The 57,671-nt window shown below is 62.7% G+C and carries 49 protein-coding genes and 3 tRNA genes (1 of these 52 only partly in view); 36 read left to right on the top strand and 16 right to left on the bottom strand.

The window, feature by feature from the left end; all coding sequences use genetic code 11:
* The 3 genes from BSY16_RS07860 to secD form a co-directional block, all read left to right on the top strand.
* Positions 1-827: the end of an ATP-binding protein gene (locus BSY16_RS07860; protein ID WP_069059139.1), read on the top strand. Its footprint begins 2,644 nt before the window's first position; only the last 827 of its 3,471 coding nucleotides appear in the window; its start codon lies off the left edge, out of view; it ends in the stop codon at positions 825-827.
* Between the two features lie 140 nt (positions 828-967).
* The gene (locus BSY16_RS07855; protein ID WP_150129899.1) at positions 968-1,387 is read left to right on the top strand and encodes a hypothetical protein; all 420 of its coding nucleotides are present in this window, start codon (positions 968-970) and stop codon (positions 1,385-1,387) included.
* Between the two features lie 104 nt (positions 1,388-1,491).
* Complete coding sequence (secD, locus tag BSY16_RS07850) at positions 1,492-4,017, top strand: protein translocase subunit SecD (protein WP_069059137.1); 2,526 nt, start codon at positions 1,492-1,494, stop codon at positions 4,015-4,017.
* A 36-nt stretch (positions 4,018-4,053) separates the two neighbouring features.
* Here the strand turns inward: secD and BSY16_RS07845 are convergent, their stop codons facing one another.
* The 9 genes from BSY16_RS07845 to hutI form a co-directional block, all read right to left on the bottom strand.
* The gene (locus BSY16_RS07845) at positions 4,054-5,178 is read right to left on the bottom strand and encodes an NAD(P)/FAD-dependent oxidoreductase (RefSeq protein ID WP_069059136.1); all 1,125 of its coding nucleotides are present in this window, start codon (positions 5,176-5,178) and stop codon (positions 4,054-4,056) included.
* Between the two features lie 75 nt (positions 5,179-5,253).
* The gene (locus BSY16_RS07840; RefSeq protein WP_069061437.1) at positions 5,254-6,210 is read right to left on the bottom strand and encodes a LysR family transcriptional regulator; all 957 of its coding nucleotides are present in this window, start codon (positions 6,208-6,210) and stop codon (positions 5,254-5,256) included.
* Between the two features lie 393 nt (positions 6,211-6,603).
* A complete protein-coding gene (locus BSY16_RS07830) occupies positions 6,604-7,380 on the bottom strand; it encodes an ABC transporter substrate-binding protein (RefSeq protein WP_069059134.1) in 777 nt (258 codons plus the stop codon).
* 122 nt (positions 7,381-7,502) lie between these two features.
* Entirely contained in the window at positions 7,503-8,489 is a 987-nt protein-coding gene (locus tag BSY16_RS07825; RefSeq protein ID WP_069059133.1) for an aldo/keto reductase, read from the bottom strand.
* Between the two features lie 82 nt (positions 8,490-8,571).
* Positions 8,572-9,150: a HutD/Ves family protein gene (locus BSY16_RS07820; protein ID WP_069059132.1), complete on the bottom strand. Its 579-nt coding sequence runs from the start codon at positions 9,148-9,150 to the stop codon at positions 8,572-8,574.
* Positions 9,150-10,826 carry a urocanate hydratase gene (gene hutU / locus BSY16_RS07815; protein WP_069059131.1) on the bottom strand — a complete coding sequence of 559 codons (1,677 nt, stop codon included), beginning with the start codon at positions 10,824-10,826 and terminating at the stop codon, positions 9,150-9,152. The genes BSY16_RS07820 and hutU overlap by 1 nt, the downstream gene beginning before the upstream one ends.
* A 17-nt stretch (positions 10,827-10,843) precedes the next feature.
* Positions 10,844-11,644: an N-formylglutamate deformylase gene (gene hutG / locus BSY16_RS07810; RefSeq protein WP_069059130.1), complete on the bottom strand. Its 801-nt coding sequence runs from the start codon at positions 11,642-11,644 to the stop codon at positions 10,844-10,846.
* Between the two features lies 1 nt (position 11,645).
* Positions 11,646-13,181 (bottom strand): histidine ammonia-lyase, encoded by a 1,536-nt coding sequence (gene hutH / locus BSY16_RS07805; protein ID WP_069059129.1) that lies wholly within the window; start codon positions 13,179-13,181, stop codon positions 11,646-11,648.
* 89 nt (positions 13,182-13,270) lie between these two features.
* On the bottom strand, positions 13,271-14,494 hold the full coding sequence (hutI, locus tag BSY16_RS07800) for an imidazolonepropionase (protein WP_069059128.1): 1,224 nt from the start codon (positions 14,492-14,494) through the stop codon (positions 13,271-13,273).
* A gap of 112 nt (positions 14,495-14,606) precedes the next feature.
* Here hutI and BSY16_RS07795 point away from each other — a divergent pair, with 112 nt between their 5' ends.
* Positions 14,607-15,950, top strand: a complete 1,344-nt coding sequence (locus BSY16_RS07795; protein ID WP_069059127.1) for a formimidoylglutamate deiminase — start codon at positions 14,607-14,609, stop codon at positions 15,948-15,950.
* A 155-nt stretch (positions 15,951-16,105) separates the two neighbouring features.
* Positions 16,106-16,783 carry a histidine utilization transcriptional repressor HutC gene (hutC, locus tag BSY16_RS07790; RefSeq protein WP_502696002.1) on the top strand — a complete coding sequence of 226 codons (678 nt, stop codon included), beginning with the start codon at positions 16,106-16,108 and terminating at the stop codon, positions 16,781-16,783.
* A gap of 3 nt (positions 16,784-16,786) precedes the next feature.
* Here the strand turns inward: hutC and BSY16_RS07785 are convergent, their stop codons facing one another.
* Together BSY16_RS07785 and BSY16_RS07780 are read right to left on the bottom strand one after the other, a co-directional pair.
* Entirely contained in the window at positions 16,787-18,745 is a 1,959-nt protein-coding gene (locus BSY16_RS07785) for a CHASE2 domain-containing protein (protein WP_069059125.1), read from the bottom strand.
* Positions 18,746-18,930: 185 nt separating this feature from the next.
* Positions 18,931-19,006 (bottom strand) — tRNA-Val (locus BSY16_RS07780).
* Positions 19,007-19,249: 243 nt separating this feature from the next.
* Here BSY16_RS07780 and BSY16_RS07775 point away from each other — a divergent pair.
* From BSY16_RS07775 to BSY16_RS07645, 27 genes are all read left to right on the top strand, one after another.
* Positions 19,250-19,326, top strand: a tRNA-Asp gene (locus BSY16_RS07775).
* Positions 19,327-19,373: 47 nt separating this feature from the next.
* Positions 19,374-19,450: transfer RNA gene (locus BSY16_RS07770), tRNA-Asp, on the top strand.
* A 158-nt stretch (positions 19,451-19,608) separates the two neighbouring features.
* A complete protein-coding gene (locus tag BSY16_RS07765; protein ID WP_069059124.1) occupies positions 19,609-20,496 on the top strand; it encodes a prohibitin family protein in 888 nt (295 codons plus the stop codon).
* Between the two features lie 266 nt (positions 20,497-20,762).
* On the top strand, positions 20,763-21,128 hold the full coding sequence (locus BSY16_RS07760) for an NADH-quinone oxidoreductase subunit A (protein WP_069059123.1): 366 nt from the start codon (positions 20,763-20,765) through the stop codon (positions 21,126-21,128).
* Positions 21,119-21,700 (top strand): NuoB/complex I 20 kDa subunit family protein, encoded by a 582-nt coding sequence (locus BSY16_RS07755; protein WP_069059122.1) that lies wholly within the window; start codon positions 21,119-21,121, stop codon positions 21,698-21,700. Before BSY16_RS07760 ends, BSY16_RS07755 begins: the two co-directional genes overlap by 10 nt.
* 18 nt (positions 21,701-21,718) lie before the next feature.
* Positions 21,719-22,324 (top strand): NADH-quinone oxidoreductase subunit C, encoded by a 606-nt coding sequence (locus tag BSY16_RS07750; RefSeq protein ID WP_069059121.1) that lies wholly within the window; start codon positions 21,719-21,721, stop codon positions 22,322-22,324.
* A 48-nt stretch (positions 22,325-22,372) separates the two neighbouring features.
* Positions 22,373-23,563 (top strand): NADH-quinone oxidoreductase subunit D, encoded by a 1,191-nt coding sequence (locus BSY16_RS07745; protein ID WP_069059120.1) that lies wholly within the window; start codon positions 22,373-22,375, stop codon positions 23,561-23,563.
* Positions 23,563-23,805, top strand: coding sequence for a hypothetical protein (locus tag BSY16_RS07740; RefSeq protein ID WP_502696001.1), 243 nt, complete (start codon positions 23,563-23,565; stop codon positions 23,803-23,805). Before BSY16_RS07745 ends, BSY16_RS07740 begins: the two co-directional genes overlap by 1 nt.
* A gap of 16 nt (positions 23,806-23,821) precedes the next feature.
* Positions 23,822-24,958, top strand: a complete 1,137-nt coding sequence (locus BSY16_RS07735) for an NADH-quinone oxidoreductase subunit E (RefSeq protein WP_069059119.1) — start codon at positions 23,822-23,824, stop codon at positions 24,956-24,958.
* Positions 24,959-24,970: 12 nt separating this feature from the next.
* Positions 24,971-25,597, top strand: coding sequence for a hypothetical protein (locus tag BSY16_RS07730; RefSeq protein WP_069059118.1), 627 nt, complete (start codon positions 24,971-24,973; stop codon positions 25,595-25,597).
* A gap of 5 nt (positions 25,598-25,602) precedes the next feature.
* Positions 25,603-26,907, top strand: a complete 1,305-nt coding sequence (gene nuoF / locus BSY16_RS07725; RefSeq protein ID WP_069059117.1) for an NADH-quinone oxidoreductase subunit NuoF — start codon at positions 25,603-25,605, stop codon at positions 26,905-26,907.
* A gap of 4 nt (positions 26,908-26,911) precedes the next feature.
* On the top strand, positions 26,912-27,559 hold the full coding sequence (locus tag BSY16_RS07720; protein ID WP_210187405.1) for a helix-hairpin-helix domain-containing protein: 648 nt from the start codon (positions 26,912-26,914) through the stop codon (positions 27,557-27,559).
* Between the two features lie 123 nt (positions 27,560-27,682).
* On the top strand, positions 27,683-29,761 hold the full coding sequence (gene nuoG, locus BSY16_RS07715; protein ID WP_069059115.1) for an NADH-quinone oxidoreductase subunit NuoG: 2,079 nt from the start codon (positions 27,683-27,685) through the stop codon (positions 29,759-29,761).
* 20 nt (positions 29,762-29,781) lie between these two features.
* A complete protein-coding gene (nuoH, locus tag BSY16_RS07710) occupies positions 29,782-30,828 on the top strand; it encodes an NADH-quinone oxidoreductase subunit NuoH (RefSeq protein WP_069059114.1) in 1,047 nt (348 codons plus the stop codon).
* 36 nt (positions 30,829-30,864) lie between these two features.
* Positions 30,865-31,356, top strand: coding sequence for an NADH-quinone oxidoreductase subunit NuoI (gene nuoI, locus BSY16_RS07705; protein WP_069059113.1), 492 nt, complete (start codon positions 30,865-30,867; stop codon positions 31,354-31,356).
* Positions 31,357-31,457: 101 nt separating this feature from the next.
* Positions 31,458-32,072: an NADH-quinone oxidoreductase subunit J gene (locus BSY16_RS07700; RefSeq protein WP_069059112.1), complete on the top strand. Its 615-nt coding sequence runs from the start codon at positions 31,458-31,460 to the stop codon at positions 32,070-32,072.
* Between the two features lie 27 nt (positions 32,073-32,099).
* Positions 32,100-32,408, top strand: coding sequence for an NADH-quinone oxidoreductase subunit NuoK (gene nuoK / locus BSY16_RS07695; protein ID WP_069059111.1), 309 nt, complete (start codon positions 32,100-32,102; stop codon positions 32,406-32,408).
* Between the two features lie 7 nt (positions 32,409-32,415).
* Positions 32,416-34,413 carry an NADH-quinone oxidoreductase subunit L gene (gene nuoL, locus BSY16_RS07690; protein WP_069059110.1) on the top strand — a complete coding sequence of 666 codons (1,998 nt, stop codon included), beginning with the start codon at positions 32,416-32,418 and terminating at the stop codon, positions 34,411-34,413.
* Positions 34,413-35,924, top strand: a complete 1,512-nt coding sequence (locus tag BSY16_RS07685) for an NADH-quinone oxidoreductase subunit M (RefSeq protein ID WP_069059109.1) — start codon at positions 34,413-34,415, stop codon at positions 35,922-35,924. The genes nuoL and BSY16_RS07685 overlap by 1 nt, the downstream gene beginning before the upstream one ends.
* A gap of 16 nt (positions 35,925-35,940) precedes the next feature.
* On the top strand, positions 35,941-37,383 hold the full coding sequence (nuoN, locus tag BSY16_RS07680; RefSeq protein ID WP_069059108.1) for an NADH-quinone oxidoreductase subunit NuoN: 1,443 nt from the start codon (positions 35,941-35,943) through the stop codon (positions 37,381-37,383).
* A gap of 23 nt (positions 37,384-37,406) precedes the next feature.
* Positions 37,407-38,147 (top strand): biotin--[acetyl-CoA-carboxylase] ligase, encoded by a 741-nt coding sequence (locus BSY16_RS07675; RefSeq protein WP_069059107.1) that lies wholly within the window; start codon positions 37,407-37,409, stop codon positions 38,145-38,147.
* A 15-nt stretch (positions 38,148-38,162) separates the two neighbouring features.
* On the top strand, positions 38,163-39,830 hold the full coding sequence (locus BSY16_RS07670; protein WP_069059106.1) for a ribonuclease J: 1,668 nt from the start codon (positions 38,163-38,165) through the stop codon (positions 39,828-39,830).
* A 192-nt stretch (positions 39,831-40,022) separates the two neighbouring features.
* Complete coding sequence (mce, locus tag BSY16_RS07665) at positions 40,023-40,427, top strand: methylmalonyl-CoA epimerase (RefSeq protein WP_069059105.1); 405 nt, start codon at positions 40,023-40,025, stop codon at positions 40,425-40,427.
* Positions 40,428-40,504: 77 nt separating this feature from the next.
* Positions 40,505-40,774 (top strand): DUF1467 family protein, encoded by a 270-nt coding sequence (locus BSY16_RS07660; RefSeq protein ID WP_069059104.1) that lies wholly within the window; start codon positions 40,505-40,507, stop codon positions 40,772-40,774.
* A gap of 715 nt (positions 40,775-41,489) precedes the next feature.
* On the top strand, positions 41,490-42,818 hold the full coding sequence (gene proS, locus BSY16_RS07655; protein ID WP_069059103.1) for a proline--tRNA ligase: 1,329 nt from the start codon (positions 41,490-41,492) through the stop codon (positions 42,816-42,818).
* Positions 42,819-42,848: 30 nt separating this feature from the next.
* Positions 42,849-44,150: a lipoprotein-releasing ABC transporter permease subunit gene (locus BSY16_RS07650; RefSeq protein ID WP_069059102.1), complete on the top strand. Its 1,302-nt coding sequence runs from the start codon at positions 42,849-42,851 to the stop codon at positions 44,148-44,150.
* Positions 44,151-44,163: 13 nt separating this feature from the next.
* Positions 44,164-44,850: an ABC transporter ATP-binding protein gene (locus BSY16_RS07645; RefSeq protein WP_069059101.1), complete on the top strand. Its 687-nt coding sequence runs from the start codon at positions 44,164-44,166 to the stop codon at positions 44,848-44,850.
* Between the two features lie 49 nt (positions 44,851-44,899).
* On the opposite strand, the gene BSY16_RS07640 is transcribed toward BSY16_RS07645, so the two are convergent.
* Entirely contained in the window at positions 44,900-45,490 is a 591-nt protein-coding gene (locus BSY16_RS07640) for a hypothetical protein (protein WP_069059100.1), read from the bottom strand.
* Between the two features lie 345 nt (positions 45,491-45,835).
* On the opposite strand from BSY16_RS07640, the gene dnaE reads away from it, so the two are divergent.
* Positions 45,836-49,333: a DNA polymerase III subunit alpha gene (dnaE, locus tag BSY16_RS07635; protein ID WP_069059099.1), complete on the top strand. Its 3,498-nt coding sequence runs from the start codon at positions 45,836-45,838 to the stop codon at positions 49,331-49,333.
* Between the two features lie 96 nt (positions 49,334-49,429).
* On the opposite strand, the gene BSY16_RS07630 is transcribed toward dnaE, so the two are convergent.
* Together BSY16_RS07630 and BSY16_RS07620 are read right to left on the bottom strand one after the other, a co-directional pair.
* Positions 49,430-50,581, bottom strand: coding sequence for a DMP19 family protein (locus BSY16_RS07630; RefSeq protein ID WP_083242854.1), 1,152 nt, complete (start codon positions 50,579-50,581; stop codon positions 49,430-49,432).
* Positions 50,582-50,656: 75 nt separating this feature from the next.
* Positions 50,657-51,970 carry a L,D-transpeptidase family protein gene (locus BSY16_RS07620; RefSeq protein ID WP_069059096.1) on the bottom strand — a complete coding sequence of 438 codons (1,314 nt, stop codon included), beginning with the start codon at positions 51,968-51,970 and terminating at the stop codon, positions 50,657-50,659.
* Positions 51,971-52,487: 517 nt separating this feature from the next.
* Here BSY16_RS07620 and BSY16_RS07615 point away from each other — a divergent pair.
* A complete protein-coding gene (locus BSY16_RS07615) occupies positions 52,488-53,714 on the top strand; it encodes a calcium-binding protein (RefSeq protein WP_069059095.1) in 1,227 nt (408 codons plus the stop codon).
* A gap of 9 nt (positions 53,715-53,723) precedes the next feature.
* On the opposite strand, the gene BSY16_RS07610 is transcribed toward BSY16_RS07615, so the two are convergent.
* On the bottom strand, positions 53,724-55,010 hold the full coding sequence (locus tag BSY16_RS07610; RefSeq protein ID WP_069061435.1) for a DNA polymerase IV: 1,287 nt from the start codon (positions 55,008-55,010) through the stop codon (positions 53,724-53,726).
* A 123-nt stretch (positions 55,011-55,133) separates the two neighbouring features.
* Positions 55,134-55,433 carry a DUF3572 domain-containing protein gene (locus tag BSY16_RS07605; RefSeq protein ID WP_069059094.1) on the bottom strand — a complete coding sequence of 100 codons (300 nt, stop codon included), beginning with the start codon at positions 55,431-55,433 and terminating at the stop codon, positions 55,134-55,136.
* A 141-nt stretch (positions 55,434-55,574) separates the two neighbouring features.
* Here BSY16_RS07605 and BSY16_RS07600 point away from each other — a divergent pair, with 141 nt between their 5' ends.
* Entirely contained in the window at positions 55,575-55,946 is a 372-nt protein-coding gene (locus BSY16_RS07600; RefSeq protein WP_010065708.1) for a response regulator, read from the top strand.
* A 9-nt stretch (positions 55,947-55,955) separates the two neighbouring features.
* The gene (locus tag BSY16_RS07595) at positions 55,956-57,323 is read left to right on the top strand and encodes a PleD family two-component system response regulator (RefSeq protein WP_069059093.1); all 1,368 of its coding nucleotides are present in this window, start codon (positions 55,956-55,958) and stop codon (positions 57,321-57,323) included.
* The last annotated feature ends 348 nt before the right edge of the window (positions 57,324-57,671 follow it).

Below are 57,671 nucleotides of genomic sequence, written 5' to 3'. Positions count from 1 at the left end.
CCTTCCTCGGTTGCGACAGCCTCGCGGACGCCGATCTCCTGCTTGAAGCCTATCGCAAGCGCGATGATGTTCGCGGGCGCATCGAGGATGCGGCGCGCGATCTGGTGCAGCAGATGCGCACCGAAACGGTCGAGGAGGCCGAGGCGCTGCTTTCGGCGGTTGACGACGACCAGCTGGCGGCGGAGAGGGCGGATCTTTCGACGCAGCTCGAAGGCCTCGACCGCGCGGTCGAGGAGCAGCATCTGGCGCGGGCGCGGGCACAGGAGGCCCTGTCGCGGGTCGCCGGCAGCGATGAGGCGGCGGTGCTGGAGGAGCGGCGGCGCACGGCGCTGATCGAGCTTGCGGAAAAGTCGCGACGGTATCTGGCGACGCGCGCCGGCATCCTGGCCGCGGAGCAGGCGTTGCGGCTCTACCGCGAGCGCCACCGCAGCGCCATGATGGAGCGGGCCTCAAAAACGTTCCGCGATATTACCGGTGGCGAATATGCCGGGCTTTCGACGATGCTGGAAAAGGACGGCGAGTATCTCGTCGTCAATGCCGCCTCCGGTGGCTCGAAGCTCGCCAAGGACCTTTCCAAGGGCACGCGCTTCCAGCTCTATCTGGCGCTGCGCGTCGCCGGCTATCATGAGATTGCCGCGAGCCGCGAGATCGCGCCCTTCATTGCCGACGACATCATGGAGACTTTCGACGATCGCCGCGCGCTGAATGCGCTGCGCGTGATGGGCGAGATGGCGAAGGGCGGGCAGGTGATCTACCTGACGCACCACCAGCACCTGCGCGATCTGGCGCTGGAAGCTTGCCCGGACGTCACGCTGCATGAATTGTGAGGGCTGAAACGTTTGGCTCCCTAGGCGGGCATTGCCGCCCGGAACTTGACTCGCCGGGCGGTAAGTGGTTCTTGGCGCACCATCTGCACCGCCGCGAAGACTGCTTCGCGTGGCGCTCCGCCTTCGCAAAACGGACAGGCATGACGATGAGGACCGGGAAAGAGGCGAGCATGTGGGAGCGGGGTTTTGCACCCGTCGGCTTCCTTGTGCTGCTCGTTACCCTGTTCCTTTCGCAATTCTCCCTGCCGGACACGACGCGCCCGGCCGGCCACCCGGACCGTGCGGCCGCCGAAGGCGGCGTTGCGCCGTCACCGCTGTCTACAGCCGACGATCTATGGTTCCCGGCAAGCGGCCATGCCGAGCGGCGAACCGCCAAGGCGAAGGCCGGCCTGCCGGAAGGTGATTCCGGCGGCAAGGCGCTTGTTGCAGGCGCCGGCGCGCTGCTTTACCCCTTTGAAACCGCCTTGGCCGAGGCTTTTTCTGCTGCCGATGATGTGGCGCCGGTGCTGTCCGGCCCGGCATCCTTCCGCAGCCGCGCGCCTCCGGCTCTTGTTGCCTGAGGCCTTGTGGCGCTTCGGCGCCGCGCCATCGAACAGAAATTCCGATCCCACGGACGGCGCTGGCAAACCTGTCGCGCCTTTCCGGCAGTTAAGTGGAACATCCCATGAAAACCTCCAAATGGGCATTGTTTGTCTCCGCCATCATCATCCTTTTCGGGATGTTTGCGGCGGTGCCCAACGTGCTTACGCCTGAGCAGCAGGCGAAATACGGGCGCTACCTGCCCGCCAACCCGGTCACCCTCGGTCTCGACCTGAAGGGTGGTTCGCACCTCGTGCTCGAGGTAGATTCCGCAGCACTGCGCAAGGCGCGCATGGATTCGCTGCTCAACGACACGCGCGCCATCCTGCGCACGGCCGGCCAACGCGCCTCGGCGGCGCGCCTTGCCGGTACGACGCTGACGGTCACGCTCCCCGACCAGGCCGCACTCGACAAGGTTCTGCCGGAGGTGCGCAAGCTCGCGACACCGACCACCACGCTCGGCTTCAGCGGCGGCTCCTCGGATATCGACGTCGCCACCAGCGGTCTCGTGATCAACGTCACGCTGACGGAAGCCGGCGTCAACGAACGCATGTCGGCTGCCGTCGAGCAGAGCCTTGAAATCATCCGCCGCCGCGTCGACCAGGTCGGCGTGGCCGAACCGCTTATCCAGCGCGTCGGCGGCGATCGCATCCTCGTGCAGCTGCCGGGTCTTCAGGATCCGACGCGCCTGCGCCAGCTGCTCGGTTCGACCGCGCAGATGAGCTTCCACATGGTCGACCAGACGGTGGACCCGAACAGCGTCGCCCCGCGCGGCGTGATGATCCTGCCCGGCGCCAACGACCCCGGCAAATACGCCGTCGAAGAGCGCGTCGCGATCTCCGGCGACCGTTTGGCCGATGCCAAGGCCGGCTTCGATCAGCGCACGAACGAGGCGATCGTTTCGTTCAGCTTCGATTCCACCGGCGCACGGCAGTTCGCTGAAATCACCCAGGCCAATGTCGGCAAGCCCTTCGCCATCGTTCTCGACGGCAAAGTGCTGACGGCACCGGTCATCCGCGAGCCGATCATCGGCGGCCAGGGCCAGATTTCCGGCAACTTCAACCCGCAGGAAGCGACCGTTCTTTCGGCGCTGCTGCGCTCCGGTGCGCTGCCGGCACCGCTTACCATCATCGAAGAACGCACCGTCGGCCCGAACCTCGGTTCGGACTCGATCCGCATGGGCCTCTATACCGGTCTCGCCGGCCTCGCCGCCGTCGTGGTGCTGATGCAGGTGCTGTACGGCTCCTGGGGTCTCATCGCCAATCTCGGCCTCGTGCTGCACACGATCCTGACGATCGGCCTGCTCGGCATCCTGGGCTCCACGCTTACCCTTCCCGGTATCGCCGGTATCATTCTCGGCATCGGCATGGCGGTCGACGCCAACATCCTCATCAACGCGCGTATCCGTGAAGAGACGGCGGCGGGGGCGGGGGCCATCAAGGCGCTCGATGTCGGCTTCAACAAGGCCTATGCGACGATCGTCGACGGCAACATGACGACCATGGTCGGCATGATCCTGCTCTTCATGTTCGGCTCGGGCCCGGTTCGCGGCTTCGCCATCACCATGATCATCGGTCTGGCGATCTCGATGTTCACCTCGATCACCTTCGTGCGCTTCCTGATGCGCGAGGTGGTGCTCCGCCGCAAGATGAAGAAGATCGACATCCATTCGATGTTCGGCCAGGTCTGGAGCATCCCGACCTTCTCCTTCATGCGCGGTCGCTATATCGCAATCGCCATGTCGGCCTTCATTTCGATAAGCTCGATCATCCTGTTCTTCACGCCGGGCCTCAACTACGGCATCGACTTCGTCGGCGGCATCCAGGTCGAGGCGACGTCCAAGACGCCGATCAACCTCGCACCGCTGCGCGAAAAGATGGAAGGACTGAACCTCGGCGAAGTGGCGCTGCAGGAATTCGGCCAGGGCACGTCCGTGCTCGTGCGCGTCCAGCGCCAGCCGGGCGGTGAAGAGGTGCAGACCGCGGCCCTCCAGAAGATCCGCGACGGCGTTGCCGAAGTGATCCCGGATGCGAGCTTCGAGCGCACGGAAGTTGTCGGCCCGACGGTCAGCACGGAGCTTGCCCGCTCCGGCTTCCTGGCCGTCGGCCTTGGCATGCTGGCGATCCTGATCTACATCTGGTGGCGCTTCGAATGGCACTTCGCCGTGGGCGCCATTGCGACGCTGATCCTGGACATCACCAAGATGATCGGCTTCTTCTCGTTGATGCAGATCGACTTCAACCTGACGGCCATCGCCGCCGTGCTGACGCTGATCGGCTATTCGGTCAACGACAAGGTGGTGGTGTACGACCGCATGCGCGAGAACATGCGCAAGTACAAGTCGATGCCGTTCTCCGATCTCATCGACCTGTCGATCAACCAGGTGGTCATGCGATGCATCTTCACCTCGGTCGCCGTGGCGGTCTCGCTGCTGCCGATGGCGATCTGGGGCGGCGATACGGTCAAGCCGTTCGCCTGGCCGATGCTGTTCGGCGTCATCGTCGCGACGACCTCGTCGATCTATATCGGCGGCCCGATCCTGCTCTTCCTGAACCGTTACTGGAAGGACCGCGCCGTCGCCACGCCGGGCGCGCCGGCAACGGAAGCGTGAAAACAGAACGGGCGCCCCTGAGGCGCCCGTTTCGTTTCAGGAGAAGCGTGCGGGGCTGAAGGTTGCAGCCCCGATGCCCTCGCGAGCGAGTGGCTCCGGCACGGGACTGCCGGCGAGGAGGGCAGCGGCAAGGCTGCCAAGTGCTGGCGACGTGAGAATGCCGTAGCCGCCCTGGCCGGCGAGCCAGAAGAAACTCGGCTGGTCCTGCGCGGGGCCGATGACCGGCAGGCGATCGGCGGAAAAGCTGCGCATGCCGGCCCAGCTCTTGAAGACGCGGCGCACGTTGAGCGTCGTTGCCTCTTCGACGTAATGGGCGGCATAGGCGATATCGAGTTCTTCCGGCTGCACGTCCGCCGGCTCGCACGGCGTCGCATCGGCTGGCGAGGCGAGCAGGCGGCCGCCTTCCGGCTTGAAATAGAAGATTTCCTCGATCTCGTTGATTTCCGGCAGGCGGCCGGCTTCGACACCCTCCGGCAGGTCGACAGTGATCGCGGTGCGACGGTGCGGGACGATTCCCACGGGGGCGACGCCGGCAAGGGTTGCGACCGTGTCCGCCCAGCCGCCCGCCGCATTGACCAGAACGCCGGCGGCGATCGTCTCCTCGTTCGTCTCGATCAGCCATTTCTCGCCGACGCGCCGGGCGCCGGCAAGCTGGCGGCTTTCCAGAATGTGTGCGCCGTGACGTCGCGCATGGCGGGCATAGGCCTGCAGCAGGGCGTCGACCTCGATGTCCCAATAGTCGGGATCGAAATAGGCCGCGGCAGTGTAGGCGGGGCTCAAAATGGGCGCGCGGGCCAGCAATGCGGCCTCGTCGAGCCATTCCACGGCAACGCCGAGCGCCTTGGCCTGTTCGAAGCGCTCGTGCACCAGCGTCTCCTTGCCATGGGTGCCGAAGAGGATACTGCCGCGAGGGATAAGAAGAGGTACGCTGGCAAAGCCCTCCGGCGGCGTGGCCAGGAAGGCATGGCTGGCGCGGGCAAGCGCATTCACCAGAGGCGCGTTGTCACGCAGCGTGAATTCCGCGGCAGAGCGGCCGGTGCTGTGATAGCCGAGTGCCGGTTCCTGCTCCAGCACGACGACGGAACGGTGTGGGCTGAGGAAGTATGCGAGCGAAATCCCTGCAATGCCGCCGCCGATGATTGCGATGTCGAACGTCTGCATGGCCGCCTCCCTATGATGGTAAAGCCGTACGAAAGCTTTCAGCATTCTTCAAATTTATAGGGATGAAGGCCGATATCAGCCGGATTGATGTGGCTCGCCCCAGCGCCATGCCGGCACGTCGGCCATGTGTGCGAGGAAAGCGCGTTCTGCCGGATTGAGCGCCGAGCCGGGATTGGTGATGCGGAAGGTTTCGGCGATGGGCAGGTCCTCATAGGGCGGCAACTGCCAGAGTTCGCCGGCCGCCAAGGCCGCGCCTGTGAGATGTATCGGCAGCATGCCGATGCCTGCATTGGCCACGACCAGCCGCAGCACCTCCTCCACATTGAAGGCCAGCGCCCGCACCTGCTGGCCGAAGGAGCCGACGGCGCGCACGGCCGTCACGGGCCCCATATGTGGCCCACCGAGAACATCGGCGAGGAAGCTCACATAGGGCTCCCCACGCAGGTCCTGCGGCCGGGCATCCAGCACGCCGAACAGCCGGTGCCCGCGGCCGCAATAGAGCGCGTAGCGTTCGTAGCAGAAAGGCACCCTGTCCAGCCCCTCCGGAATGATGCCGTCCGAAAGGCCGAGCGTCGCGACACCCCGCTCCACCGAGCGGATGACGTCCGTCGTCGTCTCGACGGTGACGCCCACGGTGACGCGCGGATGCAGCCGGAAGAAATCCGCGATCGCCCGGTCCCAGGCGGGGTTGAGGGCATGGCTGACAGAATGGAGCGTGATGTGCCCGGCAATATCCCCGCCGGAGGGCTCCATTGCCTCTGGGAGACGCACGATCGCCGAGAAAATATCATGGCAGAGGGCGTGCAGCCGCTCACCGGCCTCCGTCAGTTCGAAGCGGCCGGGGCTGCGATCGATCAGCCGATGGTCGACCGACTGCTCCAGCCGCTTCAGCGCCATGCTGACAGCTGGCTGTTGTAGCAGCAGCCGGTTCGCCGCCCGCGTGATCGAGCCTTCTTCCACCACGACCACGAAGGTGCGCAGGAGGTTCCAGTCGAGATTGTGGGCGAAGCGTTCCAGGCGGTTGATCGGCATGCGTGTAGCTAGGACGGCGGCGCGGTGAAAGGCAAGAGGCGCCGGAAAAGAGCGCGTCATTAATGTGATCCGCGGGTCGCATTTTTCCAGGAACCAAACTTGCAGCCCATGCATTGGGCTCCCCGAACGAAGGGGAAATACGTTATGTGGGAACGGTTTAGCACCAGCGGGCTCGCGGGGGCATATGTCGATGAGCTGTTGGCAGCCGGCGTGGAAGCGCGCATGGAATTTCGGCCGAGACGCGCGTTCGACCCGTATCCGTTTCTCGTCTGCCCGGGTGACGCAGACATGGCTTTCCGGTGGCCCGATCGCCTGCCGAAAGGTGGGGACGATACGCAGCCCGAGCCGTGAGACCAGGAGAAGCGGAGGCGGCCAGAGCCGCCTCCCGAGACCTTACTTCATCGTGTAGATGTCGATGGAGAAGTACTTGTCGTTGATCTTCTTGTAGGTGCCGTCTTCGCGAATGGCCTTCAGCGCGGCGTTCAGCTTTTCGCGCAGGTCGTTGTCTTCCTGGCGCACGGCGATGCCGACGCCTTCGCCGACGAATTTCGTGTCTGTGATGGGCTCGCCGATCAGTTCGCAGCACGTTTTGCCGTCATCGTTCTTGGTGACCCAGTCGAGCAGCGGGATCATGTCGCCCACCTGCAGGTCGAGGCGGCCGTTGACCATGTCGAGGTTGACTTCGTCCTGTGTCGGATAGAGCTTGATGTCCGAATCTGGATAGACCGCCGCGGCATAGTCAGCCTGCGTCGTGCCGGCCTGCGCGCCGATCGTCTTGCCCTTCATGCCTTCCTTGGTGAAGTCAGTAATGCCGGCACCCTTCGGTGCGGCATGCGTCATGGCGGCGAGATAGTAGGGGTCGGTGAAGTTGACCTGCTTCTTGCGCTCCTCGGTGATGAACATCGAGGCAATGATCATGTCGTATTTCTTGGCGACGAGGCCGGGAATGATGCCGTCCCAATCCTGCGCGACCACTTCGCACTCGGCCTTCATCTTCTCGCAGAGCGCCAGGCCGATCTCGACGTCGAAGCCTCCGAGTTTGCCGGCGGAATCCTGGAAGTTGAAGGGCGGATAGGCGCCCTCCGTGCCGATCTTCAGCGTTTCGGCTGAAGCCGCCGTGGAAAGGAGGCAAGAGCCTGCGAGAGCCAGTGCGGCAAGCATTCTTTTCATGGTCGTTCCCCTGTTCTGATTATGACCGAGGAAACGGTATCGCGGGCGAGTGCATAAACGAAATAGATAGCCATGATGTTGGCTATCATTTCGATTTATGCACTCGCCTTTCCCGGATTGTCTTACCAGCGGTCGTGCACATGCGGCGCGACGAGGCGGTAATAGACCTCGCGGGTCGCTTCCATCACGGCATCCGGAATGGCCGGAAGGCTGGCGGCGATCGCATTGGCTTTCGCCTGTTCGGCATTGCGCGCGCCCGGAATGACGACACTGACGGCGTCCGCCATCAGGATCCAGCGCAGCGCGAAGGCCGCCATGGTGGCGCCTGTCGGCACGAGCGCGCGGATTTCTTCCACGGCCTGCAAGCCGGTCTCGAAGGGCACGCCGGCAAAGGTCTCGCCGACGTCGAAGGATTCGCCGTGGCGATTGAAGTTGCGGTGGTCATCGGCTGCGAAGGCGGTATCGCGGTTGATCTTGCCGGAAAGTAGGCCGCTTGCCAGTGGCACGCGCGCGATGACCGCGACATGCCGACGGGCGGCCTCCTTGAAGAACAGCTGCGCCGGGCGCTGGCGAAAAATGTTGTAGATGATCTGCACGCTGACGACGCCCGGGTACTCGATGGCCTTCAGCGCTTCCTCGACCTTTTCCACGCTGACGCCGTAATTGGCGATCTTGCCGGCGGCCTTGATCTCTTCCAGCGCATGGAAGACCTCAGGACGGTAGTAAACCTCCACCGGCGGGCAATGCAGTTGCACGAGGTCGAGGCGTTCGACGCCGAGGTTCTTCAGGCTGCGGTCGATGAAGCCTTCGAGATTTTCCTTGTTGTAGCCATCGGCTACATGCGGCGAGAGCCGGCGGCCGGCCTTCGTCGCCACCATCGGCCGCTGGCCGCCACGATCCTTGAGAACATCGGCGATGATCTTTTCCGAACGGCCGTCGCCATAAACGTCGGCGGTGTCGATGAAGGTCATGCCGGCATCGAGTGCGGCATTGAGCGCGGCGCGGCCATCCGCCTCGGTGACGTCGCCCCAGGCGCCGCCGATCTGCCAGGCGCCGAAGCCGATATCCGTGGTGGTGAAACCTGTGCGGCCGAATTTGCGATGTCTCATGAAAATGTCTCCCGGCAAATTGATGTGCCGGGAGGTAGCACTCCGCTCACGCGCGGACAAGGAAATCGCTTCCGCCAATGGCTCAGGCGGGAGTGATTTCTACCAGATAGAAGGCCGCACTTTCGCCGACAGACAAAACCTCGGCCTTCTCCGAGCCGTCGAGCACGAGCGCATCGAGCGGCTGGAGGCCGACGAGGCCTTCGGCTGTGGAAACGCCGAGCGGCGACAGTGCCAGCAGGAGCCGTTCGCCAGCGAAATCGCGAAGCGCCTTGGACCCTTCCGCGATGTGGTGCGTGAGCGAATGCCGGAAAGCAACCCGCCGCGTCATCACGTTGAGATCAGTGATCGGTCCGCCCGTCAGCCGGGCGGTCGTCGGTGCATCGGCCGGAAAGGCGAGGGGCGCGCAGACCGGCGTCAGCAGCTTGTCGCCAAGCCCTTCGATGGAGAGCGCCATGCCTTCGCCCGACAGCACCGCCAGCGTGCGGTCGATGCCGGGGAAGACCGAGAACGGTCCATCGCTCGCCACCGTCGCCATGCTGACGCGCCAGCCGAAATCCGAAAGGCTGGCGCCTTCCGGAGTGACGATCACCTCGACCGTCTCGCCGCCGCCGTTCTTCCACGGCATGCGGCGATGGTCGCTGTTGCGAAGGAGGCGGGCCATCAGTTACCGAGGATGCCGGGCAGGCGCAGGCCTTTTTCCTTGGCGCAATCAAGCGCGATGTCGTAGCCGGCATCCGCGTGGCGCATGACGCCCGTCGCCGGATCGTTCCACAGCACGCGGCTAAGGCGCTCGGCCGCTTCATCCGTGCCGTCGGCGCAGATGACGACGCCCGAATGCTGCGAGAAGCCCATGCCGACGCCGCCGCCGTGGTGGAGCGATACCCAGGTCGCGCCCGAGGCGGTGTTGAGCAGCGCGTTCAGCAGCGGCCAGTCGGACACGGCGTCCGAGCCGTCCTTCATCGATTCCGTCTCGCGGTTCGGCGAAGCGACGGAGCCCGAGTCGAGGTGGTCGCGGCCGATGACGATGGGCGCGCTCAGTTCGCCGTTCTTGACCATCTCGTTGAAGGCGAGGCCGAGCCGATGACGATCCCCGAGGCCGACCCAGCAAATGCGCGCCGGCAGGCCCTGGAAGGCGATGCGCTCGGCGGCCATGTCGAGCCAGTTGTGCAGGTGCTTGTTGTCCGGCAGCAGTTCCTTGACCTTTGCGTCGGTCTTGCGGATGTCCTCCGGATCACCCGAAAGCGCAGCCCAGCGGAACGGGCCGATGCCGCGGCAGAAAAGCGGGCGGATATAGGCCGGCACGAAGCCCGGGAAGGCGAAGGCGTTTTCGAGGCCTTCTTCCTTGGCGACCTGACGGATGTTGTTGCCGTAGTCGAAGGTCGGGATGCCCATGTCCTGGAAGGCGATCATGGCTTCGACATGCTCGCGCATCGAGGCGCGGGCGGCCTTTTCGACGGCCTTCGGGTCGCTTTCGCGCTTTTCCTTCCACTCTCCCATCGTCCAGCCCTTCGGCAGGTAGCCGTTGATCGGGTCGTGGGCCGAGGTCTGGTCGGTGACCATGTCCGGGCGGATGCCGCGGCGGACCATTTCCGGCAGGATTTCGGCGGCGTTGCCGAGCAGGCCGACGGACTTGGCCTCACCGGCCTTCGTCCAGCGGTCGATCATCGCGAGCGCCTCGTCGAGCGTTTCGGCCTTTTCGTCGATATAGCGGGTGCGCAGGCGGAAATCGATCGAGTCGGGGTTGCACTCGACGGCAAGGCACGACGCGCCGGCCATGACGGCGGCGAGCGGCTGGGCGCCGCCCATGCCGCCGAGGCCGCCGGTCAGAACCCACTTGCCCTTGAGGTCGCCATTATAGTGCTGGCGGCCGGCTTCCACGAAGGTCTCGTAGGTGCCCTGAACGATGCCCTGGCTGCCGATATAGATCCACGAACCGGCCGTCATCTGGCCGTACATGGCAAGGCCCTTCTTATCCAGCTCGTTGAAGTGGTCCCACGTCGCCCAGTGCGGCACGAGGTTGGAGTTGGCGATCAGCACGCGCGGCGCATCCTTGTGCGTGCGGAAAATGCCGACCGGCTTGCCGGATTGCACGATCAGCGTCTCGTTTTCTTCGAGATCGCGCAGCGACGCGACGATCTTGTCGAAATCGGCCCAGGTGCGCGCCGCACGGCCGATGCCGCCGTAGACGACCAGTTCGTGCGGGTTTTCCGCGACGTCAGGGTCGAGATTGTTCATCAGCATGCGCAGCGGCGCTTCCGTCATCCAGCTCTTGGCGGTGAGCTCGGTGCCGCGGGCAGCGCGTACTTCGCGGATGTTGTGGCGGGGATTGGTGGTCATTGGCTGGTTCTCCCGGATCAGCGTGGAAGGGTGGAGGCAAGCGCCTCGAGACGGGTCAGGATGTCTTTCAGGGGTATGCGGAGCCGTGCGGCCTTCTCCTCATCGAGGGCGAAGGGCGGGACTTCCGTGGCGAGATGGCTGACTTGCGCCAGTTCCATCTGGATGGCGTGCACGCCGGTTTCCGGCTTGCCGTAGTGGCGTGTCGTCCAGCCGCCCTTGAAGCGGCCGTTGAGGATGCTGGTATAGCCCTCGGCTGTGGCGCAGGCCTCGAAGGTCGCCGTTTCGATGGCGTTGTCGCAGGTGCGGCCCATGTCGGTGCCGACGTTGAAATCCGGCAGCCGGCCTTCGAACAGGAAGGGGATCAGCGAGCGGATCGAGTGGCAATCATAGAGGATCGCCACGCCGTGGATCGCCTTGACGCGCTCGATTTCGGCGGCAAGGGCCGCGTGATAGGGCGCGTGGAAATTGGCGAGCCGATAGGCGATGTCCGTCTCGGTCGGTGCCGCGCCATCCTTCCAGATCGGCTTGCCGTCGAAATCCGTGTCCGGAACGAGGCCCGTCGTGTTCTGGCCGGGATAGAGGCTGACGCCGGCCGGATCGCGGTTGGCATCGATGACGTAGCGGTGGAACGTGGCGCGCACCGTCGTTACATCGGGCAGAAGACCGTCATAGAGACGCTCGATGTGCCAGTCCGTATCAGCGAGGATGCGACCGTTGTCGTTGAGGCGCTCCCAGATATCGGCCGGGACATCCGTGCCGGTATGCGGGAAGGCGAGGATGACGGGCGAGGTGCCCTGGTGAAGTTTGAACAGCGCCATCTTACGCCTCCAGCACCGGCAGGATGCCCTTCGTTACGGAAGCGGCGAGCGCGCCCGAGGAGACGAAGGTGCTGGCGGCGGCGAGATCCGGCGCCATGTAGCGGTCTTCCTCCAGCGTCGCCACGACGGTGCGCAGCGCTGCCACGACCTTCTGCAGCTCCGGGCTGGTGGTGAGCGGGGCACGGAAGTCGATGCCCTGCGCGGCCGTCAACGCCTCGATGCCGATGATGGCGAACAGGTTTTCCGTCATGCGCAGCAGGCGGCGGGCGCCGTGGCAGGCCATGGAGACGTGGTCTTCCTGGTTGGCGGAGGTCGGCGTCGAATCGACCGAGGCCGGATGCGCCATCTGCTTGTTTTCGCTCATCAGCGCGGCCGAGGTGACTTCCGCGATCATCAGGCCGGAGTTGAGGCCGGGCTTCTTGGCAAGGAAGGCCGGCAGGCCGAAGGAGAGGGCGGGGTCGACGAGCAGCGCGATGCGCCGCTGGGAAATCGCACCGATCTCGCAAACCGCAATGGCGATCTGGTCGGCAGCGAAGGCGACGGGCTCGGCGTGGAAGTTGCCGCCGGAAACGACGCTGTTGTCCGACAGGACGAGCGGGTTGTCAGTCACGGCATTGGCTTCGATTTCAAGCGTGCGGGCGGCGGTGCGCAGGACATCGAGGCAGGCGCCGTCGACCTGCGGCTGGCAGCGGATGCAGTAAGGATCCTGCACACGCTCGTCGCCGGTGATATGGCTTTCGCGGATGACGGAACCGGCAAGCAGGGCGCGCAGCGATGCGGCCGCATCGATCTGGCCCTTGTGACCGCGCAGCGTGTGGATATCCGGATGGAAGGGTGCAGACGAGCCCATGGCCGCATCGGTGGACAGCGCACCGGTGGCGAGTGCTGCCTGTGCCGCACGATGGGCGCGGAAGAGGCCGGCGAGCGCCAGAGCGGTCGAGACCTGCGTGCCATTGATGAGGGCGAGGCCTTCCTTGGCGGCGAGCACGACGGGCGCAAGCCCGGCCTTGGCGAGTGCTTCGCCGCCGCGCAGCCGTTCGCCGGCATAGAAGGCTTCGCCTTCGCCGAGCATCACGGCCGTCATGTGGGCAAGCGGCGCAAGGTCGCCGGAGGCGCCAACGGAACCCTGTTCCGGAATGACCGGGATGACGCCCTTTGCCTGCATGGCCTCGAGAAGCCGCACGATCTCGATGCGCACGCCGGAAGCGCCGCGGCCGAGCGAGATCAGCTTCAGAGCGATGATCAGGCGCACGATGTTTTCGGCAAGCGGTTTGCCGACGCCGCAGCAATGCGACAGGATCAGGTTGCGCTGGAGCGTCGCCACGTCGGCGGAGGCGATCTTGATCGAGGCGAGTTTACCGAAACCGGTATTGATGCCGTAGACCGGCTCGTCGCCGGCGGCGATTTCCGCGATGCGGGCGGCGGCCTTCTGGATGCCGGCGTCGAAGGACGCGTCGAGCTTGGTCGCCTCTCCGGTCCAGTAGATGGTTTCAAGGGTCTTGAGAGGTACGGAGCCCGGGTGAAGGGTGATCGTCATGATTGATTTCCCGATGCAGCACGCGGCTGCGCAAAGATCGAATTCGAGCACATCCGGCAAAGCGCGTTGGGCTTTGCGGTAGGACGTGTTCAGTGTCCGCTGCGGATACGGGCAAACATGGGGTTGAAGCCCATGCGATAGACCAGTTCCGCCGGCCGGCCGATGTCCCAGAGGACGAAATCGGCCCATTTTCCGGCTTCGAGCGTCCCCACTTCGTCGACCAGGCCCAGCGCGCGCGCAGCCTCGCGCGTCGTGCCGGCAATGCATTCCTCGACGGTCATGCCGAAGAGGGTTGCAGCCATGTTCATGGTTAGAAGCAGAGAGGTGAGCGGCGAGGTGCCGGGATTGCTATCGGTGGCGACGGCCATTTTCACGCCATGCTTGCGGAAGAGTTCGACCGGCGGCTTCTTGGTCTCGCGGATGAAATAGAAGGCGCCCGGCAGGATGACGGCGACGGTGCCGGCCTTGGCCATGGCGGCCGCGCCTGCATCGTCGGTATATTCGAGGTGGTCGGCCGACAGTGCGCCATAAGAGGCGGCAAGTGCTGCGCCGTGCAGATTGGAAAGCTGGTCGGCATGAAGCTTCACTGGCAGGCCATGCGCCTTGGCGGCGTCAAAGACCCTTGCCATCTCGTCGGTAGAAAAGGCGATGCCCTCGCAGAACCCGTCGACGGCATCGGCAAGCCCCTCGGCTGCGATGGCCGGCAGCATCTCGTTCACGACCTTGTCGACATAGGCGGTCTTGTCGCCGTTCATTTCCGGCGGCAGCGCATGGGCGCCGAGGAAGGTGGTGCGCACGGTGACGTCACGCTCTTCGCCGACACGGCGGGCAGCGCGCAGCGACTTCATCTCGTTTTCGGTGTCGAGGCCGTAGCCGGATTTCAGCTCCACGGTCGTCACGCCCTCGGCGATCAGCGCATCGAGGCGGGGCAGGGTCTGGCGCACGAGGTCGTCTTCGCTTGCCGCGCGCAGCGCCTTGACGGACGAAACAATGCCGCCACCGGCCCGCGCGATCTCCTCATAGGAGGCGCCGGCAAGGCGAAGCTCGAATTCGTGGGCGCGGTCGCCGGCATGCACGAGGTGGGTATGGCAGTCGATAAGGCCCGGCGTGATCCAGCGGCCTTCGCAGTCGATCGTTTCCGCAGCGGAGAATTCGGCCGGCAGATCGGCTTCAGGACCGGCAAAGGCGATGCGGCCGTCGCGCACGGCAATGGCACCGTTTTCCACGATGCCGAGCCCCGGCAGGCTTTCCTTGAGCGTCGCCAGTCGCGCATTGCGCCAGACGCGGACCGTGTCCTTTTCCGTTGCCACCATGGTGATTGCCTCTTCCCTGCGATGAATATAATGTATATACATAATCGCAATCGACGCAAGAGCCATTTTGAAATTCGGCGTCGAACAGGCACACCGGGAGAGGAGACACGCCGTGGGCGTCATTCATGCAAGGCAGGGGCTGCTGACGGGCGGCTGGGCGAGCAATGTCCGCATTCGCATCGAGAGCGGTCGCATTGCCGAGGTCGAAACGGGCGTTGCCGCCGCACCCGGCGATGAGCGCCACGACACGATCGTCGCCGGCATGCCGAACCTACACAGCCACGCCTTCCAGCGCGGCATGGCGGGCCTGGCCGAAACCCGCGGGCCGGGGAACGACAGCTTCTGGAGCTGGCGCAACGTCATGTATCGCTTCGCGCTTTCCATGACGCCGGACGATGTCGAGGCCGTCGCCGCCCAGCTCTATGTCGAAATGCTGGAGGCCGGCTTTACCCGCGTCGGCGAATTCCACTACCTGCACCACGACAAGGACGGCAGGCACTACGGCGACGTCGCGGAAATGGCGGCGCGCATCGCGTCGGCTGCCTCCGAGACCGGCATCGCGCTCACCTTGCTGCCCGTCTTCTATGCTCATGCGGGCTTTGGCGGCACCGCGCCGGGCGAGGGGCAGCGCCGCTTCATCAACGATCGGGATTCCTACGCGGCCCTCTTGGAGCGCTGCCGCGCGCTCACCGCCGCCCTGCCTGAAGGCATCACCGGTGTCGCCCCGCACAGCCTGCGTGCCGTTACGCCGGACGAACTTTCCGCCGTCGTCGCCATGGCTGGCGACAAGCCGATCCACATCCACATCGCCGAACAGGTGAAGGAGGTCGAGGACAGCATCGCCTGGTCCGGTCGCCGCCCGGTGGAGTGGCTGCTCGATAATCAAAAGGTGGATGGCCGCTGGTGCTTCATCCATGCAACGCACATGACGGACGCCGAGACGCGCGGCATGGCCGAAGCCGGTGCCATTGCCGGTCTTTGCCCGATCACCGAAGCCAATCTCGGGGACGGCACGTTCCCGGCGGAGTTCTTCTCTGCCGGTGGCCAATTCGGTGTCGGTTCGGATTCCAACGTGCTCATCGGCCTGCCGGACGAGTTGCGCCAGCTCGAATATTCTGAGCGGCTCGCCCATCGCGCCCGCAATGTGCTGGCCGCACCCGGTGGTTCCACTGGCCGGGCGCTGTTCGACGGCGCGGTTGCCGGCGGGGCGGCAGCACTCGGCGTCGAAGCCGGACTTGCTGCGGGACGCGCCGCGGACTTCGTCAGCGTCAAGACCCGTCACGGCCTCGACCTTGCCGGCGACATGCTGCTCGACGGCTGGATCTTTGCCAACGGTGCCGAGGTCGATTGCGTCTGGGTCAACGGCCGCAAGCAGGTCGAGGGCGGGCGTCACGTGGCGCGCGAGGCGATCGGCCAGCGCTTCACCCGAACGATGCAGGCCCTTGCCGAAGCCTGAGGACGTATTGAAAGGCTTTTCGGCCTTTCCTATGACATTTTAAAGCCCGGGCGAATCTGCGCCCGGCAGCAGCGGAGGCGACCATTTCCACCGAAGAGGACAAGACGCGCCCCGATGCAAAGGAGCCCTCGCTGCACCGCCGCATCCTCGAAGAGGTGGAGGGTAAGATTCTGTCGGGCGAATGGCCGCCCGGCTACCGCATTCCCTTCGAGCACGAATTGACCGAGCAGTACCAATGCTCGCGCATGACGGTGAACAAGGCGATTACCGACCTGGTCAAGCGCGGCCTCATCGAGCGCCGCCGCAAGTCCGGCAGCTACGTCACCCACCCACATGCCCAATCCGCGGTGCTGGAAATCCATGACATCCGCCTGGAAGTCGAATCGCTCGGTCTGCCGTATCGCTACGAGCGCCGCGCCCGCGTCGATCGCCCCGCCAAGGCCGCCGACCGGCGTTTGATGGAACTCGGCGAATCGGCGCGGCTGGCGGAGATTTCGGCCCTGCACTTTGCCGGCTCCCAGCCGTTCTGCCTGGAGGATCGCCTGATCAACCTCGCCGCGGTGCCCGAGGTCACGGACGAATCGTTCGACGCGATCGCCCCCGGCGCCTGGCTGATGAGCCGCGTGCCCTGGAGTGCTGCCGAACACCGCATCCGTGCGGTCGGTGCCGATAGCCGCACCGCCGGTTTCCTGGCGATCGCGCCCGGCACACCCTGTCTCGTCGTCGAACGCCGAACCTGGAGCGGCGGCGTCTACATCACCCATGTCCGGCTGACCTATCCCGGCGAAAAACACGAACTCGTCGCCGAATTCGCCCCAACTCATCCGAAGTAAATTTCAGGCTCCGCCGGTGAACTGGCCGGACCTTACGGTCTGATAGTAGGGAGCAAGCGCCGGGGCGGCCTCCGCAAGCGTGTCGAAGCGCATGTCGTCTGCCGTGAGATCACCGGCATATTTGTCTTCGACGAGCCGGGCATGCAGCGCCTTGATCTCTTCCGGCAGGCTGCGCGCGACGGTGTAGACGGGGGCGGCCGTCGTGCGGCCCTTCACCGTGATGCGATCCAGTTCCAGCACCGCGAAATCCGCCTCGGCAAACCGCGCCGTCTGCTCGCCGATCAAGAGCGGCACGCCATACAGCTTCGAAGCCCCCTCGAGGCGTGAGGCGAGGTTCACCGCGTCGCCCAGCACGGAGTAATCGAATCGCTGCAGGGAGCCCATGTTGCCGACCACGCAGTCCCCCGTGTTGATACCGATGCCGATTCGCAGCGGATGGTAGGTGGTGCCATTGGCGCTCGCCTCGGCGCGTAGTTCGGCATTGAGCGCCGCCATGGCATCCAGCATGTCCAGCGCGGCGGCGACGGAATGATGGGCGTGTTCCGGATCGTCGAGCGGTGCGTTCCAGAAGGCCATCAGGCAGTCGCCGATATATTTGTCGATCGTGCCGCCATGTTTGAGCACGATGTCGGAGAGCGGCGTCAGCAGCCGGTTGATCAGCGCGGTCAATTGCTCCGGATCGTCTTTCAACGCCTCGGCGATGGTGGTGAAGCCGCGCACATCGCAGAAAAGAATCGAGAGCGTTCGGCGCTCACCGCCAAGCTTCAACTGCGATGGATCACGCGCCAGACGTTCCACGAGGGCAGGGGAAAGGTATTGCGAGAAGGCGCGCACGATCTCGCGCCGCCGCCGCCGTTCTTCCGCATAGTCGAGCGCTGTCTGGCCGGCCGCGACCAGCAGCAGGGCGATCGTCGGGCCGATCGGCGAAACGAAGACATTCGCCGTGCGAATGAGCGCGTAGCTAACGAGGCCGATCGCCACCACCGCAAAAAGTCCAAGCGCAATGGTCTGCCAGCGGGTCGCGTTGCGTACGATGACGGCAGAAAGCAGGGCCGCAAGCGCAACGGCGCCGATGGCGACGGGCGTGCCGGCGCGGGTAATGGCGACATCCGACGTCAGATTGTCGAAAATCGTCGCCTGGATCTCCGCGCCGGGCACGAGTTGGCCGGTATGAAGGGTGTAGGACGTCGCAAAGGCATCCGCGCCGCCGGAATTGAGCGCCGGCGCGTTCTGCAGGCTGAGGCCGACGATCACCACCCGTCCCTTGAACGTGTCCTTCGGCAGCATGTTTTCTGGATCGAGCGCCTGATAGTAGGAGACCGTCGGATAGCTGCGCGACGGGCCGAAGGATTGCAGCAGTTTATCAGCCGGCGGCACTGTCTCTTTTCCAACAATGCGGGCGAGCGCCATGGCAAAGCCGTCATCATAGCCCGGCAGATCGCGGAAAACCCCGTCACCGCCGAGCGCAATGGAGGCAATGCCCGTCACCGCGCCGGCCTCGGTGAAGGCCGGCAGCGGCGTGGTGCGCAGAAGCTGGTCGGCCTGCGGCGTGACGATCAGGCTCTCGTCGCCCGCAAGCACGACATCCGGCCCGAGCACCCTGGCGAGCGCATTGTCGGAGGCCGGGTTGGAGGGTTCCGCGAAGATGATATCGAGGCCAATCGCCGTGGCACCGGCCTTGCGCAGGCTTTCCACGAGCCGGGCGTGCAATTCGCGCGGCCAGGGCCATTGCGCATTGATATCGGCCAGCGACGGCTCATCGATCGCCACGACAACAGGGCCATCGGCGGGCGGTCGGGGATCATCGATCGTGGAGAGATAGTCGAAGGCACGCAGATCCGCGAGCGACCAGGCCGGCAACTGGGAAAAGGCCGCCACCAGTCCGATCACCGCAAGCGTCAGGAGGGTAAGGCGCCGGCTGCGGCCCGACCAGCAGCCTGTATGACGAAAACCAGCTATCATCCGCCGCTTTCCAATGAATGCGGCGTTTCAAGAAATGGCGTCATGCTGGTGCGTGGACAACGGTTTCTCATGACGTCAGCACTCGACATCCCCTTGAAAAAGTCAAGCGGCCTGCCTCAAGCGACGCCTTGAGCCGCTCATGCGAGCAGCTTGGCGGTTGTTTCATCATTTTTAGGAATAAGAAGTGGTGGGCGATGACGGACTCGAACCGCCGACATCCTCGGTGTAAACGAGGCGCTCTACCAACTGAGCTAATCGCCCGCCGGGTTGGTGGCCGTGATCTATGCGGAACCGGATCAATCCGCAAGAGGCTATCGTAAAGTTTTTGCATTTTTTTGAATGGACCCATGGAGATGCGGCGGGCTGTGGAAACATTTCGCCATGCGTCATTCTTTTGTCTTGAAAGCTGCTTGACACCCACAGGCGAACCCCTTAGTTAGCCGCTCATCGAACGGCGCAGGCCGCTCGGTACGGATGCTTCGCCATCCGGTTACTTTCGAGGATGCGGGTGTAGCTCAGTTGGTTAGAGTGCCGGCCTGTCACGCCGGAGGTCGCGGGTTCGAGCCCCGTCACTCGCGCCACTCGAAAGACCGGACGAACATTCGGATCCGCAAGGAAAAAAAGATGCGCGGGTGTAGCTCAGTTGGTTAGAGTGCCGGCCTGTCACGCCGGAGGTCGCGGGTTCGAGCCCCGTCACTCGCGCCATTTCTTTTTCCTTCCTGCATTTGGTGCCGTTTCCTTATCCGGCACTTGATGCGCACTTCGGCGCTCTTTCTTCCAGGATTTTTACCGCCCGCGCTGAATGTTTTCCGCCTTCGCTCCGTCTTCGTTATAGCTTTGCCTGATCGAAGAGGGGGATTCGCATGCGTTACGTCACCATGGTTCTGAGCGGTCTTGCCGTGCTCGTCGCGTTGAGCGTCGTCTTCGGCTCGTGGTTCACCGTCGACCAGGGCGAGCGTGGCGTGATTCTGCGCTACGGCGCGGTGGTGGGCACGGCCGAACCCGGGCTCGGCTTCAAGCTGCCGCTGATCGATTCGATCGTGCGGGTCTCCGTGCAATCCAAAGCGGCCGTCTACGACAAGATGGAGGCCTATAGCCGCGACCAGCAACCCGCCGATATCCGCCTGTCCGTGAACTACCGCATTCCCGCCGACCGCGTGCAGGAGGTCTATGCCAACTATGGTGGCGAGGACGGCCTGTTGTCGCGCCTGATTGAGCGCAAGGTCTTCGAGGAAACCAAGACGGTTTTCGGTCGCTTCAATGCGGTCACCGCCATCCAGGAGCGCGGGCGGCTCAACGCCGAGGTCGCCTCCGCGATCCAGGAAGGCATTTCCGGACCCGTCACCATCGACAGCGTGCAGATCGAGAACATCGATTTCTCCGAGGCTTACGAGGCGAGCATCGAACAGCGCATGCTGGCGGAGGTCGAGGTGCAGCGCCTGCGGCAGAATGCCGAGCGCGAAAAGGTGCAGGCCGAGATCACCGTGACGCAGGCCCGTGCGCAGGCTGATGCCCGCCGCGCGGATGCGCAGGCGCAGGCCGATGCCGTGCGTCTGGCGGCGCAGGCTGAGTCGGAGGCGATCACGCTGCGCGGCGAGGCGGAAGCCGGTGCGATCAAGCTGCGCGGTGATGCGCTGAAGGACAATCCGGGCCTGGTTTCGCTGACGCAGGCGGAAAAATGGGACGGCCAGCTGCCGCGCACCATGCTGCCCGGCGGTTCTGTCCCGATGCTCAACCTCAATGCGAACTAGGCGGGAAAAGGCTTTCGCTTTGGTACTGCGGCGAAACGTCCCGCACCCTGTCATTCCTGAAATCGTAACGATTTAAATGGCTTTGCCGCTGGGCTTTCCGGGTGATCGCGAAAAGAACACAATGATTGCGGCGAAAGCCGGACAAAGCCTTGCGCAGGGACGCTCACTGCGCTAACCACTTTGGCGTTGCAACATACTTTTTCGGCTTGCAGGTCTTGGACCAACAGGCGTCTCTCCGGCGCCGTTAGCAGGCAGGATGGACGCCAATGACTGAACTTCTCGGTTCCTATATTCCGATCGCCATCTTCATCGGTATCGCGCTCGTGATCGGCATTGCACTGCTGGTTGCGCCGTTTGCCGTCGCACACAAGGCACCGGATTCGGAAAAGCTCTCTGCTTACGAATGCGGCTTCAATGCGTTTGACGATGCGCGCATGAAATTCGACATCCGCTTCTATCTGGTGTCGATCCTCTTCATCATCTTCGATCTTGAAGTGGCCTTCCTCTTCCCGTGGGCCGTTTCGTTCGGCGACATGGGCTGGTTCGGCTTCTGGTCGATGATGGTCTTCCTCGGTGTCCTGACCATCGGCTTTATCTACGAATGGAAGAAGGGAGCACTCGAATGGGAGTAGCTCATACCAGCACCACGCTCGTTGCGCAGCAGCCGAAGGGGATCATCGATCCCTCAACCGGCAAGCCCATCGGCAGCAACGACGCCTATTTCGGCGAGATCAATAACGAACTCGCCGACAAGGGTTTTCTCGTCACGTCGACGGACGAGCTCATTACCTGGGCCCGTACCGGCTCGCTGATGTGGATGACCTTCGGTCTCGCCTGCTGTGCGGTCGAGATGATGCAGCTTTCGATGCCGCGTTATGACGTCGAGCGTTTCGGCTTCGCACCGCGCGCCTCTCCGCGGCAGTCCGACGTCATGATCGTCGCTGGCACGCTGACCAACAAGATGGCGCCCGCGCTCCGCAAGGTCTACGACCAGATGCCGGAGCCGCGTTACGTCATCTCGATGGGTTCCTGCGCCAATGGCGGTGGATATTATCACTATTCCTATTCGGTGGTGCGCGGCTGTGACCGCGTGGTGCCGGTCGACATCTATGTACCAGGCTGTCCTCCCACGGCGGAAGCGCTCCTTTACGGTGTGCTCCTGCTGCAGAAGAAGATCCGCCGGACCGGTACGATCGAGCGTTAAGGGTAGGGGACTTTACACATGAGCGAAGCCCTCCAGGAGCTTTCTTCCCATATCGGCGAAGCGGCAGGCCACCTTATAGCCTCGGCCGACATCGCCTATGGCGAACTCACCCTGAAGACGGACGGTGCGCGCATCATCGGTCTTCTGACCTTCCTGCGCGATGACGTGCAGTGCGGGTTCATCAACTTCGTCGATATCTGCGGCGTGGACTGGCCGGCGCGCGCCGACCGCTTCGACGTGGTCTATCACCTGCTGTCGCCGCGCCAGAACCTGCGCGTGCGCATCAAGGTTGCGACCGGCGAGGACGTTCCCGTGCCGTCCGCCTGCGCGGTCTATCCGGGTGCCGACTGGTTCGAGCGCGAAGCCTACGACATGTACGGCATCCTCTTCACTGGCCACCCGGACCTGCGCCGCATCCTTACCGACTATGGTTTCGAGGGGCATCCGCTGCGCAAGGACTTCCCGACAACCGGCTTCGTGGAAGTGCGGTACGACGACGAGGTCAAGCGCGTCGTGTACGAGCCCGTCGAACTGAAGCAGGAATTCCGCAACTTCGATTTTCTCTCGCCGTGGGAGGGCACGGATTACGTGCTGCCGGGCGACGAGAAGGCGAAGCAGAACTGATTTTGGGTCAGGCGGCCCGCCAGGGCGCCTACCTCTGGAGCAAGCGGTATGAACGAGCACAACGTTCGCAATTTCAACATCAACTTCGGGCCGCAGCACCCGGCGGCACACGGGGTGTTGCGCCTCGTGCTGGAGCTCGACGGTGAAATCGTCGAGCGCGTCGATCCGCATATCGGCCTGCTGCACCGCGGCACCGAGAAACTGATCGAGACGAAGACCTATCTTCAGGCCGTGCCCTATTTCGACCGCCTCGACTACGTGGCGCCGATGAACCAGGAGCATGCCTTCGCGCTCGCCGTCGAGCGCCTGACGGGCACCGAAGTTCCAATCCGCGGCCAGTTGATCCGCGTGCTCTATTCCGAAATCGGCCGCATTCTCTCGCATCTTCTCAACGTGACGACCCAGGCCATGGACGTCGGCGCGCTGACGCCGCCGCTCTGGGGCTTCGAGGAGCGCGAAAAGCTGATGGTGTTCTACGAGCGTGCCTGTGGCGCGCGCATGCACTCGGCCTACATCCGTCCGGGCGGCGTGCACCAGGACCTGCCGCACGAGCTGGTGGAAGACATCGGCAAGTGGATCGACCCGTTCCTGAAGACCGTTGACGACATCGACGAACTCTTGACCGGCAACCGCATCTTCAAGCAGCGCAACGTCGATATCGGCGTCGTGAAGCTGGAAGATTGCTGGGCCTGGGGTTTTTCGGGCGTCATGGTGCGCGGTTCGGGCGCTGCCTGGGACCTGCGCCGCTCGCAGCCCTATGAGTGCTATTCCGACCTCGACTTCGACATTCCGATTGGCAAGAACGGCGACTGCTACGACCGTTACGTGATCCGCATGATCGAAATGCGCGAATCGGCCAAGATCATGCGCCAGTGCGTCGATCGCCTGCTCGGTATCGCCAAGGTCGGCCCGGTCTCCTCGATCGACGGCAAGATGGTTCCGCCGAAGCGTGGCCAGATGAAGCGTTCGATGGAAGGGCTCATCCACCATTTCAAGCTCTATACCGAAGGCTACCACGTGCCGGCCGGCGAAGTGTACGCAGCCGTCGAAGCGCCGAAGGGCGAGTTCGGCGTCTATGTCGTCGCCGACGGTACCAACAAGCCCTACCGCTGCAAGATCCGCGCCCCGGGCTACGCCCATCTCCAGGCGATGGATTTCATCTGTCGCGGCCACCAGCTCGCCGACGTGTCGGCAATCCTCGGCTCCCTCGACATCGTGTTCGGAGAGGTTGACCGTTGATGCTGAAACTGGTCCCTGCCATCGCCGCCGTGCTTCTGACCGCCGCTGCCGCAAACGCGCAGCAGGCGGAGGAGCCGCCGATCGTGTCGTCCACCATCGGCGAACTGGCGAGCCAGGGCTACCAGATCAAGGCGGCGGCGCCGAACGGCAGCCGCTACGTCGTATTCATGCAGAATGACAAGTCGGCCTATGCCTGCGAGTTCGTCAACACGACGGAAACGCAGTGCCGACAGATTAACTGACACAAGGCGTTACAGAATGTCCGTTCGTCGACTAGCCGAAGACAATGTCCAGCCCGCAAGCTTCGCCTTCTCCAAGGAGAATGCGACCTGGGCCAAGGCAACGATCAACAAGTACCCGAAGGGCCGCCAGCAGTCGGCGGTCATCCCGCTTCTCATGCGGGCGCAGGAGCAGGATGGCTGGGTCACCAAGGCGGCGATCGAATCCGTCGCCGACATGCTCGACATGGCCTATATCCGCGTGCTTGAGGTCGCGACCTTCTACACGCAATTCCAGCTGCTGCCGGTCGGTACGCGCGCCCATGTCCAGGTTTGCGGCACGACGCCCTGCATGCTGCGCGGCGCGGAAGACCTGATCAACGTCTGCAAGAAGCGCATCCACGCCGAGCCTTTCCATCTCAACGAGAGCGGCACGCTGTCCTGGGAAGAAGTCGAGTGTCAGGGCGCCTGCGTCAACGCGCCGATGATCATGATCTTCAAGGACAGTTTCGAGGATCTGACGCCGACGCAGCTCGAGCACATCATCGACCGTTTCGATGCCGGCAAAGGCTCGACCGTCGAGACCGGCACGCAGATCGACCGCATCTATTCCGCGCCGGCCGGTGGTCTTACCAGCCTCACGGAACCGGATCCGGCTGTAAAGAAGACGACGACCCGCGCCAAGAAGGCGGACGAGGACAGTGTCAGCGTTCCTCCGTCGAATGCCGCAAAGCCGAAGACGGACGCCGTCGAAACCGACCCCGCGCTGAAGACGCCGGCAAACGCCAAGGCCGAGGCCGCCGCGAACAGCAAGGCCAAGGGCGACACGCGCGCCGAAGGTGGCGATGCCGCTGCCAAGCAGCCGGTTGCGGCAGCCGTCGGCAAGCCGTCGCTGGAAGACAAGAACCGTCCGGCCGGCATCGCGCGTCCCGAGACCCCGGACGACCTGGAGCTCATCTCCGGCGTCGGCCCGAAGATCGAGGGCATCCTGCACGAACTCGGCATCTTCACCTTCGCGCAAGTCGCCGGGTGGAAGAAGGCGGAGCGCGACTGGGTCGATGGTTATCTGAATTTCAAGGGCCGCATCGATCGCGACGACTGGGTCAAGCAGGCCAAGGCGCTCGCCAAGGGCGGCGAAGCGGAATACATCCGCGTCTTCGGCAAGAAGCCGCGGTAAGGCAGGAAACGGATGGCAGCGTTCGGCAAGAAAGGCGTGGAGAGCGATGTCGGGGTTAAAACCCCGATGGCGTCCGCGCGCCTGCCGCAGGCCGCCAGCCCGCACCAGGTATCGGGGGACCGCAGCCGGGTAATGGTGCGTGGCGATGAGCCGCGCGAGGCCAACCCGACGATCGTCTTCATCGAAAAGCACTGGCCGAAGGCCGTCGGCGTCGGCATGGCGCTGTTTGCGGCCTACTTCAACGTGGTGATGAGCGGCCGGACGGATCCAGTCCGCGTCGTGCTGACCTCGCTGCTGGCTGGCCTGTTCTTCTACTGGGTGGCCAACAAGTTTCGCAAGTCGCTGGACGACCTTCATGCCGTCCGCACCAATCCCTTCAAGTCGCCGGCCTATCTGGCAGGCGCGCTTGTCGGGTTCGGCTACTTTGTCTATTCAACATTCCTGGCGCCTTCCGAGGTTCTGGGCGTGGAAGTCGGCGAGCAGACAGCGTTCAAGGACGGCCTGCAGGCGGCCGATATGGGCGCCGTAGCGCTGCTGCTGCTGAAGGCGGCGGGTAGTGCGGTTGCCGGCGGCGTAGCATTTCAATTCATTGCGCGACGCGTTTTCGGCGCCGGCAATGCCACGGAAAATGGCGGGTAAGAACCATGCTTAAGGACCAGGATCGTATCTTCACCAATATCTACGGCACCAAGGACAAGTCGCTGAAAGGCGCCATGGCCCGGGGGCATTGGGACGGCACGAAGCAGCTGCTCGAAAAGGGCCGCGACTGGATCGTCAACGAAGTCAAGGCGTCGGGCCTGCGCGGCCGCGGCGGCGCCGGCTTCCCGACCGGCCTCAAGTGGTCCTTCATGCCGAAGGAATCCGACGGTCGTCCGCACTATCTCGTCGTCAATGCCGACGAATCCGAGCCCGGCACCTGCAAGGACCGCGACATCCTGCGCCACGATCCGCATACGCTGATCGAAGGCTGCGTGATCGCGTCCTTCGCCATGGGCGCCCATGCGGCCTATATATACGTGCGCGGTGAGTTCATCCGCGAGCGCGAAGCGCTGCAGGCGGCGATCGACGAGTGCTATGACGCCGGCCTGCTCGGCAAGAACAACAAGCTCGGCTACGACATCGACGTCTATGTCCATCACGGCGCCGGCGCTTATATCTGCGGCGAAGAAACCGCGCTGCTCGAAAGCCTGGAAGGCAAGAAGGGCCAGCCGCGCCTGAAGCCGCCGTTCCCGGCGAACATGGGTCTCTATGGCTGCCCGACGACCGTCAACAACGTCGAATCGATCGCCGTCACACCGACGATCCTGCGCCGTGGCGCCGCCTGGTTCTCCTCGTTCGGCCGTCCGAACAATGTCGGCACCAAGCTGTTCATGATGTCGGGCCACGTCAACACGCCCTGCACGATCGAAGAGAGCATGAGCATCTCCTTTAAGGAGATGGTCGAAAAGCACGGCGGCGGTATTCGCGGTGGCTGGGACAACCTTCTGGCCGTCATCCCCGGCGGCGCATCCTGCCCGGTCGTCAAGGCCGAGGACATGATGAACGTCACGCTCGACTTCGACGGTCTGCGCGAGGTCAATTCCTCCTTCGGCACCGGCGGCATGATCATCATGGATCGCTCGACCGACATCATCAAGGCGATCTGGCGCATCTCGGCCTTCTTCAAGCACGAGAGCTGCGGCCAGTGCACGCCGTGCCGCGAAGGCACCGGCTGGATGATGCGCGTCATGCAGCGCATGGTCACGGGCAATGCCCAGAAGCGCGAAATCGACATGCTGTTCGACGTCACCAAGCAGATCGAAGGTCACACGATCTGTGCGCTCGGCGACGCGGCGGCCTGGCCGATCCAGGGCCTCATTCGCAACTTCCGCCCCGAAATCGAGGCGCGGATCGACCAATACACGGCCAACGCCATGGACCATGGCGCGGTGCTGGAAGCAGCGGAGTAAGGCGATGACGAAGCCGGCAGGACAGGATGCGAATGCAACCAGAGTTCCGCCGGCAACAGCCGCCGGCGACGATCCGTTCAGTCTGGCGCCGTGGTTGAAGCAGATGCCGGGCATGCCGGTTATGGCTGATCCCGTGGCGGCAATGGCTGCAACGACGGCGATCGGGTTTGGCATTGCGGGCCAGATGGCCGGGATGATGCTGGGCCTGATGCAGAACGCGACGGAGCGGGCCAGGGTGGTGTTCGACGAGACGGTCGACGTCACGGCCAAGGCGGTGGAACAGGCCGAGGCCAGGCCGGTATTGACGGTGGTTCCGCAGGAGCCGGTGGCGAAGGCGCAAGAGCCGGCTGCTGAAGAGAAGGCAAAGGTGGCGCGCGAAAAAAGCGCGACGCCGAAGACGGTGGAAGCAAAGCCGGTGCGCAAGGCGCCGGTGGCGAAAGCCGCCAAGGCCGATGACCTGAAAGCGATTTCGGGTATCGGGCCGAAGCTGGAGCAGGTGCTGAATGGCATGGGTATCCGGCGTTATGCCGACATCGCGGCCTTGAAGGCAGCGGATGTGGCAAGGATTGAAGCCGAACTCGGTTTTGGCGGACGGATCGTCCGCGACGGCTGGGTGGAGCAGGCAAAGGCGCTGGTGAAGGGCAGGGGCTAAGGCTCCACCGGAACTGGCGAATAGGAACAAAGGCCGAAGGGACGGGCAAAGACCCGAAACGAAAGCCGGAGAGAATGGCGCTGGCGAGACGCGGGGTTCCACGTCAAAAGCGGGAAAGCAGATATGGCAAAGCTGAAAGTCGACGGAAAAGAAATCGAAGTCCCGGATCACTTCACGCTGCTTCAGGCGTGTGAGGAGGCGGGCGCCGAGGTTCCGCGCTTCTGTTTCCACGAGCGGCTGTCGGTTGCCGGCAACTGCCGCATGTGTCTCGTCGAGGTGAAGGGCGGTCCGCCGAAGCCGGCAGCCTCCTGCGCCATGAGCGTGCGCGACCTGCGCCCCGGCCCGAACGGCGAAGCGCCGGAAGTCTTCACGACCACGCCGATGGTCAAGAAGGCGCGCGAAGGTGTGATGGAGTTCCTGCTCATCAACCATCCGCTCGATTGCCCGATCTGCGACCAGGGCGGCGAATGCGACCTGCAGGACCAGGCGATGGCCTTCGGCATCGACAGTTCGCGCTACTCGGAAAACAAGCGCGCCGTCGAGGACAAGTATATTGGCCCGCTCGTCAAGACGATTATGAACCGCTGCATTCACTGCACGCGCTGCGTTCGCTTCACGACGGAAGTCGCCGGCATCACCGAGCTTGGCCTGATCGGCCGCGGCGAGGATGCCGAGATCACCACCTATCTCGAACAGGCCATGACATCCGAGCTTCAGGGCAACGTGGTCGACCTTTGCCCGGTCGGCGCTTTGACCTCCAAGCCCTTCGCCTTCACGGCCCGTCCGTGGGAACTGAACAAGACCGAATCGATCGACGTCATGGACGCCGTCGGCTCGGCGATCCGCGTCGATACGCGCGGCCGCGAAGTCATGCGCATCCTGCCGCGCGTCAATGAAGAGATCAACGAAGAGTGGATTTCCGACAAGACCCGCTTCATCTGGGATGGCCTGAAAACCCAGCGTCTCGACCGCCCCTATGTCCGCAAGGACGGCCGTCTCCAGCCGGCAAGCTGGGCGGACGCTTTCGGCGCCATTAAGACGGCCGTTGCCGGCACCTCCGGTGACCGCATCGGCGCGATCGCCGGCGACCTCGCTTCCGTCGAGGAAATGTATGCGCTGCGCGAGCTGATGACCGCGCTCGGCTCGAGCAACATCGACTGCCGCCAGGACGGTTCGCAGCTTGACCCGTCGCTTGGCCGCGCCAGCTACCTCTTCAACCCGACCATCGAAGGCATCGAGCAGGCGGACGCTCTTCTGATCGTCGGCTCCAACCCGCGCCTCGAGGCTGCCGTGCTCAACGCGCGCATCCGCAAGCGCTGGCGCATGGACAACTTCCCGATCGGCGTGATCGGCGAACAGGGCGAGCTGCGCTACGGCTACGAATATCTCGGCGCCGGCACGGAAACGCTTTCCGGCCTCGTCGGCGGTTCGGCCAAGTTCGCCGCCAAGCTGAAGAAGGCCGAGCGCCCGATGATCATCGTCGGCCAGGGCGCGCTGTCGCGTGCCGATGGCCTGGCGGTTCTCTCGGCTGTCACGGCGCTCGCAGAAAAAGTCGGTGCGGTAAAGGCGGACTGGAACGGTCTTGCCGTTCTGCACACCGCAGCCTCCCGCGTCGGCGGCCTCGACCTCGGCTTCGTGCCGGGTGAGGGCGGCAAGACGGCGGCCGACATGCTTGATGGCACCGACGTGCTCTTCCTGCTCGGCGCTGACGAAATGGATTTCGCCAAGAAGACCGCCTTCACGGTCTATATCGGTTCGCACGGCGACAATGCGGCGCATGTCGCCGACGTCATCCTGCCGGGCGCGACCTACACCGAGAAGTCGGGCACCTGGGTCAACACCGAAGGCCGCGTCCAGATGGGCAGCCGCGCCGGCTTCGCACCGGGCGATGCCCGCGAAGACTGGGCTATCCTGCGTGCACTTTCCGACGTGCTCGGACACACGCTGCCGTTCGATTCGCTCGTGCAGCTGCGTGCAAAACTCCATGCCGCACACCCGCATTTCGCCGCGATCGACGAGATTGCGCGCGGTGAAATCGCCGATCTTTCCGCACTTGCGAAAAAAGGCGGGACGATGGCGAATTCCGGGTTTGCGTCTCCGATCAAAGACTTCTATTTGACGAACCCAATAGCGCGCGCCTCGGCGGTCATGGCCGAATGCTCGGCGCTTGCCCGCAATAATTTCAAAGCCGCGGCGGAATGAGCGCGAAGGAATAAGACGTTATGGACGCTTTCATTTCGACCTACGTTTGGCCTGGCCTGATCATGGTGGCCCAGTCGCTTCTGCTGCTGGTCGCGCTGCTGGTTTTCATCGCCTATGTGCTTCTCGCCGACCGCAAGATCTGGGCCGCCGTGCAGTTGCGTCGCGGCCCGAACGTCGTCGGCCCGTGGGGTCTGTTCCAGTCCTTCGCCGACCTCTTGAAGTTCGTCTTCAAAGAGCCGGTGATCCCGGCAACCGCCAACAAGGTGATTTTCCTTCTGGCGCCGCTCGTCTCCGTGACGCTGGCGCTCGCTACCTGGGCGGTCGTGCCGCTCAACGACGGCTGGGTGATTGCCAACATCAATGTCGGCATCCTCTACATCTTCGCGATCTCGTCGCTTGAAGTGTATGGCATCATCATGGGCGGCTGGGCTTCGAACTCGAAGTACCCGTTCCTCGGTGCACTCCGTTCCGCAGCGCAGATGGTCTCCTACGAAGTCTCGATCGGCTTCGTCATCGTCACCGTTCTGCTCTGCGTCGGTTCGCTGAACCTGACGGACATCGTCAACTCGCAGCGTGACGGCGTCGGCACGATGATCGGCCTGCCGGGCTCGTTCCTCGACTGGCACTGGCTGGCGCTGTTCCCGATGTTCGTGGTGTTCTTCATCTCGGCGCTGGCCGAAACGAACCGCCCGCCCTTCGACCTTCCGGAAGCGGAATCCGAACTAGTCGCCGGTTTCATGGTCGAATACGGCTCGACCCCGTACATGATGTTCATGCTCGGCGAATATGCCGCCATCTGCCTGATGTGCGCTCTGACGACGATCCTCTTTCTCGGCGGCTGGCTGCCTCCGGTCGACGTCTGGTTCCTCAACTGGGTCCCGGGCATCATCTGGTTCGTTCTGAAGGCATCCTTCGTCTTCTTCATGTTCGCGATGGTGAAGGCTTTCGTGCCGCGCTACCGCTACGACCAGCTCATGCGTCTTGGCTGGAAGGTTTTTCTTCCGATCTCGCTCGCCATGGTCGTTATCGTTGCATTCGTGCTGAAGCTCACGGGCTGGTCCGCATGAGGACCACCCTGACCATCAGCAGCATTGGAGCTTGAAATGGCTAGTCTCTCACAAGCCGTAAATTCGCTGTTCCTCAAGGAATTCGTCGGCGCGTTCTTCCTGTCGATGCGCTACTTCTTCCGCCCGAAGGCGACGGTGAACTATCCCTTCGAAAAGGGGCCGGTTTCTCCGCGCTTCCGCGGCGAACACGCGCTGCGCCGTTACCCGAACGGCGAAGAGCGCTGCATCGCCTGCAAGCTCTGCGAAGCGATCTGTCCCGCTCAGGCCATCACCATCGAGGCGGGTCCCCGCCGTAATGACGGCACGCGCCGCACGGTGCGTTACGACATCGACATGGTGAAGTGCATCTATTGCGGCTTCTGCCAGGAAGCCTGCCCGGTCGACGCCATCGTCGAAGGCCCGAACTTCGAGTTCGCGACCGAGACGCGCGAAGAGCTTTACTACGACAAGCAGAAGCTGCTCGAGAACGGCGATCGCTGGGAGCGGGAAATTGCCCGCAACATCGCTATCGACTCGCCTTACCGCTGATCGGCGGAAAGGCAAAATGAACTTGAAGTGCCTGACGAAAGGATCGTCAGGCTTCGACGGGGGAGGGGGACCTTCTCCGGGGAAGACGAAAAGGCACCAAAATGGGTCTGCAGGCTCTATTCTTCTATCTCTTCGCCTTCGTGGCGGTGGCGTCCGCCTTCATGGTGATTGCGTCGAGGAACCCGGTTTATTCCGTGTTGTTCCTGATCCTCACCTTCTTCAATTCGGCGGGCCTGTTCCTGCTGACGGGCGCCGAGTTCCTGGCGATGATCCTGCTCGTCGTCTATGTCGGCGCGGTCGCGGTTCTCTTCCTCTTCGTCGTGATGATGCTCGACATCGATTTCGCCGAGCTACGGTCCGGCGCGCTTGAATATGCTCCGGTCGGCGCGCTGATCGGTCTCATCCTTGCGGCCGAGCTTGTCATCGTCGTTGGCGGCTCGACCTTCTCGCCGGAAATCGCCAGCAACATTTCGATGCCGATCCCGCCGGTCTCCGAGCGGACGAACACGGCCGCCCTCGGCGACGTGCTCTATACGCATTACATCTACTTCTTCCAGATCGCCGGCCTCGTGCTGCTCGTCGCGATGATCGGTGCGATCGTGCTGACGCTGCGCCACAAGCCACATATCAAACGCCAGAACATCTCGCAGCAGGTTGCCCGCACGCCGGAAACCGCTGTCGAGGTCGTCAAGGTGAAGCCCGGCCAGGGCATCTGAGGCAGCGCGGGACCAAGGAAAAACATTATGGAAATCGGTATTTCCCACTATCTCACCGTCAGCGCCATCCTCTTCACCCTGGGCGTCTTCGGCATCTTCCTGAACCGGAAGAACGTCATCGTCATCCTGATGTCGATCGAGCTCATCCTGCTGTCGGTCAACATCAACATGGTCGCGTTCTCGGCCTTCCTGAACGATATCGTCGGCCAGGTCTTCGCGCTGTTCATTCTGACCGTCGCGGCTGCGGAAGCGGCCATCGGTCTTGCAATTCTCGTCGTCTTCTACCGCAACCGCGGTTCGATCGCCGTCGAAGACGTCAATATGATGAAGGGCTGATCGGGTCATGGATACCATCATCAAGGCAATCGTCTTCCTTCCTTTGACCGGCTTCCTGATCGCCGGCATCGGCGGCAATGCCATCGGCGCCAAGGCGTCCGAATACGTCACCTCCGGCTTCATGATCCTGGCGGCAGTCCTGTCTTGGATCGTCTTCTTCGACGTCGCGATGGGCGAGACGGAGATGGTCAAGGTCAGCGTGCTGCGCTGGATCCAGTCCGGCGGCTTCGATGTCGAATGGGCGTTCCGCGTCGATACGCTGACGGCCGTCATGCTCGTCGTCGTGAACTCGGTCTCGACGCTCGTGCACGTCTACTCGATCGGCTACATGCACCACGACCCGCATCGGCCGCGCTTCTTCGCCTATCTCTCGCTCTTCACCTTCGCCATGCTCATGCTGGTGACGTCGGACAACCTTCTCCAGATGTTCTTCGGCTGGGAAGGCGTGGGCCTGGCGTCCTACCTGTTGATCGGCTTCTGGTACAAGAAGCCGTCGGCCTGCGCTGCCGCCATGAAGGCCTTCATCGTCAACCGCGTCGGCGACTTCGGTTTCATCCTGGGCATTTCCAGCGTCTTCGTGCTGTTCGGCTCGATCAACCTGGAGACGATCTTCGCCACCGCCGCGACCTACCTGCCGGCCGAAGGTGCAGCGGATGCGACCGCGTCCGTCATCAACCTCTTCGGCATGACGCTCGACAAGTCGCATGCGCTGACCGCCACCTGCCTGCTGCTCTTCATGGGCGCGATGGGCAAGTCGGCACAGTTCCTGCTGCACACCTGGCTGCCGGACGCCATGGAAGGCCCGACCCCGGTGTCAGCCCTCATCCATGCCGCCACCATGGTCACCGCCGGTGTCTTCCTCGTCGCCCGCATGTCGCCGCTGTTCGAACTGTCGCACACCGCTCTCATGGTTGTGACGCTCGTCGGTGCTATCACCGCTTTCTTCGCGGCGACGGTCGGTCTCGTGCAGAACGACATCAAGCGCGTCATCGCCTATTCGACCTGCTCGCAGCTCGGCTACATGTTCGTCGCGCTCGGCATCGGCGCTTATGGCGCGGCGATCTTCCACCTCTTCACGCACGCCTTCTTCAAGGCGCTCCTGTTCCTTGGCGCCGGCTCGGTCATCCACGCCGTCGATGGCGAGCAGGACATGCGCTACATGGGCGGCTTGCGCAAACACATCCCGATCACCTTCTGGATGATGACGATCGGCACGCTGGCGCTGACCGGCGTCGGCATCCCGGGCACGGTCATCGGTTTCGCCGGCTTCTTCTCGAAGGACGCGATCATCGAATCGACCTTCGCTTCGCATAGCCCGGTCGCCGGCTTCGCCTTCGTGATGCTGGTCATCGCGGCGCTCTTCACGAGCTTCTACTCCTGGCGCCTGGCCTTCATGACCTTCTTCGGCAAGCCGCGCGCCTCCGCTGACGTCATGCACCATGTGCACGAATCGCCTGCCGTCATGCTGATCCCGCTCTATCTGCTGGCCGCCGGTGCGGTTGTGGCGGGCGTGATCTTCGTCGAGTATTTCTTCGGGCATCACTATGCCGAATTCTGGCAGGGCGCCCTGTTCACGCTGCCGGAAAACGAGCTGGTCAACGAGTATCACCACGTCCCGCTCTGGGTGAAGTGGAGCCCGTTCGCCGCCATGGCCATCGGTTTCGTCACCGCCTGGTACATGTACATCCGCTCGCCGGAAACGCCGAAGTACCTCGCCGAGCAGCATCGCGGCCTCTACCAGTTCCTGCTCAACAAGTGGTACTTCGACGAACTGTACGACTTCCTCTTCGTTCGTCCCGCCATGCGGATCGGCAAGTTCCTCTGGAAGAAGGGTGACGGCTCCGTCATCGACGGCCTCGGCCCGAACGGCATCGCCGCCCGCGTCATGGACGTCACGGATCGCGTCGTGCGCCTCCAGACCGGTTACCTCTATCACTACGCATTCGCGATGCTGCTGGGTATTGCAGCACTCGTCACCTGGATGATGCTCGGGAGCTCCCTCTGATGACCGATTGGCCCATTCTTTCAGCGGTCACCTTCCTCCCGCTCGTCGGCGTGGCGCTTCTGCTGCTGACGCGGGAAGACAGCCCGTATGGCCGCCGCAACATCCTGAACGTGTCGCTGCTGACGACGGTCTTCACCTTCGTGCTCTCGCTGTTCATCTGGATCGGTTTCGACAACGCGAATCCCGGCTTCCAGATGGTCGAGAAGGCCGAATGGCTGGGCACCGGCATTTCCTACCATCTCGGCGTCGACGGCATTTCCATGCTGTTCGTCATCCTGTCGACCTTCCTGATGCCGTTCTGCGTGCTCGCAAGCTGGCATTCGGTCGAGAAGCGCCTGCGCGAATACATGATCGCCTTCCTGCTGCTGGAAGTGTTCATGGTCGGCGTCTTCGTGTCGCTCGACATCGTGCTGTTCTACGTGTTCTTCGAAGCCGGCCTCATTCCGATGTTCATCATCATCGGCGTGTGGGGCGGCAAGGATCGCGTCTACGCCTCCTACAAGTTCTTCCTCTACACGCTGCTCGGCTCGGTGCTGATGCTGCTCGCCATCATGGCGATGTACTGGCAGGCAGGCACGACGGACATCACGGAACTGCTCGCCTATAACTTCCCGGCCCATATGCAGACCTGGCTGTGGCTCGCCTTCTTCGCCTCCTTCGCGGTGAAGATGCCGATGTGGCCGGTGCATACCTGGCTTCCGGACGCGCACGTCCAGGCGCCGACGGCGGGCTCGGTCATCCTGGCCGGCGTTCTCCTGAAGCTTGGCGGCTACGGTTTCATCCGTTTCTCGCTCGCCATGTTCCCGCTCGCTTCGGATTACTTTGCACCCTTCGTCTTCGCGCTGTCGGTCATCGCCATCATCTACACCTCGCTGGTGGCGCTGATGCAGGACGACATCAAGAAGCTGATCGCCTATTCGTCGGTCGCCCATATGGGCTACGTCACCATGGGCATCTTCGCGGCGAACGCGCAGGGCCTTCAGGGCGCCATCTTCCAGATGCTGTCGCACGGCATCGTCTCCGGCGCGCTCTTCCTCTGCGTCGGCGTCGTCTATGACCGGCTGCACACCCGTGAGATCGCGGCCTATGGCGGCCTCGTCAACAACATGCCGAAATATGCCGTCGCCTTCATGATCTTCACCATGGCAAACGTCGGCCTTCCCGGCACTTCGGGTTTCGTCGGCGAATTCATGACGCTGATCGGCATCTTCCGCGCCAATACCTGGGTGGCGCTGTTCGCTACCACGGGCGTCATCCTTTCGGCCTCCTACGCGCTCTGGCTCTATCGCCGGGTGATCTTCGGTGCGCTCGAGAAGGAAAGCCTGAAGTCGCTTCTCGATCTCGATGCGCGTGAGAAGCTGCTGCTCTATCCGCTCCTGATCCTCACGATCTTCTACGGTGTCTATCCGGCGCCGGTATTCGATGCGACGGCGGCCTCGGTCGACGCGCTGCTCAATAACTACTCCGCGGCTCTGCAGGCGGCGCAATCCGTTGCGCTGACGGCGAACTGACGACGGGACCCAAGACATGACTGCTGATACAATCCTCGCCAGCCTTCAGCTCTCGACCCCGGAGATCATTCTCGCCATCGGCGCGCTTGCCTTGCTGATGATTGGTGTTTTTTCCGGCGAACGCTCGGGCACGACCGTCACCGGCCTTGCCGTCGCGCTGCTGATCATCTCCGGCCTCTGGCTGGTGCTCGCCACGGGTGAGGGCCAGGCCTATGGCGGCGCCTTCGTCTCCGACGCCTTCGCCAAGTTCATGAAGGTGCTGGCACTGATCGGTTCCATCACCGCCATGGTGATGACCGTCGGCCATGCCCGTTCGGAACAACTCGACCGTTTCGAGTTCCCGGTCCTCATCGTGCTGTCGACGCTCGGCATGTTGCTGATGATTTCGGCCAATAGCCTGCTGTCGCTCTATCTCGCGCTGGAACTCCAGTCGCTGGCGCTCTACGTCGTCGCCGCGATCAACCGCGATAGCCTGCGCTCGACGGAAGCCGGCCTGAAGTACTTCGTGCTCGGCGCCCTTTCCTCGGGCATGCTGCTCTACGGCATGTCGCTGGTTTATGGCTTCACCGGCCAGATCGGCTTCCAGGAAATTGCAGCTGCCCTGACGGCAGAAGGCCGCTCGCTCGGCCTCGTCTTCGGCCTGGTGTTCATCCTTGCCGGCCTCGCCTTCAAGATCTCGGCCGTGCCGTTCCACATGTGGACGCCGGACGTCTACGAAGGCGCGCCGACCCCGGTCACGGCGTTCTTTGCCGCTGCGCCCAAGGTCGCCGCCATGGCCATGCTGGTGCGTATCGTTATCGAGGCTTTCGAGCCCGTCGTTGCCGACTGGCAGCAGGTCATCGTGTTCATCTCGATTGCCTCCATGCTGCTCGGTTCCTTCGCGGCAATCGGCCAGCGCAACATCAAGCGCCTGATGGCCTATTCCTCGATCGGCCACATGGGCTATGCGCTCGTCGGCCTTGCCTCCGGCTCCATGGCCGGCGTGCGCGGCGTCGCACTCTACATGCTCATCTACATGGTCATGACGCTCGGCACCTTTGCCTGCATCCTCGCCATGCGCCGCAAGGAAGGCGGCAATGTCGAGAACATCGACGATCTTGCCGGTCTGTCCTCGACCAATCCGTTCATGGCGACCGTGCTGACGATCCTGATGTTCTCGCTCGCCGGCATCCCGCCGATGGCAGGCTTCTTCGCCAAGTACTTCGTGTTCATGGCGGCGATTGAAGCGCATCTCTATGCGCTTGCCATCATCGGCGTGCTCGCCTCGGTCGTCGGCGCCTACTACTACCTGCGCATCATCAAGGTGATGTGGTTCGACGAGGCGACCGGCGAATTCGCCCGCACGGCCGGCGAACTGAAACTGGTTTTCGGTCTCTCCGGCCTGTTCGTTCTCGGCTATGTGCTGATCGGCGGCCCGATCGGCGCCGCCGCTGAAACCGCGGCACGGACCTTCTTTTGAGCGGGTCCGGCAATCCTCGGCGGATGTCACTCGATGACTTTCGCCATGAGGCGCTCAGCGATGTGGGCTCGACCAATACGGAATGCCTGGAGCGCGCCCGAAAGGGCGCGCTTTCGGGTCTCTGGATCACTGCGCAACGGCAGACGGGTGGGCGCGGCCGGCGCGGCCGGGCATGGTTTTCCGAGCCCGGCAATCTCTATGCCTCTCTGCTGCTGATCGACGCCGCCCCCCTGGAGCGACTGGGTTCCCTACCGTTGGCGGTTGCCGTGGCCGTGCAGGGTGCAGTGAGCCGCATCATGCCGCTCGATGCCCCCGATGTGGTGATCAAGTGGCCGAACGATATTCTCATCGACCGCCGCAAGGTCTGCGGCATCCTGATCGAAGGCGAAACGTTGCCAGATGGCCGACATGGGCTGGTGATCGGTATCGGCATCAACGTGTCGGTGGCGCCGGATGCCGGGCTCTACCCGGTCGCGACGCTGCGTGATTTCGGTGCCTCCGCTTCCCCAGACGAATTGTTCGCCCATCTCTTCCAGTCGATGGCCGAAACGCTGTCGCTCTGGGACAGCGGACACGGGATTTCGGCCATCATGGAACGCTGGAAACAGGTGGCTGGCGGCATCGGCGAAAACATAACGGTCAATCTTCCCGACCGTTCTATTTCCGGGCGCTTTTCTGGAATTGATGATACAGGTCTCCTGAAACTGGAGACGGATGATGGCGGCACGCGACTGATCGCGGCCGGCGACGTGTTTTTTGGATAGGACTTTCTGAACCCGATGGCAAAAGAAGACGAACTGGTATTCCTGCCGCTTGGCGGCGTCGGCGAAATCGGCATGAACCTGGCGCTCTACGGCTATGGCCCGAAGGCGAACCGCCAGTGGATCATGGTCGATTGCGGCGTCACCTTCCCCGGGCCGGACCTGCCGGGCGTCGATCTGGTGCTGCCCGATATCCGCTTCCTCGCGAAGGAACGTGAGAAGCTCAAGGGCATCATCATCACCCATGCGCACGAAGACCATTATGGCGCGCTGAACGATCTCTGGCCCGGCCTCAACGTGCCGGTCTATGCCTCGCCCTTCACGGCGGGCATGCTGGAAGCCAAGCGAAATTACGAGCGCAGCCGCACCGAAATCCCGGTCACCATCTTCAAGCAGGGCGACCGCATCAATGTCGGTCCGTTCGAAATCGAGGCGATCGGCGTCAACCACTCCATTCCCGAGCCGATGTCGCTGGCGATCAAGACGCCGCTCGGCACCGTCATTCATACGGGTGACTGGAAGATCGACCTCGATCCGTCGCTCGGGCCGCTGACCGACGAGGCCCGCTTCCGCAAGCTTGGCGACGAGGGTGTGCTGGCGCTGATCTGCGACAGCACCAACGCGCTTCGCGACGGCGTTTCGCCGTCGGAGCGGGAAGTCTCGGAGAGCCTCACCAAGATCATCGAGTCGTCCGAGGGCAGGGTGGGCATCACCACCTTCTCCTCGAATGTCGGCCGTATCCGTTCGATCGCGCAGGCTGCCGAAGCCGCCGGGCGCGAGGTGCTGCTGCTCGGCAGTTCCATGAAGCGCGTGACCGAGGTCGCGCGCGATATCGGCCTGATGGAAGGGCTGAAGCCGTTCATCGCGGAAGACGAGTTCGGCTACATCCCACGCGACAAGGTCGTCGTCATCCTGACGGGCAGCCAGGGCGAACCGCGTGCCGCGCTCGCCAAGATCGCCCGCGACGAGATGCGCAACGTCGCCTTCACGGACGGCGACACGATCATCTTCTCCTCGCGCGCTATTCCGGGCAACGAGAAGGCGATCAACGACATCAAGAATGGCCTGGTCGAACAGGGCATCAACGTGATTACCGATAGCGAGGCACTGGTGCACGTCTCCGGCCATCCGCGCCGGACGGAACTGCAGCAGATGTACACATGGACGCGCCCCAAGATGGTCGTGCCGGTGCATGGCGAGGCAGTGCACCTGACAGCGCATGCCGAGCTTGCCGAACAGTCCGGCATCGCCAAGGTCCCCCGCGTGCGCAACGGCGATGTCCTCAAGCTCGCACCGGGCGAGCCCGAGGTTGTCGACCACGCGCCGTTCGGCCGCATCTTCAAGGATGGCAGCCTGATCGGCGACTATGAGGAAATGGGCATCGGCGATCGCCGCAAGCTCGCTTTCGTCGGCCACGTCGCCGTCAGCATCCTGCTCGACAGCCGCTTCGACTTCATGGGTGATCCCGAAGTCGAGCCCTTCGGCCTGCCGCAGTTCGATGACGAAGGCGAGGATATGGGCGACACCCTCTATGACGCCGTGCTCGGGGCCGTCGAAAGCATTCCGCGCGCGCGCCGAAAGGACCTGGAAATGGTGCGCGAGGCCGTGCGCCGCGCCGTCCGCTCCACGGCAAACGAGATCTGGGGCAAGAAGCCCGTCGTTACGGTCTTCCTGACGAAAGTCTGATTCCCGATTTTGCGGCTGGATGATACCGGGGATGCGAAATCCCCTCATCCGGCTCTTCGGGCCACCGTCTCCCGAGAGGAGAAGGGGGACTTCAGACGTCTCGTTTTCTCCCTTCTCCCCAGCGGGGAGAAGGTGCCGGCAGGCGGATGAGGGGGCCTGTTCCAACGCCTAGCCCCATAAGAGGAGACAGCCATGCTCGGTAAGGTCAACCACATTGCCATCGCCGTGCCGGATCTTGCTGCCGCCACCGCAACCTATCGTGACACGCTGGGCGCCAGGGTTTCCGAACCGCAGGCCCTGCCGGAGCATGGTGTGACGGTGGTGTTCGTCGAACTGCCGAACACCAAGGTGGAATTGCTGGCGCCCCTCGGCGACGCCTCGCCGATTGCTGCCTTCCTTGAGAAAGCGCCGGCAGGCGGCATGCACCATATTTGCTACGAGGTGGATGACATTCTCGCTGCCCGCGACCGGCTGGTGGCGAGCGGCGCCCGTGTGCTTGGCGACGGCAATCCGAAGACGGGCGCGCATGGCAAGCCGGTGCTCTTTCTCCACCCCAAGGATTTTTTCGGAACGTTGGTCGAACTCGAAGAGGTGTGACAGCACGCCGCCCTTCAGCCATTTGAACTTCACCCGCGACCGGCGTACAAGACCGCCTGTCGCACGAGGGCTCGTCCATGCAGTGGTTTTCCTTTTTTGCCGTCTACTTCATCGTCTGGTGGTTGACGCTTTTCGCCGTCCTGCCTTTCGGAATGAAGACCCAGGGCGAGGCGCAAGAGATTGTGCCTGGCACGGTGGAAAGCGCGCCCGCGCGATTCCGCGGTGGCCGGGTGATGCTCATCACGACGCTGATCTCCGCCATCATCTATGGCTGTTGGTATGTCGTGTCGGTGCGCCTCGGCTATGGCATCGACTCCATCCCTCAATTCATGCCGAATTTCAAATAAGCGGCCGCCGCAAAGGTTAACGGCCGTTCACCTGGTGAAAGCAAGCCATTCCCCGTCTTCGGGGTCGGGGAGAATAGTCTTCCGTTTGGCGATCGTCAGATTGCGCCGGAAAAAGCCCGCCTGCAGCCCGTGCCTGCCTTTGAGTCATGCAAACCGGTCCGGATTTTCTCACCATGCGTGAGGCGGAGTGTCGCAGCGCGCGACGGTGTGCGTCTTTGACGCATGGACCCCAGGCGAGAAGTTGATAAAGCGAAAGTCTAATGGGAAAAAGGCAAAAAAAACAAGGCTAAAAGCCTTGTTTTACAGGTATCGCGTGATCTCTATCCGTTGTGCGGTGGCAGCGTCTACGCGCGCCTAAGATCTGATCCTCCCAAGACTTGACCGCGAAATGGCAGGAATTTGTACTTCCTGCCTGTTTTGTGACCTGAAACTAGCCCAAAGCTTAGGCGTTGTCATCCGCTTTTTTTGCATTTTTGCTACAGTGGAATAAAATTTTTCCGTTGACAACCTATGCGCAATTTCTGTTATTGACGCCCCCATTTTTCCGCCACATTTCTCGGAACGGCACTGCGCCTGTGCGTCGTGCTTCGGCCTTGCATGCCTGCTTGGCCTGCCGGGTTCCCTTCCTGCGGCGAAGCGTTTATGAACGCGTGAAAATCAACGTCATTTTGCCCGATTCCCCGAATAGGGCGGATCAGTCCCGCTGGAAACCGATATGCGCCTTTCACGCTTCTTCCTGCCCATCCTCAAGGAAAACCCCAAAGAGGCCGAGATTGTCTCGCACCGGCTCATGCTGCGTGCCGGCATGGTCAAGCAACAGTCCCAGGGCATCTATACCTGGCTGCCGCTGGGCAAGCGCGTGCTGGACAAGGTGAACGCCATCATCCGCGAGGAGCAGAACCGCGCCGGCGCCGTCGAGCTTTTGATGCCGACGCTGCAATCCGCCGAACTCTGGCAGGAGAGCGGTCGCTACGACGCCTACGGCAAGGAGATGCTGCGCATCAAGGACCGCCAGGAGCGCCCGATGCTCTATGGCCCCACCAACGAGGAAATGATCACGGACGTCTTCCGTTCGTACGTGAAGTCCTACAAGGACCTGCCGCTCAACCTCTACCATATTCAGCTGAAATTCCGCGACGAGATGCGCCCGCGTTTCGGCACCATGCGCTCGCGCGAATTCCTGATGAAGGACGCCTATTCCTTCGACCTGACGCGTGAAGGCGCCGAGCATGCCTATAACCGCATGTTCGCGGCCTATCTGCGCACCTTCTCGCGCATGGGTCTGCGCGCCATTCCGATGCGCGCCGATACCGGTCCGATCGGCGGCAATCTCAGCCACGAATTCATCATCCTTGCCGATACCGGCGAGTCGGAAGTCTTCTGCCACAAGGATTTTCTGAATTTCGACGTTCCCGGCCTCGACACCAATTTCGAGGATGTCGCCGGTCTGCGCGCCATCTTCGAAAAGTGGACTTCGCGCTACGCGGCGACCTCCGAAATGCATGACGCTCCCGCTTTCGATGCGATTGCGGAAGGCGAACGTCTGTCGGCCCGCGGCATCGAAGTCGGCCACATCTTCTATTTCGGCACGAAGTATTCCGACGTCATGGGCGCCAAGGTCCAGGGTCCCGACGGCAAGGAGCACGCCGTGCATATGGGCTCCTACGGCATCGGCCCGACGCGCCTCGTGCCCGCGATCATCGAAGCCTCGCATGACGAGAACGGCATCATCTGGCCAAAGGCCGTAGCGCCCTTCGAGGTGATCGTCATCAACATGAAGTCGGGCGATGCGGCCTGCGACGCCGCCTGCGAGACGATCTATGGCGCACTCTCGAATGCCGGCATCGACACGCTCTATGACGACAAGGACGAGCGCGCCGGCGCCAAGTTTGCGACGGCCGACCTCATCGGCGCCCCCGTGCAGGTCATTGCCGGTCCGCGCGGCGTTGCCACGGGCGAAGTCGAAATCAAGGACCGCAAGACCGGCGAACGCGAGACGCTGACCATCGAGGCGGCGATCAACCGCCTGACGTCCGGCAATTGATGCGCCGCGCCGGGGCAACGGGAGGGGACCATGGCTGACGCAGCGAGCGGGACAACCGAGGCTCAGGCCTACAAGAAGAACCGCCCCTTCTCCGCTTTCGAGCGGATGGTCGCCTGGCGCTACCTGCGCTCCCGGCGCAAGGAAGCCTTCATCTCGGTCATCGCCGGCTTTTCCTTCATCGGCATCATGCTGGGGGTCGCGACGCTCATCATCGTCATGGCCGTCATGAACGGCTTTCGCACGGAGCTGATCTCGCGCATCCTCGGCATCAACGGCCACATGATCGTCCAGCCGATCGATACGCCGCTGAACGATTTCGCCAAGCTGGCAGAGCGTCTTTCCGCCGTTCCGGGCGTCACCATGGCGATCCCGCTTGTCGAGGGCCAGACGCTGGCGCAGGGCACGGCGGGCGGTGGCACGGGCGCGCTGGTGCGCGGCATCCGCGCTGACGACCTCGCCAAGATGAAGGCCGTTTCGGATCATTTCAAGGAAGGCGACCTCGTCGGCTTTGCCGCCGGCGGCGGCGTTGCGATCGGCTCGCGCATGGCCGAACAGCTCGGCCTCAGCGCCGGCGGCCAGATCACGCTGGTTGCTCCCGAAGGGGATGTCACGCCGCTTGGCGTCAATCCGCGCGTGAAAACCTACACTGTCTCCGCCATTTTCGAGATCGGCATGTCGGAATACGACTCGTCGATCATCTACATGCCCTTGGAAGAAGCGCAGCTCTATTTCAACTCAGAAGGCGTCGTGCAGTCGATCGAGCTGTTCGTTTCCAATCCGGATGCCATCGACGATCTGCGCCAGCCGATCGAGGCGGCGGCCGAACGGCAGATCTTCATCACCGACTGGCGCCAGCGCAACCAGACCTTCTTCTCGGCCCTGCAGGTCGAGCGCAACGTGATGTTCATGATCCTGACGCTGATCGTGCTCGTCGCCGCGCTCAACATCATTTCCGGCCTTATCATGCTGGTGAAGGACAAGGGCAGCGACATCGCGATCCTGCGCACGATGGGCGCCACGTCCGGCGCGGTCATGCGCATCTTCTTCATGACGGGCGCGGCGATCGGCACGGTGGGCACGTTTGCCGGCGTTCTGCTCGGTGTCATCGTCTGCCTCAACGTCGAATCGATCCGCCAGTTCTTCTCCTGGATTTCCGGTACGACGTTGTTCAATCCTGAACTCTATTTCCTGAGCCAGCTTCCGGCCGACATGAACGCCGGCGAGACGGTTTCGGTCATCCTGATGGCGCTGGTGCTTTCGTTCCTCGCGACGATCTTCCCCGCCTGGCGTGCCTCCAAGCTCGATCCGGTCCAGGCCCTGCGGTACGAATAGGAACAAGAACGCCATGAACGCGCGCCTCGCTTTGGAACTCAAGGGCATCGAACGGCACTACGGCCAGGGCGAAACCCTGCTGTCGATCCTCAGGGGCGCGGATTTTGCGCTGCGGAGTGGCGAGACGGTTGCCCTCGTCGCACCGTCCGGCACCGGCAAGTCGACCCTGCTGCACATTGCCGGCCTGCTCGAAAAGCCGGATGCCGGCGAGGTCTTCGTCAACGGTCATTCCTGTGCCACGCTGTCCGACGACCAGCGCACGACGATCCGTCGCAACGAGATCGGCTTCGTCTACCAGTTTCATCACCTGCTGCCGGAATTCACCGCGCTGGAAAACATCATGATGCCACAGCTGATCGGCGGCCTCACGAAGGTCGAGGCGCGTGAACGCGCCGCCCAGCTGCTCGACTACATGCGCATCGGCCACCGTGCCGATCACCGCCCGTCGGAGCTGTCCGGCGGCGAACAGCAGCGCGTGGCGATCGCCCGCGCCGTCGCCAATGCGCCCCTGCTGCTGCTTGCCGACGAGCCGACCGGCAACCTTGATCCGGAAACCGCCGGCTACGTCTTCGAGGCGCTCGAAGCGCTGGCGCGCCAGTCCGGCCTGGCGGCCCTCATCGCCACCCACAACCACCAGCTCGCCAGCCTGATGGATCGTCGCGTGACGATCGAGGACGGGCTCGTGCGCGAGCTCGCCTGAACGGACGGCCTGATATTTTGGCCATCCTGCGCGTCATGCGTTGCCGGCGTTAGTTGTCCAATCCGCAAACTGACCGCGGTATGCTGTTGTTCCAATCCTTGAGCAGGACGAATTGCGCCTTGTCCGCGACGGCTTGGCCATTCCGCTTGCCCTTGCCCGTCAGCACGTTTAGGTCGCAGTCGTTCGTGCGGTTTTCTCCGCCGTCCTCTGCAATGGTGTCGTAGGCTGAATACGTATAACCGGCCACGATGAAGTCGAAATTGCGATAGGCGATGGTGAGCGTCTCGCGCCAGCGCTCCCGGCCGATCGAATCGTTCTTCGTCGTCAGCGTGAACGAGCCGTTGCCAAGGGCGGCCAGCTCCGGCTCCTGGCCATACATCGTCAGATTGCCCCAGACCGTGTTCGGCAGGGATAGCGCCAGCGTCAGCCGGTTCTCTTCCGGCTTGGCGACGTAGACATAAAGCCCGTTGTCATCGCCGCCGTCGTCGCCCGGCGTCGCCACCACGGCAAGATCCGGCGTACCGTCCTTGTTCCAGTCGCCGCTCGCCATGGCGATGATGCGGTCCGCCGGAAAATCTGCGGCGGCCGAAAGAGCGGGCAGGGCAGCCGACAGCATGAGGGCGGCAATCAACAACTTCATCTTTATTCCTCCATTGGTCGAGGCGACCTTATTGCGCTGGCGAACGCCGGTCCAGTGGGCCTGTGAAAAGCTATTGACACGAGAACAAGAATAGAACAAACTAGAAACATAAAAGGAAAGGGAGCCATAATGACCGATTTCTTTCGTGACCTTGCTGCATTCGCCTCCATGGCCATGTTCGTCGCCAGCTTCTCCGTCATCCTCTTCGGAATCTGATATTTCCTGGTTCGTCGTCTGAATACCGGGCCACGCGGCGTGGAAACCGGGTGCAATGCAAAGAACCGTCTGGACGAGACGGGTGCGAATCCGCTTAAGCTTCTTTCCTTGAAATGAAGGAAGAAGCCGATGGCGAGTGAAGCCCCAAAGACGGAGAGCGGAACAACCGCGCAGACACCGCAATTTGTGCATCTGCGCGTGCATTCCGCCTTTTCGCTGCTGGAAGGCGCCTTGCCGATCAAGAAGATCATCGGCAAGGCAATGTCGGACCAGCAGCCGGCCATCGCCATCACCGATACGAACAACCTGTTCGCAGCGCTGGAATTTTCGCAGAAGGCGATCGGCGACGGCATCCAGCCGCTGATCGGCTGCCAGCTGTCGATCGATATGGAAGACGAGGGCGAAGGCGAGCGCCGCGGAGGGCAGGCGCAACTTCAAAAGCTGCCGTCGATCGTTCTCCTTGCCGCAACCGACGCCGGTTATGTCCGCCTCGTCGACATTGTCAGCCGTGCCTATCTCGGCGGCGAGGGCAGCCAGGCGGTCCGCATCGCCTATAGCTGGCTGGAAGAGGAAGGTGCCGAGGGACTGATTGCGCTCACCGGCGCGCGCGGCGGTCCGATCGATATGGCCTTCCTGTCCGGGCAGCCTCCCGTAGCGCGGGCGCGGCTGGATGCGCTGAAGCGGGTGTTCGGCGACCGGCTTTATATCGAACTGCAACGCCACGGCCGTTATGACAAGCAGCATGAACGGCGCATGGTCGAATTGGCCTATGCGGAGGATGTGCCGCTGGTCGCGACCAACGAACCGTTCTTCCCGGCGCCGGACGATTACGACGCTCATGATGCGCTGATGGCGGTGGCGCACAATGCGATGGTCTCGGACGACAACCGCTTCCGCCTGACGCCCGACCACTACCTCAAGAGCCGCAAGGACATGGCAAAGCTGTTTGCCGATTTGCCCGAGGCCCTGGAAAACACGGTCGAGATCGCGAAGCGCTGCTCCTTCGTGCTGAAGACACGCAACCCCATCCTGCCGCGCTTCACCGGGGCGACGGATGATCCGGACGAGGCGGATCGCGCCGAATCGGCGGAACTTCGCCGCCAGTCCGTGGAAGGTCTCGAGAGCCGTATGGCGCTGCTCGGCCTGACACCCGGTTATACCGAGCAGGATTATCGGGAACGGCTGGACTTCGAGCTGGGCGTCATCGAGCGCATGAAGTTCCCCGGCTACTTCCTGATCGTTGCCGACTTCATCAAATGGGCCAAGCAGCAGAACATTCCCGTCGGTCCCGGCCGCGGCTCGGGCGCGGGCTCGCTCGTCGCCTATGCGCTGACCATCACCGACGTTGATCCGCTGCGCTTCTCGTTGCTCTTCGAACGCTTCCTCAACCCGGAACGCGTCTCGATGCCCGACTTCGACATCGACTTCTGCCAGGATCGCCGCGAAGAGGTGATCCGCTACGTGCAGCAGAAATACGGCCGCGAGCAGGTGGCGCAGATCATCACCTTCGGTTCGCTGCAGGCGCGCGCGGCACTGCGCGACGTCGGCCGCGTGCTGGAAATGCCCTATGGCCAGGTCGACAAGATCTGCAAGCTCGTACCGAACAACCCGGCCAACCCGACGCCGCTCTCCAAGGCGATCGAGGAGGAGCCGAAGCTCCAGGAGGAGGCGGACAAGGAGCCGGTCGTCGCGCGCCTGCTCGACATCGCCCAGAAGATCGAAGGCCTCTACCGCCACGCCTCGACCCACGCCGCCGGCATCGTGATCGGCGACCGGCCGCTGTCGCAGCTCGTGCCGATGTACCGCGATCCGCGCTCCGACATGCCGGTCACCCAGTTCAACATGAAATGGGTGGAGCAGGCGGGGCTCGTAAAATTCGACTTCCTCGGCCTGAAGACGCTGACAGTCTTGAAGACCGCCGTGGATTTCATCCGCAAGCGCGACATCGAGGTGAATCTCGAAAGCCTGCCGCTCGATGATCAGCTGACCTACGAGATGCTGTCGCGCGGCGAGACGGTTGGCGTGTTCCAGGTGGAAAGTGCCGGCATGCGCAAGGCGTTGATCGGCATGCGGCCCGACTGCATCGAGGACATCATCGCGCTCGTGGCACTCTACCGCCCGGGCCCGATGGAAAACATCCCGGTCTACAATGCCCGCAAGCATGGTGAGGAGGAGATCGAGTCGATCCACCCGACGATCGACCATCTGCTCAAGGAAACGCAGGGCGTTATCGTCTACCAGGAGCAGGTGATGCAGATCGCCCAGGTCCTGTCGGGCTACTCGCTCGGCGAGGCCGACCTGCTGCGTCGCGCCATGGGCAAGAAGATCAAGGAGGAGATGGACAAGCAGCGCGCCCGCTTCGTCGATGGCGCCGTCAAGAATGGCGTGTCCAAGCCGCAGTCCGACCTTATCTTCGACCTGCTCGCCAAGTTCGCCAATTACGGCTTCAACAAGTCGCACGCCGCCGCCTACGCCATCGTTTCCTACCAGACGGCCTATCTGAAGGCGCATTACCCGGTCGAGTTCCTCGCCGCGTCGATGACCTACGATATGTCCAACACGGACAAGCTGAACGACTTCCGGCAGGATGCCGGCCGTCTCGGCATCGCGGTCATCCCGCCCTCCGTGCAGACGTCTTTCGCGCATTTCGAGACCGGCGAAAACCGCATCTATTATGCGCTCGCCGCTATCAAGGGTGTGGGTGAAGCGGCGGTGCAGCACATCGTCCAGATCCGCGGCGACATGCCGTTCAAGAGCCTTGAGGATTTCTGCACGCGCATCGATCCGAAATTCGTCAACCGCCGCGTTTTCGAAAGCCTGATCATTGCCGGCGCTTTCGATTGTTTCGGGCATGACCGCGCTGCCATGATCGCCGGCCTTGACCGGTTGCTGGGTGCTGCCCAGCGCGCGCAGGAGAACAAGACAAGCGGGCAGGGCGACATTTTCGGCATGGGTGCTGCCACAGGGCCGGAGGTCATCACGCTGCCGTCCTATACGCCCTGGCTGGCCTCCGAAAAACTGCACCGCGAATTCCAGGTGCTCGGATTCTTCCTGTCTGCCCACCCGCTCGACACCTACGCGCCGATCCTCTCGAAGATGCGCGTGCAGACCTTTGCCGACTTTGCCGTGGCGGTGAAGCGCGGGGCGACGGCCGGCCGCCTTGCCGGTACGGTGACATCGAAGCAGGAGCGCAAGACGCGCACCGGCAACAAGATGGGCATCGTCGCCTTTTCGGATTCATCCGGCCAGTTCGAGGCGGTGCTGTTTTCCGAGATGCTCAACCAGTACCGCGATCTGCTGGAGGCCGGCAAATCGCTGGTCATGACCGTGCAGGCGGAAGAGCGCCCGGAAGGCATCGGCCTGCGCATCCAGACGCTGCGTTCTCTGGAGGAGGAATCGCTCCAGACGCAGAAGGCCCTGCGTGTTTACGTTCGCGATTCCGGCCCGCTGCGCTCCATCGCCGCTCACCTGAACACCAAGGGAGACGGCCTCGTTTCCTTCATCGTCATCAAGGAAAACGGCCAGCGCGAAATCGAGGTGGAGTTGAACGACCGCTTCCGCATCTCCGCCGAAATCGCCGCCGCCATGCGCTCGACACCCGGCGTGCTGGACGTGGAGCTGGTCTAGATTCTTGTTTTTCCGCATCATCCGACGCCGAAGCGATGTCGCTTCGGCTGGAAATGTCCTAGGCCGGCAGGGGGGCGGGATTTCCCAAGGCGCGCTTCAGGTGTCGCGCAACTCTTGTTCGTGCGCCGCGATCTGCGCGTAGGGAACGGGTCCGTAGATTTCTCCCGGCTTCTGTCCCGCCAGGATGTACCCGGTCTTCGCTTTCGCCAGTATCAGGATTTCATCGCCTGCGGTCACGCGGAAGGCCGGATGGGGAATGCCGTCGTAGCCGCCGCAGGGCTGGATTGTGCAGTGGATTGCCAAGGGGCGGGCGCGGCTGAGCAGGAGATCGGCCGCGGCTGCAACGGGCTCCTCTGCAATGAAGGCGACGAAGCGGTCTATGTCGACTTTTCTCGCCGACCCGATAAGCGCGGTCGCCGTCACGTTGACATCCCCGCCTTCAAATCGAAGCGCGTAGAGGCGAACGTCGCCACCGTTGTAAACCGCGCCGCGCAGCCCGAAACTTGTCTGGATGACCCGGGCATCCTGATAACGCCCGTCAAGCGCGATCATCTGCACGTTCCCGTCGTCGAGCAGCGTTTCATCTGCATCGTCAGCGGCCAAGCCTAGGGCGAGATGGGGGCGATCGGAAAGAGATTGCCGGAATGTCTCGACACGCGCCTTTGACAGGCGGGACGATCGTTTGGGGTTCGACAGGGCGCTTTGATCCCAGGCCGCGTTGAAATCAGCGTGCTCGAGGATGCGAATATCCGGCCATGTCCTCACCCAGGCTGCGGCGAGATCTGTTGCGGGGTCGTCCACATCGGCCGTCCGGAAGCGCGCATCCAACCGGTCAAGCGCTGGGTCCCGTCCACCCGTAAAGCCGGTCTGAGCGGATGCGCTCTCCGGATTGGCGGCAACCCATAGGGCGAGTTCGTGCACCAGGGCGGCCTGCGAACGTGCGCCCATCGCCATCAGACCTGCTTCGGCGTTTGCGGAAATGGCTTGCACCCGTGCCCCGCAGTTATGAACGAATTGGCTATGCCCGCCGTTGCAAACCTGCGCGATGTAGAAATCTGCATGATAGAGATGGACAAGATGAGGTGGCAGCTCTTCAGGGCGATAGAAGCCTTGGGTGAAGAGGTGATTGACGAAATCCACCACGGCCGCAACGAGCTCACCGGCATCCGCTGCACGTTCGCTGGAAACCGGAATGATTCGTGATGGCGGGGGCGCGGTTGCACGTCTGCCGAACACCTTGCCGAACATGATGCCTCCCTCAAACCTTGCGCACGACACTACTTCAGGCAGGAGACCGTGCCAAAGCCGATCTCATTGCCCGCGTCAGTTCACGACCGTGATTGACGATTGCTTCTTTTTCTTCGGCTTCTTGCCGCTTTGAACAGCCGAGGCCTCCGCCTTCTGCACCTTCCGGGTCACGGTAATGAAGTCCGTACCGTTGCCGGTCTCTCCGCCAAGGTCGGTGTCGGAGATGGAGAGGGAGACGCCTTCGCCCATCAGACCGGAAATCCGCATCCGCGTGTCATCCGGGATATCGAGACGGTCGAGTGTACTGGCGAGCGCGTCCGATGCGGAGGCATCCGCTTCCGTGGCGATGCCGAGGCGTTTCAGGGTTGCCTTCGGGAGCTGGTTGTCCATGCTCACGCCGTACCATTCCGCCGTGCCCTTGTCGGCATCGACCGCGCGGGCGATGAGGAAATGCGTGCCGAGCGCGATTTCGGGATTGCGGATGGTGATCGGCGCTTCCAGCAGCGGCTTGAATTTCTGGCGCACGAGGATCTGGCCGTTCGGCGGCGTGCCCTTGCCGGCCTTGGCATAGACGGCGGCGATGAGTTCCGGTGTGACGGTGCCATCATCCGTGAGGCCTTCCGTAAGCTGGAAGGCACGAATGGCGGCCACGGTCTGTTTGCCGTGCAGCCCGTCCGGCACACCGGCGTCATAACCGAGCGACGTCAGCAGACCTTGGAGATCCATCATCATTTCGCGCTCGCCGCGGCGGGTGATGAGAATGCGGATCGGGTCGCGCTCCATCCGCTCGATGACCGGGGTCATGACCTCCGGCTTCGGATCGGTCATCGCAACCTCGACGCTCTTGTCGCCGGCTTCGATCAGGCTCGGGCGCAAGCCCGCCTCCGAGAGCAGCGGTGTATCCGGCAGAACGACGACAGGCTTGAACAGGGCCGCGTGCAGGACCCGCTGCGGCACGATCTCGCGGTCGGTGATCAGAACGTGACCGCCGCGGCGTGTGGTGCTGAACAGCGTCTTGGCAAAATCGTTCGGCAGGCGCACGCAGCCATGCGAGGCTGGGTAGGACGGCACGCTGTTGGAGGCGTGCAACGCGATACCCGACCATGTCAGCCGCTGCATGAAGGGCATCGGTGCGCTGTCATAGAGGTTGGAAAAGTGCGTACGCTTCTTCTCGATGATGGAGAAGATGCCGGTCGGCGTTGAATGGCCGGCCTTGCCGGTGGAAACGCGCGACGTGGCGATCACCACCCCGCCGTCATAGATTTTCAACTCCTGCAGGTCCTTCGATACGATGATCTGGAGCGGACCTTCGAGCGTGCCGCCGAGCGCGGTTCCGCAGCTCAGCACTAGACCCAGAATGCTCATGCCAGCGGCGATACGAAACTTCATGTGACCCATCCGTACGCAATACAAACCGCCGGGAAGCGTAAGGCATCCGGTTTAAGGAAGATTTATGCTTCCGGCAGCCGGGGTTTGTTAGCCATGCCAATGCTGGGGAAAACGTGGGGCTGGCGCCGCTTATTCGGCAAATACGCGCCATTTTCAGAGCAAACCGGCCTCACATTTTCGTGACTTCTGATTTGCGTGGCCGGCGCATCAGTTCTTCGCCATCACGCGGGCGGGAGGTGACGTGCGAATAGTCTTCGACCTGCCGCATAGAGTGACCGTGCATTCTCCTGTCGCGCAGCGCCGTGTTTTCTTTCGCATTCGAATAAAACGTGCCGAAACTCTTGCTGAGCGATATTTACTTTAGTAAGGTATTATTAACGAAGTCGAGGTTGCGCATTTCCATGGTATTGGGGAGCATTCGTTTCAGTATTCTCATGTCTGCCATCATTGCATTGATCGTTTCTGCGCTTCTGGCGTGGAAGCCGGTGGCGTGAGATCGATCTTAGGGGGAAAACAAATGGCCACTGTAACCTATACAAAGTTTGCGACGGAATATTTTTGGGACATTCTGTCCGAATGGCATGATTATAAACTTGCCGTCAGCAGCGACAAGAAAACCGTTACTTTCACGTTCTCGGATACAGAGGCCGGCTGGACCAAGAAACTGGTGCTGACCGGTACAGGCCTGACGATCGGCGATGGCCTGATCACCGGCGGCACGATCAGCGGCGTCAGCGCACGCAACGAACTGGGGCAGGAAATCTACAAGGTCGCCGGCCTTGCGATCAGGGGCTATGCGTTCCGCGCCGATAATCTCTACGAGGCGAAGGGGCTCCTGCTTGCCGGCAACGACGCCATAACGGGCACTGCCAAGGGCGATGATATCGAGACCGGTGCGGGCAACGACAAAGTCACGGCTGGCGCTGGAGACGACTATATCAAGGATTTCATGGGAGCCGATACCTACGACGGTGGCGCTGACTGGGACGAGGTCGATTATTCGGAGGGTGCTCGCCAACACGGTTGGCTGCCGAGCAAGGGCATTTCGGTGAACATGGTCACCGGTAAGGTGGTCGATGCGTTCGGCTTCACGGACACGCTCAAGAACGTCGAGGGTATTTACGGCACGAACTATGTGGACAAGTTTGTCGGATCGAATGGAGACAACGAATTCGCCGGCTTGGCGGGCAACGATATCATCGATGGCGGCGGCGGCGATTTTGACGGTGTCATGTATCAGCGCGATTACGACCAGGGCGGTAAGGGCAAGGTGCTTGTCGATCTGGTGAAAGGCTACGCGATCGATGGTTTCGGCGACCGGGACACACTCAAGAACATTGAGGAGGTTTCTGGTGGCAGGTCCAACGACACCATTATCGGCAACACGAAGAACAACAATCTGCGTGGCGGCGATGGCAATGACGTCATCAGAGGCGGCGGCGGCGTACAGGACCGGCTGGAGGGGCAGGTTGGCAACGATACGCTCTACGGTACGAAGGGCACCAAGGACTTCTTCGTCTTCCGTGATCGTAGCGACAGGAATCTCGGCACGGACACGGTGAATGCCTTCACGGACGGTGAGGACAAGATCCATTTCCGCAACTTCAGCAAGATCGACTCCCTCTCCGACCTGAAGATCACCCAGTCGGGTGACGACGTGCTCATCACCTTCAGCCATGGCAAGATCATCGTCGACAACATCACGGTGTCGAAGTTTACGGCGGCGGACTTCCTGTTCGAGTAACGAAAGCGCTCAGGACCGGCCTTTACCGAACGTATAGCCGGTCTCGACGCTTGCCTTGCCGAATTTGTCGCGCAGCGTGTTCATCGCGGCCTCTGCCGCCGCGCGGCGTGTGGCGGCGGGGTCGACGAGGTCCGGCGGGTCGGCGCGGCCGGGATCGGCAAGGTCGCTGACGCCGATGCCGATCAGGCGGTATTTCGTGCCGTCCGTTTCCTTGCGCAGAAGCTCCATGCCGGTGCGGAAAATCTTGTCGGCGAGCATGGTCGGATCTTCGAGCTTGCGGTTGCGCGTCCGGCTCTTGAAGTCGGCGGTTTTCAGCTTGAGCACGACCGTATGGCCGGCAATGCCGGACTTGCGCAGGCGCGCGGCGACCTTCTCGCTGAGATGGCGCAGATGCGCGACCAGCGCGTCATAGCCGGAAATGTCGTCGAAGAAGGTGGTCTCGGCCGAAACGCTTTTCGCCGGATCGTTAAGATGCACCTCGCGCTCGTCCTGGCCGCGGGAGAGATTGAACAGCCGCTTGCCCATAACGCCATAGCGGCGCATCAGGTCGGTTTCCTCCATGGTCTGGAGTTGGCCGACGGTGCGGATGCCGTCGCGCTCCAGCGTCTCGGCAAAGGCCTTTCCGACGCCCCAGATCAGGCGCACCGGCTTTTCGCGCAGAAATTCCAATGCCTCGGCTTCGCCGATGACCGAAAAGCCGCGCGGCTTGTTGAGATCCGAGGCGACCTTGGCGAGGAATTTGCAATAGGAAAGCCCGATCGAGATGGTGATGCCGACTTCCTTCTCGACGCGCTGGGCGAATCTGGCGAGCACGCGGGCAGGGGGATCGTGATGCAGGCGCTCGGTCCCCTTCAGCTCCAGGAAGGCCTCGTCGATGGAGAGCGGCTGCACGAGCGGTGTCAGTTCCTGCATCATCGTCCGGATTTCGCGACCGACGCGCACGTATTTTTCCATATCCGGCCTGACGACGACCGCATTGGGACAGGCTTCCAGCGCCTTGAACATCGGCATGGCTGAGCGAACCCCATGGACGCGTGCGATATAACAGGCCGTCGAGACGACGCCTCGTTTGCCGCCGCCGATGATGACGGGCTTGTCTGCAAGGTCCGGATTGTCGCGTTTCTCGATCGACGCATAGAAGGCGTCGCAGTCGATATGGGCGAGCGTCAGGTCGTAGAGTTCGTCATGATAGACGAGACGCGGGCTGCCACAGCCCCGGCAACGGCGCAGTCCGGCGGGCTGCCCGGTCAGGCAGTCGCGGCAGAAGCCCGGAAAATGCATGGTCGCGGTGCTCATGATCGGGAACAAATATTGAACATCGCGACATTACTGCTTAAGTTCACGAGTCTCAACAGTCGCCGAGGCTGAATGCATGACAACGCACAGGCATACGCACATCGGCCTTTTCGGGCCGGGTGGTCAGAAATCGTTGCTGCCATACGGGCCCGAAAGGATCGCGTGGGCACGCACGACCGCTTCCGGCTGCGCACCCGTCGCTGCGCTGAACGCCAGCAATGTCGGCTCATGCTCCATCAGGAAATCGACGATGCCGGCGAGGAAAGCGGGATCGTTCACGGCGTTGCGGACCTCGGCGGGCGCGACACCGGTCAGGGCCAGGAAACGAGAGAGCAATTCGGGCTCGCCAGCAAGCCAACCGAGGATGGCGACGGCGGTAGCCTCCGCGTCTTCTGTCGCGGGTGTATCTTTTTGGCTTTTCATCGTTTTTCCTCGGGAAATTTACCTTTTAATCAACCAAGTGACGCTAACGTACTCGCAGTCGGGCTGGGCGATTTCGGCTTTGCCGCAACTTATCGATCTCCCAAAAGGTTGCAAGGCCGGCGAGAGGAACAGGGACGCACGATGCCCAAACAGGTGATGATTGTCGAGGACAACGAGCTGAACATGAAGCTCTTCCGGGACCTCATCGAGGCATCCGGATATACCACGATCCAGACCAGGAATGGTATGGAAGCCCTTGATCTTGCGCGAAAATACCGACCTGATCTGATCCTGATGGACATTCAGCTTCCAGAAGTTTCCGGCCTTGAGGTCACCAAGTGGCTGAAGGAAGACGACGAACTGCACGTCATTCCGGTGATTGCCGTCACGGCCTTCGCCATGAAGGGCGACGAGGAGCGTATCCGCCAGGGCGGCTGCGAGGCCTATGTCTCCAAGCCTATTTCGGTGCCGAAGTTCATCGAGACCATCAAAACCTATCTCGGCGACGCGTGAGGCCGGCCAATGACAGCGCGCATTCTCGTCGTCGATGATATTCCCGCCAATGTGAAGCTGCTCGAAGCACGGCTGCTTGCGGAATATTTCGACGTGCTGACTGCCGACAACGGCTACGATGCGCTGGCGATGTGCGAGCGCACGCAGGTCGATCTCATCCTGCTCGATATCATGATGCCGGGCATCGACGGTTTTCAGGTTTGCGAACGCCTGAAGGCCAATCCGCGCACTGCCCATATTCCTGTAGTCATGGTGACGGCGCTCGACCAGCCATCCGACCGCGTCCGCGGCCTGAAAGCCGGTGCCGACGATTTTCTCACCAAGCCGGTCAACGACCTCCAGCTCATGTCGCGGGTGAAAAGCCTCGTGCGCCTGAAGACGCTGACGGACGAGCTGCGCATGCGCGCGGCCACCGCACGCGCCATTTCCATGGAAGAGGGGCTGGATGATTCCCTGGGCGACGAGCCGGGCGATGTTCTCCTCGTCGACGGGCGCGCCAGCTCGCAGGAGCGGATTGCCCGCACGCTGAAGCCGATTGCCGATGTCACCTCCATTTCGGATCCGCAGGCAGCGCTCTTCCAGGCGGCTGAAAGCAATTTCGAGCTGGTGATCGTCAATGCCAATTTCGACTCGTACGATCCGTTGCGCCTGTGCTCGCAGCTGCGCTCGTTGGAGCGCACGCGCTTCCTGCCGATCCTGCTGGTCGCCGAGCAGGGCGATGACGAACTGGTGGTGCGCGCGCTCGATCTCGGCGTGACGGACTATCTGATGCGGCCGATCGATCCGAACGAACTAATTGCCCGCAGCCTCACCCAGATCCGCCGCAAGCGCTGCAACGACCGTCTGCGCGCCAGCGTGCGCCAGACCATCGAACTTGCCGTGACGGACGGGCTGACCGGCCTGCACAACCGCCGCTATCTCGATACGCATATGAAGCTCTTGATCGACCGCGCCACGGCGCGCGGCCGCCCGCTATCGGTCTGCATCACCGATATCGACCGCTTCAAGCTGGTCAACGACACCTATGGTCATGATGCCGGCGATGCCGTGCTGCGCGAGTTCGCCAACCGCGTCCGGTCCGCCGTGCGCGGCGCCGACCTTGCCTGCCGCTACGGCGGCGAGGAGTTCGTGCTGGTGATGCCGGATACATCCGCGGAAATGGCCGTGGGCGTCGCGGAGCGCCTTCGCACGATCGTCGAGCGTGAACCGTTCCGTATTCCCGGTACGGATGTCTCTCTGGCCATAACGGCGTCGCTCGGACTTGCGTCCCTGTTGCCTGCGGGAGATACGCCGGAGACCTTGCTCAAGCGGGCGGATGCAGCAATGTATGAGGCGAAGCGTTCAGGGCGAAACCGCGTCGTGGCGGCCGCGGCCTGAGTGGATTTTTTGGCTCTGCCGTGAGTTTGTCCACAGGCTCGTTCGCAGCTTAGGCGTTTGCCTTTAAATTCGGACAGTTGCCCCAAAGCGTTCTTGCGATGGCAATGGAGGGCTTTCTCGCTCCCTGGCGGCAGGGCAAGTGGCGAAATCTGGCTATAATCCTACTATTTTCTTTTGGCGAACTTTATCAATGGGTTGTGTTTCGTACAATTTACCCGTGTGACACCACGGCATTTTGCTTAGGTTGCAAGACATTCGCTCCAAGGTTGACGTAGCGTCGGCCGCCAGTGTTGTGATCCGGAACGCAACTGATACCCGCTGAAACAATCACAACCGCCGCGGTTAACT

The organism is Sinorhizobium sp. RAC02 (assembly GCF_001713395.1).
In the GTDB taxonomy this organism is placed as follows: Bacteria; Pseudomonadota; Alphaproteobacteria; order Rhizobiales; family Rhizobiaceae; genus Shinella.
This window is presented reverse-complemented; position numbering and strand designations above follow the sequence as displayed.

What these genes read in the sequence shown, in the direction of transcription:
- BSY16_RS07855 (WP_150129899.1), top strand. Translation starts at nt 968, where the DNA reads ATGACGATGAGGACCGGGAAAGAGGCGAGCATGTGGGAGCGGGGTTTT.
- secD (WP_069059137.1), top strand. Translation starts at nt 1,492, where the DNA reads ATGAAAACCTCCAAATGGGCATTGTTTGTCTCCGCCATCATCATCCTT.
- BSY16_RS07845 (WP_069059136.1), bottom strand. Translation starts at nt 5,178, where the DNA reads ATGCAGACGTTCGACATCGCAATCATCGGCGGCGGCATTGCAGGGATT.
- BSY16_RS07840 (WP_069061437.1), bottom strand. Translation starts at nt 6,210, where the DNA reads ATGCCGATCAACCGCCTGGAACGCTTCGCCCACAATCTCGACTGGAAC.
- BSY16_RS07830 (WP_069059134.1), bottom strand. Translation starts at nt 7,380, where the DNA reads ATGAAAAGAATGCTTGCCGCACTGGCTCTCGCAGGCTCTTGCCTCCTT.
- BSY16_RS07825 (WP_069059133.1), bottom strand. Translation starts at nt 8,489, where the DNA reads ATGAGACATCGCAAATTCGGCCGCACAGGTTTCACCACCACGGATATC.
- BSY16_RS07820 (WP_069059132.1), bottom strand. Translation starts at nt 9,150, where the DNA reads ATGGCCCGCCTCCTTCGCAACAGCGACCATCGCCGCATGCCGTGGAAG.
- hutU (WP_069059131.1), bottom strand. Translation starts at nt 10,826, where the DNA reads ATGACCACCAATCCCCGCCACAACATCCGCGAAGTACGCGCTGCCCGC.
- hutG (WP_069059130.1), bottom strand. Translation starts at nt 11,644, where the DNA reads ATGGCGCTGTTCAAACTTCACCAGGGCACCTCGCCCGTCATCCTCGCC.
- hutH (WP_069059129.1), bottom strand. Translation starts at nt 13,181, where the DNA reads ATGACGATCACCCTTCACCCGGGCTCCGTACCTCTCAAGACCCTTGAA.
- hutI (WP_069059128.1), bottom strand. Translation starts at nt 14,494, where the DNA reads ATGGTGGCAACGGAAAAGGACACGGTCCGCGTCTGGCGCAATGCGCGA.
- BSY16_RS07785 (WP_069059125.1), bottom strand. Translation starts at nt 18,745, where the DNA reads ATGATAGCTGGTTTTCGTCATACAGGCTGCTGGTCGGGCCGCAGCCGG.
- BSY16_RS07765 (WP_069059124.1), top strand. Translation starts at nt 19,609, where the DNA reads ATGCGTTACGTCACCATGGTTCTGAGCGGTCTTGCCGTGCTCGTCGCG.
- BSY16_RS07760 (WP_069059123.1), top strand. Translation starts at nt 20,763, where the DNA reads ATGACTGAACTTCTCGGTTCCTATATTCCGATCGCCATCTTCATCGGT.
- BSY16_RS07755 (WP_069059122.1), top strand. Translation starts at nt 21,119, where the DNA reads ATGGGAGTAGCTCATACCAGCACCACGCTCGTTGCGCAGCAGCCGAAG.
- BSY16_RS07750 (WP_069059121.1), top strand. Translation starts at nt 21,719, where the DNA reads ATGAGCGAAGCCCTCCAGGAGCTTTCTTCCCATATCGGCGAAGCGGCA.
- BSY16_RS07745 (WP_069059120.1), top strand. Translation starts at nt 22,373, where the DNA reads ATGAACGAGCACAACGTTCGCAATTTCAACATCAACTTCGGGCCGCAG.
- BSY16_RS07740 (WP_502696001.1), top strand. Translation starts at nt 23,563, where the DNA reads ATGCTGAAACTGGTCCCTGCCATCGCCGCCGTGCTTCTGACCGCCGCT.
- BSY16_RS07735 (WP_069059119.1), top strand. Translation starts at nt 23,822, where the DNA reads ATGTCCGTTCGTCGACTAGCCGAAGACAATGTCCAGCCCGCAAGCTTC.
- BSY16_RS07730 (WP_069059118.1), top strand. Translation starts at nt 24,971, where the DNA reads ATGGCAGCGTTCGGCAAGAAAGGCGTGGAGAGCGATGTCGGGGTTAAA.
- nuoF (WP_069059117.1), top strand. Translation starts at nt 25,603, where the DNA reads ATGCTTAAGGACCAGGATCGTATCTTCACCAATATCTACGGCACCAAG.
- BSY16_RS07720 (WP_210187405.1), top strand. Translation starts at nt 26,912, where the DNA reads ATGACGAAGCCGGCAGGACAGGATGCGAATGCAACCAGAGTTCCGCCG.
- nuoG (WP_069059115.1), top strand. Translation starts at nt 27,683, where the DNA reads ATGGCAAAGCTGAAAGTCGACGGAAAAGAAATCGAAGTCCCGGATCAC.
- nuoH (WP_069059114.1), top strand. Translation starts at nt 29,782, where the DNA reads ATGGACGCTTTCATTTCGACCTACGTTTGGCCTGGCCTGATCATGGTG.
- nuoI (WP_069059113.1), top strand. Translation starts at nt 30,865, where the DNA reads ATGGCTAGTCTCTCACAAGCCGTAAATTCGCTGTTCCTCAAGGAATTC.
- BSY16_RS07700 (WP_069059112.1), top strand. Translation starts at nt 31,458, where the DNA reads ATGGGTCTGCAGGCTCTATTCTTCTATCTCTTCGCCTTCGTGGCGGTG.
- nuoK (WP_069059111.1), top strand. Translation starts at nt 32,100, where the DNA reads ATGGAAATCGGTATTTCCCACTATCTCACCGTCAGCGCCATCCTCTTC.
- nuoL (WP_069059110.1), top strand. Translation starts at nt 32,416, where the DNA reads ATGGATACCATCATCAAGGCAATCGTCTTCCTTCCTTTGACCGGCTTC.
- BSY16_RS07685 (WP_069059109.1), top strand. Translation starts at nt 34,413, where the DNA reads ATGACCGATTGGCCCATTCTTTCAGCGGTCACCTTCCTCCCGCTCGTC.
- nuoN (WP_069059108.1), top strand. Translation starts at nt 35,941, where the DNA reads ATGACTGCTGATACAATCCTCGCCAGCCTTCAGCTCTCGACCCCGGAG.
- BSY16_RS07675 (WP_069059107.1), top strand. Translation starts at nt 37,407, where the DNA reads ATGTCACTCGATGACTTTCGCCATGAGGCGCTCAGCGATGTGGGCTCG.
- BSY16_RS07670 (WP_069059106.1), top strand. Translation starts at nt 38,163, where the DNA reads ATGGCAAAAGAAGACGAACTGGTATTCCTGCCGCTTGGCGGCGTCGGC.
- mce (WP_069059105.1), top strand. Translation starts at nt 40,023, where the DNA reads ATGCTCGGTAAGGTCAACCACATTGCCATCGCCGTGCCGGATCTTGCT.
- BSY16_RS07660 (WP_069059104.1), top strand. Translation starts at nt 40,505, where the DNA reads ATGCAGTGGTTTTCCTTTTTTGCCGTCTACTTCATCGTCTGGTGGTTG.
- proS (WP_069059103.1), top strand. Translation starts at nt 41,490, where the DNA reads ATGCGCCTTTCACGCTTCTTCCTGCCCATCCTCAAGGAAAACCCCAAA.
- BSY16_RS07650 (WP_069059102.1), top strand. Translation starts at nt 42,849, where the DNA reads ATGGCTGACGCAGCGAGCGGGACAACCGAGGCTCAGGCCTACAAGAAG.
- BSY16_RS07645 (WP_069059101.1), top strand. Translation starts at nt 44,164, where the DNA reads ATGAACGCGCGCCTCGCTTTGGAACTCAAGGGCATCGAACGGCACTAC.
- BSY16_RS07640 (WP_069059100.1), bottom strand. Translation starts at nt 45,490, where the DNA reads ATGAAGTTGTTGATTGCCGCCCTCATGCTGTCGGCTGCCCTGCCCGCT.
- dnaE (WP_069059099.1), top strand. Translation starts at nt 45,836, where the DNA reads ATGGCGAGTGAAGCCCCAAAGACGGAGAGCGGAACAACCGCGCAGACA.
- BSY16_RS07630 (WP_083242854.1), bottom strand. Translation starts at nt 50,581, where the DNA reads ATGTTCGGCAAGGTGTTCGGCAGACGTGCAACCGCGCCCCCGCCATCA.
- BSY16_RS07620 (WP_069059096.1), bottom strand. Translation starts at nt 51,970, where the DNA reads ATGAAGTTTCGTATCGCCGCTGGCATGAGCATTCTGGGTCTAGTGCTG.
- BSY16_RS07615 (WP_069059095.1), top strand. Translation starts at nt 52,488, where the DNA reads ATGGCCACTGTAACCTATACAAAGTTTGCGACGGAATATTTTTGGGAC.
- BSY16_RS07610 (WP_069061435.1), bottom strand. Translation starts at nt 55,010, where the DNA reads ATGAGCACCGCGACCATGCATTTTCCGGGCTTCTGCCGCGACTGCCTG.
- BSY16_RS07605 (WP_069059094.1), bottom strand. Translation starts at nt 55,433, where the DNA reads ATGAAAAGCCAAAAAGATACACCCGCGACAGAAGACGCGGAGGCTACC.
- BSY16_RS07600 (WP_010065708.1), top strand. Translation starts at nt 55,575, where the DNA reads ATGCCCAAACAGGTGATGATTGTCGAGGACAACGAGCTGAACATGAAG.
- BSY16_RS07595 (WP_069059093.1), top strand. Translation starts at nt 55,956, where the DNA reads ATGACAGCGCGCATTCTCGTCGTCGATGATATTCCCGCCAATGTGAAG.